This window comes from Streptomyces sp. NPDC008317, from assembly GCF_042955955.1.
In the GTDB taxonomy this organism is placed as follows: Bacteria; Actinomycetota; Actinomycetes; order Streptomycetales; family Streptomycetaceae; genus Actinacidiphila.
Window position 1 is genome coordinate 397,265 of the sequence record NZ_JBIBFQ010000002.1, and the last position, 56,802, is coordinate 454,066.

50 protein-coding genes, 1 pseudogene and 1 CRISPR repeat array (2 of these 52 only partly in view) are annotated in these 56,802 nt (G+C 67.8%); of the genes and pseudogenes, 17 read left to right on the top strand and 34 right to left on the bottom strand.

Annotated elements, in window-relative coordinates; genetic code table 11:
* From cas7e to mobF, 6 genes are all read right to left on the bottom strand, one after another.
* Positions 1 to 173, bottom strand: partial view of a type I-E CRISPR-associated protein Cas7/Cse4/CasC gene (gene cas7e / locus ACFY9V_RS06830; protein WP_391159858.1) — the start only. It extends 955 nt beyond the left edge of the window; 173 of the gene's 1,128 nt are visible here — the first part of the coding sequence; its start codon is at positions 171 to 173; the stop codon falls past the left edge of the window.
* Entirely contained in the window at positions 173 to 826 is a 654-nt protein-coding gene (gene casB, locus ACFY9V_RS06835) for a type I-E CRISPR-associated protein Cse2/CasB (protein ID WP_391159861.1), read from the bottom strand. The genes cas7e and casB overlap by 1 nt, the downstream gene beginning before the upstream one ends.
* Before the next feature lie 10 nt (positions 827 to 836).
* Positions 837 to 2,432: a type I-E CRISPR-associated protein Cse1/CasA gene (gene casA / locus ACFY9V_RS06840; protein WP_391159864.1), complete on the bottom strand. Its 1,596-nt coding sequence runs from the start codon at positions 2,430 to 2,432 to the stop codon at positions 837 to 839.
* 247 nt (positions 2,433 to 2,679) lie between these two features.
* Positions 2,680 to 5,526, bottom strand: a complete 2,847-nt coding sequence (cas3, locus tag ACFY9V_RS06845; RefSeq protein WP_391159866.1) for a CRISPR-associated helicase Cas3' — start codon at positions 5,524 to 5,526, stop codon at positions 2,680 to 2,682.
* A 184-nt stretch (positions 5,527 to 5,710) separates the two neighbouring features.
* A CRISPR array of direct repeats spans positions 5,711 to 7,081; the repeat unit is 28 nt; unit sequence GTCCGTCCCGCCAGCGCGGGGGTGTTCC.
* Between the two features lie 167 nt (positions 7,082 to 7,248).
* Positions 7,249 to 7,863 (bottom strand): hypothetical protein, encoded by a 615-nt coding sequence (locus tag ACFY9V_RS06850; protein ID WP_391159867.1) that lies wholly within the window; start codon positions 7,861 to 7,863, stop codon positions 7,249 to 7,251.
* A gap of 92 nt (positions 7,864 to 7,955) precedes the next feature.
* Positions 7,956 to 13,016, bottom strand: coding sequence for a MobF family relaxase (mobF, locus tag ACFY9V_RS06855; protein ID WP_391159869.1), 5,061 nt, complete (start codon positions 13,014 to 13,016; stop codon positions 7,956 to 7,958).
* Positions 13,017 to 13,295: 279 nt separating this feature from the next.
* Between mobF and ACFY9V_RS06860 the strand changes: the two genes are divergently transcribed.
* Entirely contained in the window at positions 13,296 to 13,670 is a 375-nt protein-coding gene (locus ACFY9V_RS06860) for a hypothetical protein (protein WP_391159871.1), read from the top strand.
* Positions 13,671 to 13,813: 143 nt separating this feature from the next.
* On the opposite strand, the gene ACFY9V_RS06865 is transcribed toward ACFY9V_RS06860, so the two are convergent.
* From ACFY9V_RS06865 to ACFY9V_RS06875, 3 genes are all read right to left on the bottom strand, one after another.
* Entirely contained in the window at positions 13,814 to 14,521 is a 708-nt protein-coding gene (locus tag ACFY9V_RS06865) for a hypothetical protein (protein ID WP_391159873.1), read from the bottom strand.
* A 349-nt stretch (positions 14,522 to 14,870) separates the two neighbouring features.
* Positions 14,871 to 15,269 (bottom strand): DUF6181 family protein, encoded by a 399-nt coding sequence (locus tag ACFY9V_RS06870; RefSeq protein ID WP_391159875.1) that lies wholly within the window; start codon positions 15,267 to 15,269, stop codon positions 14,871 to 14,873.
* 36 nt (positions 15,270 to 15,305) lie between these two features.
* On the bottom strand, positions 15,306 to 15,728 hold the full coding sequence (locus tag ACFY9V_RS06875; protein WP_391159877.1) for a DUF6197 family protein: 423 nt from the start codon (positions 15,726 to 15,728) through the stop codon (positions 15,306 to 15,308).
* A 148-nt stretch (positions 15,729 to 15,876) separates the two neighbouring features.
* Between ACFY9V_RS06875 and ACFY9V_RS06880 the strand changes: the two genes are divergently transcribed.
* The gene (locus tag ACFY9V_RS06880) at positions 15,877 to 16,191 is read left to right on the top strand and encodes a hypothetical protein (protein ID WP_391160584.1); all 315 of its coding nucleotides are present in this window, start codon (positions 15,877 to 15,879) and stop codon (positions 16,189 to 16,191) included.
* Positions 16,192 to 16,450: 259 nt separating this feature from the next.
* Here the strand turns inward: ACFY9V_RS06880 and ACFY9V_RS06885 are convergent, their stop codons facing one another.
* From ACFY9V_RS06885 to ACFY9V_RS06935, 11 genes are all read right to left on the bottom strand, one after another.
* Complete coding sequence (locus ACFY9V_RS06885; protein ID WP_391159879.1) at positions 16,451 to 16,804, bottom strand: DUF6409 family protein; 354 nt, start codon at positions 16,802 to 16,804, stop codon at positions 16,451 to 16,453.
* 116 nt (positions 16,805 to 16,920) lie between these two features.
* On the bottom strand, positions 16,921 to 17,787 hold the full coding sequence (locus ACFY9V_RS06890; protein WP_391159881.1) for a hypothetical protein: 867 nt from the start codon (positions 17,785 to 17,787) through the stop codon (positions 16,921 to 16,923).
* A 125-nt stretch (positions 17,788 to 17,912) separates the two neighbouring features.
* On the bottom strand, positions 17,913 to 18,272 hold the full coding sequence (locus ACFY9V_RS06895; RefSeq protein ID WP_391159883.1) for a hypothetical protein: 360 nt from the start codon (positions 18,270 to 18,272) through the stop codon (positions 17,913 to 17,915).
* A 63-nt stretch (positions 18,273 to 18,335) separates the two neighbouring features.
* Positions 18,336 to 18,974: a hypothetical protein gene (locus tag ACFY9V_RS06900; RefSeq protein ID WP_391159885.1), complete on the bottom strand. Its 639-nt coding sequence runs from the start codon at positions 18,972 to 18,974 to the stop codon at positions 18,336 to 18,338.
* A gap of 813 nt (positions 18,975 to 19,787) precedes the next feature.
* Entirely contained in the window at positions 19,788 to 21,005 is a 1,218-nt protein-coding gene (locus tag ACFY9V_RS06905; RefSeq protein ID WP_391159888.1) for a hypothetical protein, read from the bottom strand.
* Positions 21,006 to 21,222: 217 nt separating this feature from the next.
* Positions 21,223 to 22,977, bottom strand: coding sequence for a ParB N-terminal domain-containing protein (locus tag ACFY9V_RS06910; RefSeq protein WP_391159889.1), 1,755 nt, complete (start codon positions 22,975 to 22,977; stop codon positions 21,223 to 21,225).
* 100 nt (positions 22,978 to 23,077) lie between these two features.
* Positions 23,078 to 23,542: a DUF6197 family protein gene (locus ACFY9V_RS06915; protein ID WP_391159891.1), complete on the bottom strand. Its 465-nt coding sequence runs from the start codon at positions 23,540 to 23,542 to the stop codon at positions 23,078 to 23,080.
* A 71-nt stretch (positions 23,543 to 23,613) separates the two neighbouring features.
* Positions 23,614 to 24,351, bottom strand: coding sequence for a DUF2786 domain-containing protein (locus ACFY9V_RS06920; protein ID WP_391159893.1), 738 nt, complete (start codon positions 24,349 to 24,351; stop codon positions 23,614 to 23,616).
* Between the two features lie 616 nt (positions 24,352 to 24,967).
* Complete coding sequence (locus tag ACFY9V_RS06925) at positions 24,968 to 25,459, bottom strand: TrmO family methyltransferase (RefSeq protein WP_391159894.1); 492 nt, start codon at positions 25,457 to 25,459, stop codon at positions 24,968 to 24,970.
* Between the two features lie 26 nt (positions 25,460 to 25,485).
* Positions 25,486 to 26,412: an ATP-binding protein gene (locus ACFY9V_RS06930; protein ID WP_391159896.1), complete on the bottom strand. Its 927-nt coding sequence runs from the start codon at positions 26,410 to 26,412 to the stop codon at positions 25,486 to 25,488.
* 122 nt (positions 26,413 to 26,534) lie between these two features.
* Positions 26,535 to 27,242 carry a haloacid dehalogenase-like hydrolase gene (locus tag ACFY9V_RS06935; RefSeq protein WP_391160585.1) on the bottom strand — a complete coding sequence of 236 codons (708 nt, stop codon included), beginning with the start codon at positions 27,240 to 27,242 and terminating at the stop codon, positions 26,535 to 26,537.
* 121 nt (positions 27,243 to 27,363) lie between these two features.
* Between ACFY9V_RS06935 and ACFY9V_RS06940 the strand changes: the two genes are divergently transcribed.
* From ACFY9V_RS06940 to ACFY9V_RS06970, 7 genes are all read left to right on the top strand, one after another.
* Positions 27,364 to 28,560, top strand: a complete 1,197-nt coding sequence (locus ACFY9V_RS06940; protein WP_391159900.1) for a helix-turn-helix domain-containing protein — start codon at positions 27,364 to 27,366, stop codon at positions 28,558 to 28,560.
* 387 nt (positions 28,561 to 28,947) lie between these two features.
* Positions 28,948 to 29,436 (top strand): DUF6907 domain-containing protein, encoded by a 489-nt coding sequence (locus ACFY9V_RS06945; RefSeq protein ID WP_391159901.1) that lies wholly within the window; start codon positions 28,948 to 28,950, stop codon positions 29,434 to 29,436.
* 44 nt (positions 29,437 to 29,480) lie between these two features.
* Positions 29,481 to 30,728 (top strand): methyltransferase, FxLD system, encoded by a 1,248-nt coding sequence (fxlM, locus tag ACFY9V_RS06950; protein WP_391159904.1) that lies wholly within the window; start codon positions 29,481 to 29,483, stop codon positions 30,726 to 30,728.
* A 55-nt stretch (positions 30,729 to 30,783) separates the two neighbouring features.
* A complete protein-coding gene (locus ACFY9V_RS06955; protein ID WP_391159905.1) occupies positions 30,784 to 30,984 on the top strand; it encodes an FxLD family lanthipeptide in 201 nt (66 codons plus the stop codon).
* 107 nt (positions 30,985 to 31,091) lie between these two features.
* Positions 31,092 to 34,094 (top strand): thiopeptide-type bacteriocin biosynthesis protein, encoded by a 3,003-nt coding sequence (locus ACFY9V_RS06960; protein ID WP_391159907.1) that lies wholly within the window; start codon positions 31,092 to 31,094, stop codon positions 34,092 to 34,094.
* Complete coding sequence (locus tag ACFY9V_RS06965) at positions 34,091 to 35,239, top strand: lanthionine synthetase LanC family protein (protein ID WP_391159910.1); 1,149 nt, start codon at positions 34,091 to 34,093, stop codon at positions 35,237 to 35,239. Before ACFY9V_RS06960 ends, ACFY9V_RS06965 begins: the two co-directional genes overlap by 4 nt.
* A gap of 11 nt (positions 35,240 to 35,250) precedes the next feature.
* Positions 35,251 to 36,243 carry a thiopeptide-type bacteriocin biosynthesis protein gene (locus ACFY9V_RS06970; RefSeq protein WP_391159912.1) on the top strand — a complete coding sequence of 331 codons (993 nt, stop codon included), beginning with the start codon at positions 35,251 to 35,253 and terminating at the stop codon, positions 36,241 to 36,243.
* Between the two features lie 65 nt (positions 36,244 to 36,308).
* Here the strand turns inward: ACFY9V_RS06970 and ACFY9V_RS06975 are convergent, their stop codons facing one another.
* On the bottom strand, positions 36,309 to 37,076 hold the full coding sequence (locus tag ACFY9V_RS06975; protein ID WP_391159913.1) for a transposase: 768 nt from the start codon (positions 37,074 to 37,076) through the stop codon (positions 36,309 to 36,311).
* Between the two features lie 59 nt (positions 37,077 to 37,135).
* Between ACFY9V_RS06975 and ACFY9V_RS06980 the strand changes: the two genes are divergently transcribed.
* Positions 37,136 to 37,558 (top strand): hypothetical protein, encoded by a 423-nt coding sequence (locus tag ACFY9V_RS06980; protein ID WP_391159915.1) that lies wholly within the window; start codon positions 37,136 to 37,138, stop codon positions 37,556 to 37,558.
* A 118-nt stretch (positions 37,559 to 37,676) separates the two neighbouring features.
* Complete coding sequence (locus tag ACFY9V_RS06985) at positions 37,677 to 40,073, top strand: hypothetical protein (protein WP_391159917.1); 2,397 nt, start codon at positions 37,677 to 37,679, stop codon at positions 40,071 to 40,073.
* Here ACFY9V_RS06985 and ACFY9V_RS06990 read toward each other — a convergent pair.
* From ACFY9V_RS06990 to ACFY9V_RS07030, 9 genes are all read right to left on the bottom strand, one after another.
* The gene (locus ACFY9V_RS06990; RefSeq protein WP_391159919.1) at positions 40,070 to 40,402 is read right to left on the bottom strand and encodes a hypothetical protein; all 333 of its coding nucleotides are present in this window, start codon (positions 40,400 to 40,402) and stop codon (positions 40,070 to 40,072) included. The genes ACFY9V_RS06985 and ACFY9V_RS06990 overlap by 4 nt on opposite strands.
* Before the next feature lie 13 nt (positions 40,403 to 40,415).
* Entirely contained in the window at positions 40,416 to 41,408 is a 993-nt protein-coding gene (locus ACFY9V_RS06995; protein WP_391159921.1) for a DnaB-like helicase N-terminal domain-containing protein, read from the bottom strand.
* Positions 41,405 to 42,148, bottom strand: a complete 744-nt coding sequence (locus tag ACFY9V_RS07000; protein ID WP_391159923.1) for a hypothetical protein — start codon at positions 42,146 to 42,148, stop codon at positions 41,405 to 41,407. Before ACFY9V_RS07000 ends, ACFY9V_RS06995 begins: the two co-directional genes overlap by 4 nt.
* 113 nt (positions 42,149 to 42,261) lie before the next feature.
* Entirely contained in the window at positions 42,262 to 44,055 is a 1,794-nt protein-coding gene (locus ACFY9V_RS07005; protein WP_391159925.1) for a TraM recognition domain-containing protein, read from the bottom strand.
* Positions 44,056 to 45,300, bottom strand: a complete 1,245-nt coding sequence (locus ACFY9V_RS07010; RefSeq protein WP_391159927.1) for a helicase HerA domain-containing protein — start codon at positions 45,298 to 45,300, stop codon at positions 44,056 to 44,058.
* Between the two features lie 261 nt (positions 45,301 to 45,561).
* Positions 45,562 to 47,109 carry an SCO6880 family protein gene (locus tag ACFY9V_RS07015; RefSeq protein ID WP_391159929.1) on the bottom strand — a complete coding sequence of 516 codons (1,548 nt, stop codon included), beginning with the start codon at positions 47,107 to 47,109 and terminating at the stop codon, positions 45,562 to 45,564.
* A complete protein-coding gene (locus ACFY9V_RS07020; protein WP_391159931.1) occupies positions 47,106 to 48,590 on the bottom strand; it encodes a hypothetical protein in 1,485 nt (494 codons plus the stop codon). The genes ACFY9V_RS07015 and ACFY9V_RS07020 overlap by 4 nt, the downstream gene beginning before the upstream one ends.
* Before the next feature lie 21 nt (positions 48,591 to 48,611).
* Positions 48,612 to 49,367 (bottom strand): hypothetical protein, encoded by a 756-nt coding sequence (locus ACFY9V_RS07025; RefSeq protein ID WP_391159933.1) that lies wholly within the window; start codon positions 49,365 to 49,367, stop codon positions 48,612 to 48,614.
* Positions 49,368 to 49,385: 18 nt separating this feature from the next.
* Positions 49,386 to 49,697 (bottom strand): hypothetical protein, encoded by a 312-nt coding sequence (locus ACFY9V_RS07030; protein ID WP_391159935.1) that lies wholly within the window; start codon positions 49,695 to 49,697, stop codon positions 49,386 to 49,388.
* A 596-nt stretch (positions 49,698 to 50,293) separates the two neighbouring features.
* On the opposite strand from ACFY9V_RS07030, the gene ACFY9V_RS07035 reads away from it, so the two are divergent.
* Positions 50,294 to 51,313, top strand: coding sequence for an NlpC/P60 family protein (locus ACFY9V_RS07035; protein WP_391159937.1), 1,020 nt, complete (start codon positions 50,294 to 50,296; stop codon positions 51,311 to 51,313).
* Positions 51,285 to 51,707 (top strand): annotated as a pseudogene (locus ACFY9V_RS07040) (transposase). The gene ACFY9V_RS07035 and the pseudogene ACFY9V_RS07040 overlap by 29 nt, the downstream one beginning before the upstream one ends.
* Before the next feature lie 133 nt (positions 51,708 to 51,840).
* Here the strand turns inward: ACFY9V_RS07040 and ACFY9V_RS07045 are convergent.
* Both ACFY9V_RS07045 and ACFY9V_RS07050 read right to left on the bottom strand, forming a co-directional pair.
* The gene (locus tag ACFY9V_RS07045) at positions 51,841 to 52,308 is read right to left on the bottom strand and encodes an RICIN domain-containing protein (RefSeq protein WP_391159939.1); all 468 of its coding nucleotides are present in this window, start codon (positions 52,306 to 52,308) and stop codon (positions 51,841 to 51,843) included.
* Between the two features lie 208 nt (positions 52,309 to 52,516).
* On the bottom strand, positions 52,517 to 52,825 hold the full coding sequence (locus ACFY9V_RS07050) for a hypothetical protein (protein ID WP_391159941.1): 309 nt from the start codon (positions 52,823 to 52,825) through the stop codon (positions 52,517 to 52,519).
* A 35-nt stretch (positions 52,826 to 52,860) separates the two neighbouring features.
* Here ACFY9V_RS07050 and ACFY9V_RS07055 point away from each other — a divergent pair, with 35 nt between their 5' ends.
* The gene (locus ACFY9V_RS07055; protein ID WP_391160622.1) at positions 52,861 to 53,604 is read left to right on the top strand and encodes a hypothetical protein; all 744 of its coding nucleotides are present in this window, start codon (positions 52,861 to 52,863) and stop codon (positions 53,602 to 53,604) included.
* Here ACFY9V_RS07055 and ACFY9V_RS07060 read toward each other — a convergent pair.
* Positions 53,487 to 53,852 (bottom strand): helix-turn-helix transcriptional regulator, encoded by a 366-nt coding sequence (locus ACFY9V_RS07060; RefSeq protein ID WP_391159943.1) that lies wholly within the window; start codon positions 53,850 to 53,852, stop codon positions 53,487 to 53,489. The genes ACFY9V_RS07055 and ACFY9V_RS07060 overlap by 118 nt on opposite strands.
* Positions 53,853 to 54,080: 228 nt before the next feature.
* On the opposite strand from ACFY9V_RS07060, the gene ACFY9V_RS07065 reads away from it, so the two are divergent.
* The gene (locus ACFY9V_RS07065; protein ID WP_391159945.1) at positions 54,081 to 54,233 is read left to right on the top strand and encodes a hypothetical protein; all 153 of its coding nucleotides are present in this window, start codon (positions 54,081 to 54,083) and stop codon (positions 54,231 to 54,233) included.
* Between the two features lie 918 nt (positions 54,234 to 55,151).
* Here ACFY9V_RS07065 and ACFY9V_RS07070 read toward each other — a convergent pair.
* The gene (locus ACFY9V_RS07070; RefSeq protein ID WP_391159947.1) at positions 55,152 to 55,349 is read right to left on the bottom strand and encodes a helix-turn-helix domain-containing protein; all 198 of its coding nucleotides are present in this window, start codon (positions 55,347 to 55,349) and stop codon (positions 55,152 to 55,154) included.
* Between the two features lie 315 nt (positions 55,350 to 55,664).
* On the opposite strand from ACFY9V_RS07070, the gene ACFY9V_RS07075 reads away from it, so the two are divergent.
* On the top strand, positions 55,665 to 56,315 hold the full coding sequence (locus ACFY9V_RS07075; protein WP_391159948.1) for a helix-turn-helix domain-containing protein: 651 nt from the start codon (positions 55,665 to 55,667) through the stop codon (positions 56,313 to 56,315).
* Positions 56,316 to 56,562: 247 nt separating this feature from the next.
* Positions 56,563 to 56,802 carry the beginning of a tyrosine-type recombinase/integrase gene (locus tag ACFY9V_RS07080; RefSeq protein WP_391159949.1) on the top strand. Its footprint extends 936 nt past the window's final position, so 240 of the gene's 1,176 nt are visible here — the first part of the coding sequence; it begins with the start codon at positions 56,563 to 56,565; its stop codon lies beyond the right edge, outside the window.

A 56,802-nucleotide genomic window follows, 5' to 3' on the forward strand; every position in this document is an offset into this window, starting at 1 on the left:
TCGCCGAGGTCCTCCTCGACTCCGTGACGGATCACGCGCTTCCAGGACTGGCTCGACACCCGGATACGGGAGGCATTGCCGTACTTCACCGTCTTCGGCGAACCAAGATCATCTCGATTGAGGTTGGCCGCCGGGACGGACTGCAGGGCGCTCAGGTCGAGGAACAGGGACATCAGCCGTTCTCCTTCGAGGATTCTTCTTCGCGGTCTTCGAGCGTGCGCACCCGGAAGTAGCTCTCCACCCAGCGGGTCGCGGTCCGGTCCCGGTCGCGGTTCCACCGGCTCAGGTCGTCCAGCAGGACGGCCCAGTCGACGCTGACGCCGCCGTTGAGCAGGCGAGTCGTCAGCGACGGCAGCCTGATCTGGATGGCCTCGCTGCTCTGGCGGGCCATCAGGTGCAGGTCGTCCTCGGCGGTACCGGGCTTGAGGAGTTTCTTGTTGACCGCTTCGGCCATGGACGCGCCGAGGTTGGGCCGCGTCCACCAGTCCGCCGGCGCGGCGGCCGGGCCCGGACTTGCTGAAGCTGACGCGGCCGCATCGGCGTCGCGGGCCCGACGAGGCCTGGCCGCGACGAGGGCGGCCACCGCGTACTGGGCGCGGCGGGTGTCGGAGTACCACTGGTCGGGGTGGTCCTGCCTGGGCAGGCGCGGTACGAGGTAGCGGTGCATACGGGTGCAGCTCTCCACCGGACGCCCGAGCCCGCTGCGCAGATCGGCCTGCGCCTCCTTGCTCTTGGCACACCAGTTGAGGATGTAGGCGATGAACTCGTCGTGCTGGTCCAGGCGCAGTTGTTTCGCGCTCGCGGCGGGCGCGGGGGCAGCGGTCATAGCGGGATCCCTAACGCGAAGGAGATACGGAGGGCGGCTGGGGGACGAGGCTGCGGATCGTCGCCCTGGCCCGGCTGCGCGCACGGGCGCCGGGGACATCGGCGCGCGCCGATCCCATCGCGGCGTCGAGCGCCGTCAGCGCGGCATCCACGAACGGCGGATACGGCGGGCTGTCCAGCCGTTGCGGGGTCGCCAGGTCCCAGAAGGCGCGCTCGGCGACCGGCCAGAAGTGGACCAACGCCTGTCGGGCCCACGGGCCGGGCCGCTTGGAGTCCAGTTTCACCTTCGCCGTCGGATCCTCGCCCGGGTCGGTGGTCAGCTTCCAGGCCAGCCGGGCCGCGTACTCCAAACGGCTGCCGACGTCCTCGGCCGCCCGGTGACAGCGCGCCACATGCAGGGCCATCGCCCCGTCGACATCCTGCTGCCAGCGCAGTACCGGCGGTGTGGTCGCCTCGAACCAGCCGCGGTCCCGCTGCTGCCCGTCCTGGTCGAACCCGTAGGCCCGTACCCGCAAATCCTTCAGCAGCCGGTGCGGCAGATCCTCGAACGCCAACGGCCTGCGCGACTGGGGGTCGTCCTTGAGCAGCAGCGCGTCCACGTCCCGCCATACGGCGCGCCTGCCGTCCGCGGGACGCGCGAACGGCGGCCCGCCGCCGTTCTTCGGCATGTCCAGCACCACATACGGATCGGGCGCAGCATGCGCGGGCTGATGCGTGGACCACGTCACGTACGCGTCCACGACCGACCTGCGGTCCGCGGAAGGCACCAGCAGAACGGCGTGCCGGGCGCGCCCCGTCAGCAGTCGCCCCGGCGAGGAAAGCGGCGGCAACGGGCCCAGCGGTTTGGGGAGTTCGTCGTCCTCCCACGGGCAGCGGTCTTCGACATCGGAATCCGCCGAGTCCCCGGGGACTGGCACCCCCAGCACCAGGCTGGTGTACAAGTCCGGTGCCCACACATGGAACGACACCGTCTTACGCAGCGGACCCGCGTCCCCGCTCCCCGTCCGCACCGACGTGATACGCCGTGGCGTGCACTGGCCGGACGGCCCGTAGTAGACCTGTGCGATCAGATGCCAGGCCGCCTCGGCAGCGCGGACCGGCACAGGAGCGCCATCGGTGAAGTGCCCAAACAACACAGCCCCATTGACCCCGGTCGGCCGCCCGAGCACCAGCTTGTTCACACCCGACGGGTTGGGCTCGCCCGCAGCGTCCCGGCACTCGGTCACAAGCCGCGGATCCTGAAGAAATGGCCGCAGCGGGTCGAAAAGGTCGAAGTGCCCGGCAGGCACCTCGTTGTCGAAGTACGCGTCGACCGCGGCAGGATCGAACCGCGACTGCGTCAGAATGCGATCCCGGACAGCGAACCACTCGTCGATGTCCTCGGCGAGACCTGCGTTGTCCAGCCGCTTGCCGCCGACGCGGGCGATCCGCGCGGCCATCGCCGCCAGGATTCGCAGCAGCCCGGACGCCGCCGGTGGCACCGGCACCTCCACGTCCTCGATCTCGTGGGCCCGGTGGAACAACTCACGCAGCCCCACCGCCCGCGGAACACCGCCGATCCGCACCGGAATCCACGACTCACTCCTCAGATCGAACCCTCCGGCCATCCCTCCCCCTCATCCCTTCAACCAGCCCCGTGTCCAATACCTTTGTGGAGCCCGGCCGCAGCACCGAGCCGTCGCGGTCAGTGAAACAGCCACCACTGACAACTCCCGCCCACATAGAGGCACTTGACTGTGGCAGTTTCAGTCGCGCACCAGAATCGGAAGACAGAACCTGGGCGCAATGGGCGACAGTTGACACTTGTTGACCGCATTCGGTCGCCAGCGGGACCCCGCACCGGCGACCGCCGTCTCAGCGGTAGACGAGTCCGAGGTCCGGGTCGAGCCACATACGCCGTTTACCGACGGCCACTTCTTGTGCCACGCCGTGGTGTACGGGTTGTTCGAGGACGATCAGGTCGCCGAGCATCGGATGGTCCATCCATGCGGGGGGCGGCTGGTGAGCTGACCAATCGTCCCGGAACAGATCGGCGCGGACCGGGATCGTCTTGCCCATCACGGTGCGCACATCAGGGATCGCGATCCGACCGTCCTCGCCGGCCTTTGGCAAGGACAGCTCGCCGTCAACGTCGAGCGTGAGGGTGCCGTCCGGCTGTGCGTAGAGGCACAGCAGCCGTACCGAGTCCGCTCCCAGCCGGGTGGCGGCCTCCCATTCGTCCTCGGTGCCCTGCAGGTGATGCAGGCCGCGCAGTTCGCGCGTTGTGCCTGCTCTGGGGATGACCAGTACATCGCCCACCGCGCGTTGGGCGAGGATCTCACCGGTGTACGCCGACCATGCCGCGGACTTCTCCGGGTTCGTCCAATCGAAACGGTCCGCACGGTTGCCGTGCACGGCTTCGACCAGGTCCTGGACCTCGTCGGGGATCGCGACGATCGGCGAGAGGCGTTCTGACAACGTTCCCGAAGTCTCCATCAGGAGGAATTCCGGATACACCGTCCCCCACTGCCGGGGCACCGCTCCGCCGTTCAGCAGCGGATCGAGCACCACCAGCCGGGCCCCTGTGTCCTGCGCCCACGCGGGCCGCTCACGGCCACCGGGCCGTCCGTGCTTGGCCCACCACGTCTCGTGGCGCCAGCACCGGCCGGCCCGCTGCAACAGGAGAGCCAGCGGCGCCAAGTCGCTGATCACCAGGTCGGCGTCGAGGTCGAGTGACTGCTCGACGACCTGAGTCGCCACGATGATCCGCCGCTCCGGCCGCGGACCAGCGCGCCCCATACCCGCCGTCACCTCCCCCGTTCTCTTCTCCCGCACGTCTCCTGGAAACCGCGCGTGCAGAAGCTGAAGGTCTTCCCCACCATTGCTCTGAAGGCGCTGCCGCAACCAGGTGTACGTGTCCTGGGCGTCGCCCACGGTGTTGCACACCACCAGCACACAGCCCTCGTCAGCGACGACCGGCTCCAAGAGCCGCTCGATGACCGCGAGCCGGTTCCGCCGACCGCCGGAGGTGCCGTGAACGACAGGTTCCACGTCCACCCGCAGGTCCATACGCCGCACAGCCGCCTGCTCATCCCGCTGCGGCTCGGAGATCTCCGTCGGCTTACCGCTCCGGCCGTCCACGAACAGCCATCCCGGATACGGGACGCGGAAGGGCTTCTCCCTGGCCTCCGTCGGGCATCCCGCACCTCGCAGGTACTCCTTGATCAGCCGGTCGCTGACCGACGCGGGCAACGTCGCGGACAACAAGATCACCAGGACGCCGTACGCGCCGAGCCAGTTCAGCAGCCGCCCCAGGAGCACCTGCATGTACGGGTCGTACGCGTGTGCCTCGTCCACGATGAACGTCTTCCCCGACAGCGCCAGCATCCGCAGCGCGTTGTGCCGTACCGGAAGAACCGCCATCAGCGCCTGATCGATCGTGCCCACGGCGAACTGGGCGAGCAACGGGCGCTTCGCACCCCGCAGCCACTGCCTCGGCCGCATCTGCGCCTGATGGCTCTCGGCGCCCTTTCTCGCTTCCTCGCCCTCGCACACCAGCACCCTCGGCCCGTCGGCCAGATCGTCGTCGGCGTACGCGCTACTCAGCCAGGCCATGCTGTGAGTCAGCGTCAGCCCGGCGCCCACCCCGCCCTGCCGGGCCAGAACTGCCGCGACCCTGCTGTGCATCTGATCGCTGGTGGCCATCGTCGGCAGCAGGAAGGCGAAGCCTCGCGTGCCGAAGACCGGGGACATCACCCGCTCGGCTTCCAGCGCCGTCTCGCTCTTACCGTCGCCCGGCGCCGCCGTGACCACCAGGATCCCGGCCCCGTTGGCTCCGTCGGTGCCTGCGGGGAGGGCCGCCGGAAGCTCTTCGGCGATGGAACGCTGCAACGGATTCGGCTCGCCCTTGATGTCGTATGCCTCGCCGAAGCCCTTCCTCTCCAACTCCACCTGCAGCAGGCCCGCTTCCCGCGCCAGTGCCTCGGCATCCGTGCACGACACGGCGAAATGGCGCTCCAGAGAAGCCTCCAACCGGCGCTGCCTGCGCAGGAGGTAGTTCTCCTGGCTGACCAGCCAGTCCGCCAGGATTACCAGACCCGTGACCAGGACCGCCGCAGGCGCCTTGAACTTCTCCGGCGGCCGAGGGGCACCGACAAGCCCGAAAACCGCCGCCGCGTGCGCCAGCCGCTCGCGACCCCATGCCGGGCCGCCCAGCAGATCCTGGTAAGCCGCGTTCTGTACCCGCATCGGGTCCAGCCGGTAGAACCGGCCGTGATGCCCACCGATGGTCTCCGCGATCCGGGCCACAGCCCCGCCCACGGACAGATCGTCGCCGAACCCCAGCGCGGCCAGCACCGCCGCAGCCGCCTCCATCCCCGCCACCTCGTGCGGCAGCACCTCAACGCCGATCTTCCCCTGGTCCCGCAGCAGTTCCCCGCTCAGCCGCTCCCGGCCCCGCGCATCACACAACTGGAACCCCGAGATCTTGCCGATGTCGTGCAGTCCCGCGCATAACCCCACCAGCGCCCGCGCCTCCCCCAGGCCGTCCCCCACCCCGAGCCCCGCCGCGATGCTCCGACGCTGGTTCTCCGACAGGTAGCGATCCCACAGGTACATCGCCATCGCCGCCGCATCCAGCAAATGCCGCACCAACGGATACGGCGGCAACGACGGATCAAGCCCCCGCGACTTCCCCCACAACGACCCGTCCGGCTCCCACACCGACCCTCGCACCATCCCGCCATCCCCTCGCAGGCCCACACCCCAACTCCCCCCGACTGAACCAGACACCACTGACAACGCCCGCCGACCACCGGCGGTACGGTGGCCCCATGACTCCCCGAGCGACCGTCAACCACAAAGCAAAGGGACTGCAAACCCGCTCCTAAGCCGCAGGTCGCGAAGTGTCCGTCCCGCCAGCGCGGGGGTGTTCCGGTGTTGTCCTCCTGCCGCCGCCACGCACGCTGGTCCGTCCCGCCAGCGCGGGGGTGTTCCGTCAGGCATGTAGGTGTTGACCAGGGCCTGCCCGTCCGTCCCGCCAGCGCGGGGGTGTTCCGCCTCGAAGCAACCGGGAGATCGACATGAACGTGTCCGTCCCGCCAGCGCGGGGGTGTTCCGTGACCGCCACCCTCGACGCGCCCGAGGCCGCGGTCCGTCCCGCCAGCGCGGGGGTGTTCCGTCGTAGCCGGAGGGGTTTCCGTCGAAGAGGTCGTCCGTCCCGCCAGCGCGGGGGTGTTCCGTGGACGCCCAGCGCTAGGGCGCATTCAGTGTTGTCCGTCCCGCCAGCGCGGGGGTGTTCCGGCACACGCCGCAGGAGAGCCCATCAGCCTCGCGTCCGTCCCGCCAGCGCGGGGGTGTTCCGACGGCGCGCAGTCCACGTCGCTGGCCTCGGCGGTCCGTCCCGCCAGCGCGGGGGTGTTCCGTCCTACAGGTTCTGGGGAGAGGTCTCCGCGTGGTCCGTCCCGCCAGCGCGGGGGTGTTCCGATGGAATCTGCCGCTTCCGTCGCATGGTGCTAGTCCGTCCCGCCAGCGCGGGGGTGTTCCGGCCACCTCCAGCGTGCGGGACTGGCACTCGATGTCCGTCCCGCCAGCGCGGGGGTGTTCCTCCACCGGGCGCACGACCCGTGCGCGGGGGAAGGTCCGTCCCGCCAGCGCGGGGGTGTTCCGGCCTCCTTCAGGCGGCGCATCGCGGCCACCTCGTCCGTCCCGCCAGCGCGGGGGTGTTCCGTAGCGACGCCCCGTCGGCGACCGGCCGACGGGGTCCGTCCCGCCAGCGCGGGGGTATTCCGCTGGACAAGAGCTTTTCCAGCGGCGGGCTGGAGTCCGTCCCGCCAGCGCGGGGGTGTTCCTCGGGGCAGCAGGCCGCGGGGTTGGGCGTGAGCGTCCGTCCCGCCAGCGCGGGGGTGTTCCGAGCGACCAGGACGCCAAGGGCGCCGACACCGAGTCCGTCCCGCCAGCGCGGGGGTGTTCCGAATGCCTGGACTTCGGGGCGTTCGAGGAGTCCGTCGGTCCCGCCAGCGCGGGGGTGTTCCGCTGTGATGACCCGCATCGAGATCAACCCGAACGTCCGTCCCGCCAGCGCGGGGGTGTTCCGTCGTCCGCCGCCTGACCTGCCCCCCGTGTGGCGTCCGTCCCGCCAGCGCGGGGGTGTTCCGTCGCGGCAACAGGCCAGCTTCGGAGCAATCCTGTCCGTCCCGCCAGCGCGGGGGTGTTCCGACGGGCACCATGCCGGTTCCCTCGCGCTGGCCGTCCGTCCCCCCAGCGTGGAAATGTTCCGGCGCTGAACGTTTCGGCATATTTACTGGCTTCGCCTTTTTCGACCGCCCAATTGGAACTGATACAGACAGTCCGTAAGCCGTCAGGCGCTGGAACGCGCATCGTGCAGTCCGGGGCTCCGGTCTACCAGCGTCTGATCAAACCAGCGCCCGCATCTTCGGCGGCGAACTACAGCCTGGCCGACTCGTCGTCCGTCGGCGAAGGGCGTGACCGGTGGATCTGGCCGCCGAGACGCAACTGGTGTGTGGCAAAGTTCGAGTAGCGCTTGAGCTGACGCGATGCCGTCTCTCTGCTGAAGGGACTGCCGGTCGAGTTGCGGAGCAGGGGGCCTGCCGTTTCGTCGGCGATCGCTTCACGTAGCACTGCCGCCGCACGCTCGCTGAAGGAGGCCGGGCCAGGGCCGCCCTTGGCCGGGAATTCCAAGTCCAGTGTCCGTGTGCTCAGGTCGACGTCGCGTACGTCGGCCGAGAGCAAGTCTGTGAAGCGCGCGGTCTCTTCCCAGAGAAGCAGCGCCATGGCCCGGATCGCCGGGGGAACTGTTCGATCGGCTTGGAGTCGGTCCAAGTCCTCAATGGTCGGCACCGAGCCTCTCGCGGCCAGGTCGCTTCGGTGGCCGCGGCCGGGCAGGGAGGCGCGGGCCCCGTCGGCGGCCTGCTGGTCATAGAGAAGCGCGCCGTCGGCGATGTTCCGGCCGACGGGTGCGACGCCCGCCAGTACGCGCCGGGCGTAGGAATCGCTCAGGCCCCAGGAGTTGGCGCACTGGCGAGCCGTGACGTGGGACATGGGCTCCTCCTTCGGAAGCGACCCTGTCCGACTTACGCACACCCAGTGCGTAAGTCCACTCTCTTCTGTAGCACCAAGCGGCGAGCGCGACGTCACCCGCGGATTTGCTGACCCGGCTCTTCCAGGCGCGGGTACTGCGCTGGTGGGGCGAGCCCCGGTTGGACGGGCTGCGGCGGTACGGGGTTCACCGACGGACGCTGGTTCGGAGTGGCCGTGGTCGCCTTCCGGGCGGAGCGTGGGAATTCGGTCGGGCCGTTGGGGGCTCCGTGCCGTTGGAGGAGCCTCTCGCGGTGGGCTTGGCGCTCGGCTTCGCGGCCGGCGCGACGGCGCTCGACCAACGTCGGAGTCCGTGTCATGGCCTCCGACGAGGCTGGCGGCTGGGCTTGTTCAGGTTGCGGACCGTCGGTGTCCGGGCGCAGGTGACCGCGCTCGGTGAGTGCTTCGGCGAGGTGGTCGCCGATGAGCGGGGCTCGCAAAGACGCGTCGTCCAGTTGGGCCGGGGCGGTGATCCACCCGGCACCCGTGCGGCGGGCGAGATCATCCACGACGCGTGCTTGCTCGGCGTCAGGAAGGGTCCGGAAGACGTCCGCCGCCAGCAGTCGGCGAGCCGTCTGGTCGGGACTCGTGGGGAAGGCATCACGCTGTTCGGGGTCGGCGGCGATCTGCTGGGCGGCTATGGCCGCCGCGTTGGCGTGCCAGTAGGCGGTGTGTCCCGCGCGTCCGGACTCGATGTAAGGCCCAACGGGCTGGTGGGAGTTGTCATCGGTGACTTGGTAGTGGTCCCGGTATGCCGCGACGGTGGCCAGGTGTCGCTGCCACAAGGCGTGGGCGGTCGGGTCTTGCGGAGCGGGACCAAGGTTTTCGGACCACCGTGGCCGGTTGGCGGCGGCGCGTTCGCCGAGTTCGCCGACGCGGTTGGCGATGAGTTGTGCGCTGTCGTCGAGGTAGGTGCGGTGGAGCGGCGGCATCCCGATTACGCCGGGCGCGGCGGTCCAAGGGGGCAGGCCGGCTCGGACCGTGGAGTCCGCTTCGTGACCGCCAAGCCGTGCTCGCCGCCGTACCGTCGTGAGCACGGTGGTGAGATCTGGGCCCGGCACATCCAGGAGTGTTTCCGCGGTGGTGCCGGAGGCTTCAGCGGCTTTGAGGGTCCATGCGAGCGTTCGCCAGGTCTCGGCTTCGCGTCCCGCCGCCGGGGCGGTGACGGCGGGCTCGGGGTTCCGGGCGAGGTGGCGGTTCAGGCGCCAGGCGAGGGTCAGGCTGATGTTGTCCGCGTCTGTGAGGGAGCGGCTGTCGGCGAGGTCGCGGAGCAGGTCGGCGGGTTCGTATCCGTGCTGTTCGGCTCGGCGGAGGGCGGCTGTCAGCGCGGGCCACTGTTGCTCGGCGCGGGCGCGGTGTGCGAGGTCGTCGCCGAGCGCACGATGGGCGGCGACCCGGTGGCGAAGGACGGCAGGTACGGGTTGCCGGTCGTCCGGCACCCCGTCCTCAACGAGTCGCGCGCGGGCGCTCACGGCCAGATCGGCGATCGGATCGCCGGTACCGGGCGGGGTCCGGCGTACGACGGCGTCGACGTCATGTCCGGCGTGCAGGGCGGCGGTCAAGGTTCCGGCCAAGTCCGGCCACGAAGGATGCGCTATGACCGTGTCGGCGGTCAAGCCCAGCTGCTCGGCCACCCGTTGCGCATAACGGTGGAGAACCTCATCAGCTACGTACGGATGCCCGCCGACGGTGGCACCTCCGGATGTCGTACGCAGCAAGTCCGGGATCTGCACAGCCGTCTCGGCAGTAAAACGCTCGGCGGAGATGCCGAGCAGGGCGGCGTACCGCTCGGCGTCCTGCTCGCTGGGCGGAGCCAGATGCGCGGTGGGTGCACGGTCGTCGGAGTGGTTGTTGACACGCCAGGCCAGGAGCTGAGCCGGGGAATCGGCTTGGGCAAGGTCGCCCTGGCGGGCTGCGGCGGCCAGGAGTTGCGCCTCCTGCCAGCCGCGCGTTCGCGCGGTGCGCAAGGCGCGCGTGACCGCGTTGAAAGCCGGGTCAGCGATCACCTGCTCGGCGAGTTCGGCGCCCAGGGAGTCGCGCACCAGCCGGGCGTAGTGGTCGCGGGTAAGGGTGTCGGCGGCGTGTTCGAACCGCGGTACGAGAGTCGCGAGGGAAGAGGCTTCTTCCTGGAGGGTGCGGATGGTTGCGGTGGCGGAGAGCTGTGCTCCTTCGCGGTGCAGGACGCGTTCCAGGACCTCGCGGGCGGCGAAGGTGTCCGGGTCGTGCCGGGTGGCGTCGAGTTGCTCGTCGGTGTCGAAGGGCAACAGGTCGTGCGTGACGGTGTAGAGGGTGGTGCGTTCCCTGGCGCGGGACAGGGAGACGTAGAGGTTCTCCCGGCTCATCTCCTCGGTGACCAAAGGGTGGGCGGTGTCCACGGTGGAGCCTTGGGAGCGCATGACGGTGGAGGCGTACAGGAGCTGTACGTGCTGTGCGACGTAGGCCGCGGGCAGGACGATACGACCGCCGTGGTCGAGGTGGCGCACCTTCAGCGATCCGTCGGCGCGGCGGGCCACGACCTGCCAGGCGTCGCCGTTCTTCACGAAGTCCCGGCCGCGGGCGGTGCCAAGCCTGCGGTCGTTCTCACGCGTGACGATCCAGTCCCCCGCCCCGGCGCGATTGCCCTCACGCAGCAGCGCACCGTCCGGTTCGACCTGGCCGGCCTCGACGCGGTCGGCACGGGCGCGTGCCGACATGGCGGTCACGTCGGTGCCGACGGCAGCGCTGATCAGGGTGGTCTTCCCCGCGAGCATGTCCGCCTTCCAGCCCTCGTACGCGGCCTCGACCATCGCCGTACGCGAGCCCCCGACCACCCTCTCCTCGCCGAGGTAGAAGTCCAGTCCGGCGTTGTCCCCGACGCGGATCCGGAGCGTGGCGTCGGCCTCGGCGGGATCGTTGAAACGGTGCAGGCTGGTGAGCTCAACCGCCCCGACGGCAGCAGCGATCTCGCGCAACGCTCCCCCGGACTCGACGGACGCGAGCTGCCGGAAATCACCCACCAGGCGTACGACCGCGCCCCTCTCGGCGGCGATGGCCATCAGGCGGTCAAGGTTGAAGGTGCCCGCCATCCCCGCCTCGTCCACCAGCACGACATCGCCCGGCCGCAGGACGAACGGCGCGCGGCTGCGGGGCACGGGCAGGCCGCGCCTGAGCCGGTTCGCGGCGGGCCCTTCGGTGTACTCCCACAGGAACTTGTGCAGGTTCTCCGCCTGCATGCCGAGGTCCTTGCCGAGGACGGCGGCAGAAGCGGCCGATGTCGCCAGCGGTACGACTCGCTGGCCTGCCTGGGCGGCGACGTGGACGTACGCCTGCATCGCGGTGGTCTTGCCCGAACCAGCGGGACCAAGGCCCACGACCACCATGCGGCGGTCGGTGGCGAACGCGGTCACCAGCGCCCGCTGACCGTCGTCCAGTACGCGGTGGCGGCCCTCGTAGCCGTCCAGCGCCGCCTTCGTGAACGGACCCGACAAACCCACCGCGGTTCCCGTCGTGGCCGCGGCCACCAGCCGGGCCTCGGCGGCCAGGACGGCTCGGCTGGTGTAGCGGATGCTGGCGTGTTGCTCGAAGACCGAGGTGCCGTCGGAGCGTCGCAGTTCTTCGGGCTCGACCAGCAGTGCGGGCGCGGAAACAGCCACGCTGTGGGCGGGCGATACCGCTGCGGCGAGGATCTGCTCGACAAGCCGACGGTGCTGTTCGGGGTCGCTGGTGGGGTGCTCGGAGCGGGCCAGTCGCTCGACCTGGGCGCGGACGTTCCATACGGTCCACGTCGCCCGCTCCTCGGCGACGGCAGCGATGACGCGCGCGGCAAGGGCCTCGGTATCTGTCTCCGGGGTCTCCCTTTCCGCGGCTCCGGCCACCGAATGGGGGGACGTAGGAACGGCAGCCATCAGTCGTTGAACAGCCTCGGCGCCGAAGGCGTCGGTAGCTGATTGGCGCCAGGCCGTACGCATCTCGGCGAGCGACCGGGCGGCCTTCTTGCCCTCGCGGGTGTCCAGATTGGCCTGCCGTGCCAGCTGATGCGCGACGCCTTTGGACGGATCACGGCCGTGCTCGGCGCGGTAGGTGTGCAGCAGTTGCTCGTAGCGCGCTTCGATCTCGGTACGCCGGGAGGAGAAGTGCGTAATGAATTCGCCGGGGACTCCGGTGATCTCCCGTACCGGTTCGCGCCCCGACGTGCTGGGCCGGTCGGTGAAGGTGACGCCGAGGCGAGCAGACAGCTCGACTTCGAACCGCGAATTGTAGAACTCGCTCGCCGCCACTGTCATCGCGTACAGCGCGCGGGCGTCCAGCGAGCGCCACTTCCCGTCGATGCCCTGGACCTTGCTGGAGACGGCGACGTGGGTGTGGAGGTTCGGGTCGCCGGCCCTGGAGTCGTAGTGATCGAAGGCCGCCGCGATCAGGCCCTTGGTCTCGATCTGGGCCTGGCCCGTACTGCCGGTCCGGGTGAACGCGGCATGCTCTTCCAGCAGCTCGAACGCCGCTTCACGAGCAGCTTCATGGGCCTGGCGCACGGCGGCCCGTACGCTCTCGCGCTCGTCCAGGGCCCACAGCACAGCCGCTGACTTGACCGGTGCGAAGACAATGTCGAAGCCAGCAACGGCGGCGCGCTGTCGGCCCGACTCCTCCTTCTGGATCTTCTTGACCTCAGCCTGTGTCGGCTCGCGCCGTACCTCCTTCGCGAGGTTCTCCAGACGCTGGTCGACACGTTGCTCGAACGGGGCCAGTGCCTCGTACTGAGGAAACGCGCGCCCCAGCTTCGCGGCGCCGATGGCGGTGGTCCGCACCGCTTCGAGCTGCTGATCACTCATGTCCGCGCGAACGTTGGCTGCCAGGTATGCCTCGATGATCCGGTCCGCCTCCGGGTGCTGGCCCAGGCCGAACAGGTGACGCATCTGGCTCTCGGTGACGGTCTGTTCGTGCAGGTCCAGCAGCGGGGCACCCCGGCCGATCCACTGTCCCGGAGGGTTCCCCTGGGCCGTGTAATAGTCGGCCGCCGACTGCCCCGCCTGACGCGGTACGTCGCCGCCCGCGACCTGCCGCGTCAGGTAGGTGTATCCCGTCCCGGACGTGAGCTTGTGGATGGTCATCATCGCGACGAACCCCCGCTCAGTGAATTCCATCCGGGTCGGCGAAGTGGCACTATTCGCGCTCCGTCGACTCGCTCCTCCCTGATCACGAGAGCACCTTAGCTCCGCGCAGCGGGCCATGCTCAGAATATCTGCAAGAGGTGTCTGGTTCTCTTCTCTCGGGCTGATCAGCACAGGTCAGATACTCTGGAGTCGATCATTGTCGAGTTTCTCCACTGCTTCATTTCTCAGCGCTTCTCACTGTTTCTTATATTCTCTCTACAGTCACCAGGAGGGGTTTATCACCTGGGATTCCTCCGTTATGGTGCAGCCATGAGTGGACGAATTTCCGCCACCCGCGCCACGGCGCTTCGGGCGGCACAACAGGCGAAAGCACGCCGAGACGCGGAGCGTCTGCGGCGTGAGGCGCAAGTGGAGTCGGTGCTCACCGACTTCTACGAGGAGACAGCCCGAGCGGAGCACATCCGAGCCACCGCCCGTCTCCGGGCGGAGAAACTGCTGGCCGACGCGGAGGTGGCCGCGACGGCGCCCGAAGAACAAGCACGCGCGGCCGTCGTCACCCTCCGCGACCTGGGCGAGACCCAACACCAGATCTCCGAACTAACCGGCCTGCCCCTGCCTGAAGTCCGCGCGCTGCTCCCCCGCCAGTCGGCTACTTCAGAATCGACAACGGCCTCCGCGCCGTAGCTGTGACCCAAAGCGTGACGGCTACCGCGGCGGGAAGCTCGACAGTCCCGTGGACCTAATCTCGACGTCGCGTCCGGTGGTGAGACGGGACCATGCTGGCCGGCTGCCGAGTGGACCGCCGCAGCGTGGGCAACGGAAGTCGGTCACGGCTGGTCCTCGGGGTGTTCGCGGGCGGATTTGAGGATGAGGTTCCAGACCGTGCGGGAGTACACCTTCTCCGTCTGATCCTGGAGCCCCGCGATCAGGACGGCGTTTTTGGCTCCTGGGTTCGCGGCGAGAGCGTTTCGGGCGAGCGTGAGCCGTTCGTCTCCCTGGTAGGGGTAGGCCAGTCCGCGGCGACCCTTGGGCCGTCCTCCGGCGTGGCCGCGGCCTTTGCGCTCGGCGACGTACTTCCACAATCGCCAGCGTTTCCACCTCGGGCGCCGGCGGGTGGGAAGTTCGTCCCAGCCGTCGGGTTCTGGCCAGCCTTCTGGTGGGTCATTGAGGTAGTGCGAGATGGCGGTGGAGTCGGCGAATCCGCAGACGCGCGCGGCTTCGGCTGGTCCGACTTCTTCGTCGGGGTCGCCGTCGAGCTTCGGCGGGTTCGTGGTGTTCGCGGCGGCGCGCTGGCGCTGGAGTTCGTGGTGCCACTTCGCCCACGCGTCGGCTTCCCAGTGCATGACGCCGTCGATGATCGCGGCGACGGGCGGGTGGCCGTTGTTCTCGCGGTCGCTCCATAGGTTCTGGAGCGTGGGCATGCTGATCGCGTGGACCTTGCGCAGGTCGGCCCGTGAGTAGAGCGTACGGCCGGGGTTGCTGGGCAGGGTCGTCTCCTGTTCCTGATCAGGCTCGTGATCGTCCGGTGGCGTCATCCCGTTTCCTCCGGTTCCCCCGCGCGGTGGTCGCCGTTCGAGCCGGGTAAGGACGAGCGTCCGTCGCGTAGCATGGTCTGGTCTTTCTGGTGAGAGACACCGACGGCCAGCGCCTTGTTGCCCATGTGCGCTGGCCGTCACTTCTTTGTCCGGGTGTCCCGGCTTTCGGGGTACGTCGAGTGTTCTGTTGGCGGCCGAGCCTGCTGGTTGCGCGCCACCAATGAATTAAACCACTTTTCTTCCGCTGGTGTTCTGAAGCCTGCGGATGTCTAGGCCGTGCTCGGATGACGTCGGGAGGACGTCGCAGTCGTGGTGCCCATTGCAACTCGCTGGCTCGTCGCGTCTGCGGTTACGGTTCATCGCCCTTGGGGCCGAGGACTCTCCACAGGGGATCGGCGAGGACGGTCTGTTCATCGGGGGCCTCAGAGAACCGGTGTCCGTAGGCGCGACGTATTGCGTGGCGGGCGTCTTGGTGGTGGTCGAGACACGGGTCGTAGGTCGATCGGGCGAGCACCTCGTAACCGTACTGAGTGAGCGTGTTGGCGATGAGCGTGCGGATTTTGACGCCGCTGAGGGTGTTGAGGGCGCCTGCCTCGGGGGTGGCGAGCAGCACGCGGATCAGTTCGGTCGCGCTGAGGCGTGGTTGAAGGTGGATGCTGATGCGGGCGACGCCGTCTTTGCTGGGCGTGGCGGCACCACGTCGACCCGGCGAGGTGCTTGGGTTCCGAGGCTTCTTCGTCTCGTACATGACGCACTGGGCTTTCCGTATTCGGTGTCGGTGTGGTCAGAGCGGGAGTTCGTCAGCACGGGCGGCGGCGCGAAATGCTCGCGCGGCCTCCTCGGCGGTGCGGCCGGGTTGAGCACTCCAGCGGTCGATCACGTCGCGATGTAGTTGTTTGGCGGCGGGGTTGTCGGCTTGGACGGGGTGACCTGCGAGATGTTCGGCCAGAGCGTGAAGGGCCTTGTCGCGGGCGAGCCGGATGCGCTCCCAGTCGTAGGTGCGCTGGCTGGTTCCTCGCCCGTTTCCCGCGGCGACTTCAATGGCCCCTCGTGGCCAACAGGCCAAGCTGGCGGTGCGACCGGGACCGGCGAAGAGGTGGCCGCCTTGGTGGATGCCGACGTGTTCGATGTGGCAGGCGGCCCATTCGAGGATCGCGGCCGGGGTGTCGGGGATGACGACGCTTTCGGGGCTGTAGCGGATTTTCATGGTGTCGTCCGGTTCGGGAAAGGGCGGCCCTCTCGGCGGCGCCGTTGATCTGCGGGTGACTGCGGGTTCCTGGTGCCTCCTTCATCCTTGTCGGACCCGGATGGGAGGCTTCGTCGCGTCCCAGGTCTACGGAGAGGCGGCGGCTGTCATGTGGAGTGGGAAGGATGTTTGGCAGCTTCGCCGGGCGGAAGAGGTCGTCGGCGAGATTGTCATCGAGGAGAGCGACTTTCCCTGGCTGTCCGGGCGCTTCGTCGCGGCGGAGGGCTTCGTCGAGGTGAAGTCGCTGTTCGACCGTGAGTTGGTGCTGCTCGAAGCGGAGGATCTGGAGGAGTGGGATGCGGTGGTCGGCGAGATCTGCGAGAGGCTTCAGTTGGTTGGCCCCGCTGGCCCGGTCGCGGAGTTCTTGCTGCACATCGACGGTGAGCGGGCCTGGTTCCGGTGGAGCGACGAGCCGTTCGAGTGACCACTGGCCTGCCGCTGCCGGTAAAACGAGTACCCCTCTGGTGAGGGTCTTTCGCTGTTCACGAAGGCCGGGGACCGCGGTGGACTCGGCCTGCACCACCGGGCGCGGGTCGTGAGGGACGATCGGCCCGCAGGCCGTCGCGCCCTGCGCGACGGCAGGGGCTGCCGCGCCCCCGCGGGGCGCGTCCTTTGGGCCGCCGAGTGGCCTGCCGGTCCGGAGGTGTTGCCCTCCCCCGGACCGGGGTTCAACCACGGGTCGATCAGGTCCGGGACTGCCCGGATCCCCGTTCCTGGGCGGCCCGGATGATCTCCGCTCGCAGGGCATTACCGTCCGCCCCGATCAGGGACCAGCCCTCGGGGAATCCGCGCTGGATCTCGGCGAACGCGTCGGCGTGCATGGTGGTCAAGGTGTCGTCCTGCGGCGTCAGTTCGTGGGGGAACATCGCCTGCACAGTGCGGCCTGCGGCCGGAACTCCGAGCGTCCAGAACCATACGAGCAGGTTGTGGCCCCACGGGCCGACGACGACACCGGGGCGGCTTGAGAGTTGTCGGGCCTCGCGCCAGGGGCGCGCGGTGACGAGTGATCCGGCCTGGTGGTCGGCGACGGTGGTCATGTCGATCCTTCGTGGTGAGAGGTCCGCCGGGGCCGGTCGGCCCCGACGGGAGTGCCGTTCGGGGTGTTGCCCTCCCCTCACGGAATAGTTAATTACGCCATGTTCTACTGGTTACTTCAACCAGTCGTGGCGACTTCGCGGCGGGACTCGGCGAACCTGGCGACGGCGTAGGCGATGGCGCGGCCGGTTTCGATGGCCCGGACGGCGGACCCGTGCACGGGCGGCTTCTTGTCCTCGGTGAGGATGCCCGCGAGCGGGGGCATCACGGCCGGTCCGGGGGTGATTCCGAGGATGAGGGCGGCGACGTGGGCGGCGGACGCGACTTCGGCCGCACGCTGGCCTGGCATCGGGGCGTCCTCCTCGGCGACGCGCCGCCATGCGTGGCCGTACAGCAGGATGCGTACGGCGTTGTCCGGGGCCTCGCGGCTGAAGTCGAATCCGCCGGACTGCTCGGGGTCCTCGCGGTAGGCGTCCCGATACTGGGTGGCCAGAACATCCCGGATGACCTCTGCGGCGAGCGGGGCGGCGGCGGGCGGCTGGTAGTCGTCGCCGTCCGTCTGGCTGATGTCGAACACGGGACCGGCCTTGAAGCCGGAGACCTTCCGGCCTTCCTCGGTGCCGGTTCCGCCCGGCACCACCGACTCACCATCGGCAGTCGTGGCGCCCTGTCCGTCTTCGGACCGCCGCTTGATCGGCGTCCAGATGCGGAGAGAGGTGGATCCCTTGGCGGGGTAGCGTCCGACCTTCCGCCAGTCTCCCGAGCTGAGTACGCGGGTGGCGTTCGGGCACTGGGCGGCTATGGCGATGGAGTTGACGGGGCTCCGGTCGGTCAGGGTCGCGGCCATGCGCATGACCATTGCCCAGAATTCCTCGCTGACGACCATCGTGTCGTACGCGCGGTCCATGACCGCTTCGAGGTCGCCGCGCATCTTCGCGCTGTAGGCGCGGCGCTCTTCGTCGGTCATCTTCGATTGGCGGGGCATATTGCAGTCCTCCGGGTGAGAGATCGAATTCCGGGGCCTTCCGACTTCCGGAGTGTCGTTCGGGGTGTTGCCCTCCCCTCCGACATGCATAATTAAATCATGTTCTATGGTGTTCGACAACCCTTTTAGGTCCAGGGCGTTCCCTCCCCGCGACGTGCCGCCCAGTACGCGGACATGACGTGGTCTTCAATCTCGGTCCAGCGTTCAAGGACGTCCGGGGCGGCGTTCTGGTCGCGGGCCGCGCGTTTGGCCCTGCGCCACTCGATGGCGATGGTGAGCGTGTGGAGTTGAGATCTGGTCAGCAACCATCGACCGGTATCGGGAAGTTCGCCATTGCAGACCATCACTACGGCGTTATTGACGTGCTCGGTGCTCGACCAGATGTTTTCGGTCGCCTGAAGCGCAAGCGCTCGCCTGAGCGTGCAGCGCAGGTGCGCGGCTTGAATCTTGGACTCGGGCGTGATGGGGAATATGTCAGCGCTCATCGGCTGGTCTCTCGTCGCTCTGGATTCGGTGGCGCACTGCGCGCAGTGCGCCACCGAATTAGGTCAGGATGAGGAGACGTGCTCCTCTTCGGGCTGGCCGCGCTCATCTGCGGGCGTCTGAAGGTCGGGCAGGAACCGACTCACGGCGAGCAGAACCGTATCGACAACGACCCTGGGCGCGTCATAGACCGAGATGTCGATCACGTGTCCGTCAATTCTGACCTGCACCTCCCCCGGCTCCAGGTTCATGGAGATCTGGGCTTTGGTTCCCTCTATCCTCGTTCGGGATCCGGGAAGCCATTCGGTGATGTCGCGGGCCGCTTCTTTGACGTCTCGGCGCGTCTTGGTTCCGCTTCGGTTGTGCCGCTTGACGCGTTCGTGAACTCCTCGATGCCGGGGAATCAGTTCGTCCGAGATCAACGCCGCGATGGCCGCAGGGTCCTGGTCCATGGCGACACGAACGCTGTCACGCTCACCCTTGCGGAACGGGTAATCCGTGGCGGGGAATGCACCCCTGACGTGCATGTGTCCGGGGTCGTCCCAGCTCTCGGAGAGGTGCAACTGTCGGCCGTCGACGTGAGTGAGGGTGGCGACGTGGCGCAGTTCCGTGACGCCGACATAGCCCGACTGCGGTAGCCAGACCCCTCCAAGCGCAAGAGCGATCGGATACACGAGGTCCGCGACGGTGGGTCGCTGTTCCATTTCCATCTCCTGGTGAGAGGTTCCTCCGGGCCCGTTCGCCCCGAGGTTCGTCGGTTGGGGTTGCCCTCCCCTTCCGACGTAAGTAATTAAATCATGTTCTAGAGTGCTGATCAACCCTGGAAGCTCCCCTGACCTGCGCTTTCCCTGTCGACTACACCCGCACCATTCGGCCCGGTCCGACCGCAACGGGCCTGTGCGGGGTTCCCTCCTCGGTCGGACAGCTCTGCCGGACCGGAGTTCCGGGCGCGGTGTCCGGGCTCGTGAGGAACGAACGACCGCGCAGCGGCCCGGCCTGGATACCGTGTGCGGGTTTCTGGTACGCCCTACGGGTGTCCGACCGAGGACGGAACCCCGCCCCACCACCCCAACCACACCCAACCCGCACCCGAACGACCTCCCCATCCCCCTCCGAGAAAGGACCCGCCGGAGGCACGAATGCTCTAGGGCTCGGGGCCAAACGAGAAGCGCCCGCGCACGGTTCGGATGGGTACGTGCGGCATGCGGTGTATCGCGCGGAGCGCGACGGACGGTGCCGCCGTGCTCGCAGAGCACGTCCTTCGGCCCGGCGGCCGGACGGAGCGGGAGGGCCGCCCGCGGGCCGGACGGTTCGGCCGGTGCGAGCCGGGCCAGGTTGAGCCGTCCCGGAGGGACGTCCTTTGCGCTGACGGCCGGCATTCGAGCGGGCCGCCGACGGGCGGGAAGTACCACGGCGGTGGGCGGAACGTGGCAAGGGCGGCTCGATGCCGTCCGCACCACGGCCCGGCGCTGAGGGTCCGGCCGGACGGAGATCTGCGTCCCCGCCCGGCCGGTTTCTCAGGCTGCTAGCGGCTGGTGCTCGGTGACGCGGCATCGGGCCAGTACGGTCTGTGCGGTCTCGCCGTAGATGCTGTGGTCCTTGACCGTGCCGGTCACCTCGACTTCGTCGCCCGTGTCGGGGACGGTCGCGGCGCTGCTGAACCACAAGTAGACGTTGCCCGTCTCGTCCTGGAATTTCACCAGTCGGCGCCGTTGCGGCTGGGTGCCGTAGGTGCGGCTTTCGAGTTCGATCACGCTGGTGACGGTGGCGGTCGTGCTGATGCGCTCGCCCACCGTGCCCTGGGGCTTGGAGTGTTGGGCGGCCCGTTCGCTGGCGTCCTTTTCCTGGTCGCGGTGCCATCCCGCGATGGCGGAGACCAACGTCGGGAGGTGGCGGGGGTCGACGGTCTCGCCCTTGGCCAACTGGCCCACCTTGTGGCGGTAGTCGGAGAGGCTGCCGTGTCCCCGGACCGCCCATTCCCGTACGGCGACAGCGGTGCTCGGTGCGTCGGGCTCGGCGTCGACGGCAGCCCGCCACTCCACGGGGGCCTTGCGGTCGAAGAAGTACGCCTCGACCAGATCGGCGGTCGGCATGATGGTGTGCCACTGCTCGGACCGACTATAGAAGCGACCCTCCTGCGTGACGATCGCGGCGGTCACCCGCAACACCTCGGCGACCGGCACCCTGAGATCGGCCGGGATACCGCCTTCTTCACCGTCCCAGTCGGAGTCCTTCAGCGTGCCGAAACGCCACAGCGCCTCAAGGCCCTTGACCGGAAGACCGGTGTACGGCTCCACGCACGTCGAGCCCAACTGCCGGAACTCACCGTTCTCGTGGCGGGCGAGGTAGGTGGCGGTGCGGTGCCGGGCGATCTTGCAGCCGTGGCAGACGTTCTCGACCGCGCGGTAGCCGCGTACGGCTTCGGCGTCCTTTTCGGGCAGTCCGGGGAAGAGGCTGAGCAGTGTCTCCCCCTCCTGGTCGTGGTCCAGTCGGGCCACGACGGTCCAGCCCCGGTGGCGGGGGATGTCTCCGGAGATCGTGACGGTGACGGTCGGGCGCTGGCCGATCAGGCGGCCGTCCGCGTCGTGGTAGTCGGCCAGGAACGGCGCGGATATGTCGAGCGAGTACGAGTTGAGGCGGTGGACGGCGGCGCGGGCGTTGGTGGCCCCGACAAGCTGACGGACGCGGGATGCGGCCGTGGCGGGGACGGAAAAGCGCATGGCTGCGCTGGTCATCGTGCGTGCTCCTGCTGGTGAGAGAGGAATCGGACGCCCGGCTGGGCGGGTTGCCCTCCGCGTACGGCCGGGGGTGGGGGCGCGGGCGGCCCCGGTGTCGGAGGGATGTTGCCCTGCCCCTCCGTGATGCTCAATTACGCCATGTTGTGTGCTGTGGGTGGGCACCCCGGTCGGGGGCGGGCGGTCCCCCGCCCCCGACGCGGGTCAGCCGTACCCGTCAGGCGGCGGATTCGAGGCCGCTCGTCGGATCGTCGTCCTCGGACTCCGGCCCGTCCGTGTCTTCGTCGGACCCCGGCTCCAAGTCGGCCTCCGGCTCGCCCCCATTGGTGATCGCGGCGGGCTTCTTCTTTGCCGGGTCGTACGGTTCGTCGTCCATAACGGACTGCTCAATAGGCGTGAGCGGGTATCCGAGCGATTCGAGGATCTTGAACCACTGACCGGTGGGCTTCCGGGTCCACGGGGCATGCTGGCTGTCGGTCCGCCACGCCGCCCGCGTGGCGGACCTCTCGCGGACGGCGGCGATGGCGGCGAACTGGAGTTGCGGGGCGCGGCGGGGGTCCTTGGCGATGTGTCCGGCGAACCTGCTCCGGTCCTTGGCCTGTTCGGCGTTCAACCCGAGGAATGCCGCCAGGATTTCGGTGGTGGGTTGCTTGTTCAGGTCGTCGGAGACCCCCCATGTGCCGCTGACAAGCGCCTCGTTGACGTGGCCGATCAGGGCGTTGGTGATGTTCTTCGTGAGGGTGCGGCGCTTGACCAGGTCCGTGATCCACTTCCGGCGCAGCGACTCGGCTGCGTCCCAGTCGAGGTTGCCCTTCTTCACGGCGGCACGGGCGGCCCGCTCGGCGTCCTGCTCGGCGGTGGACTTCGTACCGGCGCTGCCGGTCCTGGCCCCCTCGGGCACCGTGTGCCCGTACAGTCCTGGGGCAGTGCAGTAGGGGGTGTACCGGTCGCCTCGCTGCTCGTCGAACACCCATACCTGGCCCTGGCAGTCGGCGTGTTCCTCGGCCCTTACGTCGCGCAGTCGCCAGACGGGTATCGCGCGCTCGGACAGTTCCTCGGCGCTTCTGATCGGCCGCCCGGCCGCCTCCAGCTCGGCGCGGTGCTCCTCGGCCTTGACCCGCTTGTCGCGCTTGGTCCGCTCGACAGCAACGGCCCAGTCGACGTCCCTGGTGTCGGCGTCGTCCTCTGCGGCGGCCTCGGTGATCGCGGCCAGCGCTTCGGGGTCATCGGCGAACTCCGTGAGCGCGGCCAGGTGTTCGAACGTCCACTCGTAGTCGCCCGCCTCCGTGACGGCGGCGCTCAGCGCCTCGTCGGAGCGGACCTTGACCAGGGTCTTCACGTCCTTCTGGCGGACGCCCGCCGCCTTGGCGATGCGGCTCACCTGCGCGCCGACCTCGGCCGCGCTGAACATCGCGGCGTTCATCTCCGACGGGCTCAAGCCCTTCCGGTGGTGGGCGGTCGTGATCATGTCGAGGAACTGTCCGGCCTCGTCGCGGTCGTCGTCCTCCCACTCGTACGGCAGATGGGTCAGTCCCGCGTCCGTCGCCCCGAAGTAGCGGCGGTTGCCGTCGTTGACCTGGACGACTCCCCCGTCAATCCGCTGGATCTTGACCGGGATGCGGCACCCCTCTTCCCGGAGTGATTCCACGAACGGCGCGTTGATGTCGAGGTCTTCGCGGGCGTTCTTCGGGTGCGGGGTCAGCGCGTCGATCCGGATCACCGGACGGGGGGTGACCGGTACGGTCTCCAGCCCTGCGGCGACGGCGGCGGCCAGCCGCTGGAACCCGTCGATGATCTGCGGCACGTCGCCGTGGGTGCGCACGACGTACAGCGGCTCCCGTATGCCGTTCTCCTTCACGTCCGCCAGCACGTCGGCCGGAACGTCAACGTCGCGAATGTTGCCGGGGTGCGCGGTGAGTTCGGCGACGGCGAGGGTCGGCCACTGGACAGGAGGAGCCTGGGTGATGGTCATCGTTCGTCTTCTTCCTGGTGAGAGAGATGCCGCCGGGGCCGGTCGACCCCGGCGGCGGCGTCGGTCAGGGGTGTTGCCCTCCCATTCCCGGCACGTTTAATTAAATCATGTTTTTGCTGATGGGACAAGACCCATTGGCGTGACCCGCGCCCGCCGAACAGAGGGCTGCTGCCGCGCGTATCGTCGCGGCGGCCTCGCCGGTGGTCCGCTCGGGCGCGTCCCCCCAGCACCACAGCAGAGTGCGGCGGTAGGCATCTTCGGTGAGCCGGAGCTTCCGCCAGCGGACGGCGGGCACGGGGCGGCCGCTGACGTGGTCGCTGAGCACCACGAGGGAGTCGGCAAGGGCCCGGTGGAAGATGTCCCACGGTTCGCCGCGTACGGACCAGTGCGGCCGGGCGGCACGTACGCCTCGTTCCCATGCGTGCAGCACGGTGCACGGGGCGGTCTCCCCCGTCCGGCCGGGCTGCCAAAGGTGGTCGCCCCGATAAAGGCCGACGCGTTCGATGTGGTCTGCGGCAGCGGCGAGGATGCGGGCCGGAGTGGCGGGGGCTTTACGGCGGGGCATGATCGGACTCCTGTCGAAGTGGTCGAGGCGGAGCCGAGGCGGCGGGCAGCCGCCCCGAGCTGCTGGCGTGATTACGGCGCGATCGATCCGGCCGAGGTGGGACCGATCCGCTTCCCGCCGATGTCCGCGCGGCTCCCCGCGACCCAACCGGCTCCGTATCCCGTGCCGGTCATGGTCGTCCTGCCACCCGTGCGGGCACGGGGATACGCCTGCCGGTAGTTCTGCTCCACGACGGACTTACGATCCGCGAGGACTAGCGCGGCGCTTCGGCCGGTGGCGGTGGTCTCACCGCCGGCCTGCTCGCGTGCGCCGCGTTCGGCCTCCTCGATCCGGTTGCCGACACGGTTGATGAAGCCGAGCAGCCACGACCGACGCCATGCGCGCGCACCGTCGCCCATCGGCACCGTCTGAGCGGCGAGACCACCGTTCATCTGGAGCAGAAGGGAGGTGTAGAGCAGTTCCGCGCGCTGGAGATCGCTGGCATATCCGAAGACGTGGACACGGCGGGAAGGACCGTTGCCGTCGCGGCCCAGGTGGATGAGCTGGCAACCGAGCGCGAGCGCGATGCGGTTGATCAGCCGCACACGCTCCATGGCCCACGGGTTGTCCAGGACGATCATCCGGTCGGCAGGGGCGTCGCTGGCCGGATCGGCGTCATTCAGCATCGCCTGTTCGACGCCGTACTTCGCCATCATCTCGAAGGCCCGTTTCCGGGCCAGCTCGGCTTCCGCCTCGGGCGTACGGGGATCCTCCGCCTTGGCGAGCAGAGCCCGGATGGTTTCGAGCTTCAAGGGCTTCGTGGTGCTCACGTTCATTCTCCTGGCGAGAGAGATTCACGGCGGCCGGTCGGCCTACCGGTGCCGGTCGGGGGTTGCCCTCCCCTTCCGATATCGCTAATTAAATCATGTTCTGAAGTACGATTCAAGCCCTGGCCTGCGACTTCCTTCCCCAGTCCACCAGGCGCGGCTCGGCCGGGTCCTGGCCGCAACGGGCCTGGGCGGGGTTCCCTCCTCGGTCGGACAGCTCCGCCGGACCGGGGTTCCGGGCGTGGTGTCCGGGCTCGTGAGGAACGAACGACCGCGAAGCGGCCCGGCCTGGATACCGTGTCCGGGTTCCTGGTACGCCCCACGGGTGACCGACCGAGGAAGGAACCCCGCCCCACAACCTTCACCACGACGGTGCCGCACCCGAACGACGAGGCCCCACCCCTCCGAGAAAGGACCCGCCGGAGGCACAGAAAGCCCTGAGGTCAACCCGCGCCGCACACAACTGCTGGTGACGGCGGGTTGGGTCAAGCAAGCCCGACCAGCTCCTGGCCGGCGACGATGCGCCGTGCTCAGCGGCGGTGCCAGCGGCCATGTGCGCCCGGTCGGCTACTCGCCAGTGACGCCGTCGGTGGCCTCGCGGATCCATGCCGTCGCAGCGCTAGTGCCCCAACTGGGTATCGTCCGCCCAATACTCGACCAGCATGTCTGTGGGCCAACTCGGCGCACCCACCGGTCCACGGGGGCCCATCTCGGCGAAGTACGGAGCGAGGTCGAAGACGGGGCTGCCGTCGATGGCGTCAAGGTCGGCCACGTGCAGGTCCAATCCGTCGACCTTGAGCAGCCGCGGGAACGACTGGGCGAGTTGGTTGGGGCGCCGGTGGTTTCGGTGGACGAAGGTACCGCTGGGCGGCCACTCCGGGTTGTTCCGGGGACTGCGCGCGTGGAGTGCGACGTCGTCAGGAGAGGCTCGGTGAAAGTGCCAGACGACCAGGAGGTGGGAGAACTGCTCGATGCCCTGGAGCACTTCTGCGGGGAGGTCGGGGTTGAGCCGGATGATGGCCGTGCCGGCCCAATGGTCGTCCGTCAACTCGATGCGCCCGCCGATCACGGTGCCGATCGACGTGATCTCCAACGAAAACGGCTGGGTCATACGGCCTCGTCCCGCTCGGTGCAGCGTCAAGTCCGTGTGCTCGTCGCCGTGGAGCGGAGGATCTGCGACACGGCACTCGATCGTATTCCACGGACGTGGAGGGGCCAGGCGGTAGGTGCGTCGGATGCGAGAGCGTTTTCATCTCTGACATGTAGATCGATAGCGACCTCGAACCAGACGATCTTGCCGGAGGGACACGGTGTGACGTCCCAGTCCGCGGCCAGAGCCTCCACTAGTTGCAGCCCTCGCCCGGACTCGTCCTCCGTTCCGGCCTGCCGACGCTGCGGCAGATCGTCCGCGCAGTCGGTTACTTCGACCCGTACGCGGTTCCGTGTCCACCGGACGCATACCGCACACGGTGCGCGGGAGTACGTGACGGCGTTGGCGATAACCTCGTCGGCGAGCAGCGCCAGGTCGGCCAAGACGCTCTCAGTGACCGAGACGCTCGAACGACGCACCACATCCACTACCTGTCGACGAGCCTCTACGACACCTTGGGCCGTGGGCAACACCCTGAAGTCGCAAGGTTCAGGATCGCCCTTGAAATTGGGCATGTGAGTCTCACTCCGCTTCCTGTCCCCGCCCCTTTCGGCGGGCCTCCATAGCTTGTGGCCCGGACCGGGCTCTGCATCCGCCAGCGCTGCCGCTATCGCCGCGAACAACTCATCGGCGAAGACAAAGGCTTGGCCCGAAGCAGGCGTGGTGAGCCAGTAGGGGCCTGGCGGCGCAGAGCGATCCGCAGGCGGGAGAGGAAGACTTTCCGCCGGACTGTGTACACAGATGCCGGGAATATTCCGGCCAGTTACAGATCCGGTTGGCACAAAAAAGTACAGCGCCTTTTCAGCGGGGCTCACCAGCACCGGGCCCGGTCTGCGCAGCCTCCTGAGCACAGCGAGACCGATAAACCTGGCAACACGTATAGCGTCTCGGGCTTTCGTGGTGCGCCGGGGCATCGTCGCCTCTCCCGCACGTCGTGGCGACGTGCACTTCAAGGTTGGGGGAGGCGGTGACGCATCGCCCGGACTCTCAGTCCGGTTGGACCTTCAGTCCGGGTCGGAGAACGTCTACAGGCCTGTCAGGCCCTGGGAGCCGAAGTGATCCATTCGACTGTCTTCTCGGTGTCGGTGAGATCGGGCAGGACTCGCGGAGCGCCGGCGTTGCGCAGGTCCTGCTCCGTGCTTCGGCCGGTGGCAACGGCGATGACCGGCACGTTGACGGCCAGGGCCGCTTGGACATCGGCTGGAGTGTCGCCCAGCAGGACGATGTCGGCGGGCGAGACGGTACGGCCGAAGTGCTCGGTGGCGCGTCGCATGGCGATACGTACGAGGTCAGGACGCTCGTCCGCGTCCTCTCCGTAGGCGCCGATCTCCCAGACGATGTGCTGGTCGAGGCCGAAGGTGACCAGTTTGACCTCCGACACAGGCCGGATGTTTCCGCTCACCACCGTCTGGACGACACCGGGTACGTCCGCGAGGCGGTCGAGAAGAGTGGCGGCTCCAGCGAGCGCGTGCCCCCGCGCGCGCAGCTCTGCCGCGTGCGCGATGTGCGCGTCCGCCAGCGCCTCGGCGAAGCGTTCGAAATCGCTCCTGTCCGTGACCAGGCCGTGCAGTTTCGCGGTTTCCCGGAAGATGACGGGCTCGGTAATGCCGTCGATCTTCGCCTGCTCGCGCATCTCCAGTCCGGTCGCACGCCGGAAAGCCTGGGCGGACAGCTCACGTCCCACTCCCCGGGTGTCCATGAGCGTGTGATCGATGTCCCACAGCACGATCCGCTCAAAAAGCATCTGCACAAACCTCCTTGAGGCCCCGCCTCCGTTGGTCACGCGATCGTGGCGAGCCGCGTACGCCCAGACCTTACGGGTCTACCCTCGGTACACCGCACCACGGAGCGAAGGAGCGGCCACCGTGGAACCAGATCGACTCATCGGGCAGCGCATCCGCGAGCACCGCGACAGACAGGGCCGGAATCAGAGTGTCGTGGCCGGCCTGTGCGGAATCAGCGAGGACTATCTGTCCCGAATCGAGCGGGGCAGGAAGACGCCCACCCTGCCGGTCCTGATGGCCATCGCCCGTGAGTTGCGTGTTCCCGTAGCCGTTCTCCTTGGTGATACTTCGGGTCCTGAGACGACCTCACACGAGTCGTTCATCGAGCAGGACGTCGCTCACGCTCTGCTGGGGTATGCCGACGGCCACAACCGACCGTTGCTGTCGCCCAGCGCGTTACGCGAGGCGGTAGAGGGCGTCTGGCGCACCTGGCAGACGAGCAAGACGCGGTTCACCGACGCCTCTGCCGTACTGCCCAGTCTGATCACCGACGTGGAGAACGCGGTTCGCTTTCACCGGACGGGCACGGATATTGAAGCAAAGCGCGAAGTTTTGCGGTGCGCCGCGGATCTCTACTTCCTCCTTCGGTCCTACTGCCGCCGTACTGGTCGCGGTGACCTCTCGTTGATGGTTGCCGATCGCGGCATGCGGGCCGCGGAAGACGCCGATGATCCCCTACGAATCGCCGCCGCCCAATGGAACCTGGGCCACATATTGCTGGGCACCGATGAGCCGGAAGCCGCTGCCGAGGTGGCAGCGCGCGGCATCGAGCGGCTCGTCAGGACCCCACAAGCGGATACTGCCGCGATGGTCGGCGCTCTTCACCTCGTGGCCGTTGTCGCGGACTGCCGACGCAAGAACTTCTGGGCCGCTCGGGACAGGCTTCGCGAGCAGGCGGCACCGCAGGGTGAGCGCGTAGGCGATGGCAACGTCCTCCACACCGTTTTCGGCCCGACGAATGTGGCGCTGCACGCGGTCTCCCTCGACATGGAGGCCGGTGAATCAAGCGCCGCCCTAAATCTGGCCGACAGCATCGACACCAACGGCCTCCCCCTGGAACGCCAGTTCACCTTCCAGCTTGAGGTCGCCCGTTGTTGGGACCTCCGCAAGGAAGACGCCGCCGTGCTGGTGCACCTGCTGGACCTCGAAGAGTTGGCGCCGGAGGATCTCGCGCGAAGCCCGCTGGCCAGGCAGATGATCACCGATCTACGCAAGCGCGTCCGGGCGACCTACCGGAAGCAGGTTGTCGGACTCGCCGACCGGGTCGGGGTTCACTGACTCCGGACTGCTAGTCCACCCGGACCAGCAGTCCGGGTAGAGCCTCTGACCCGGCCCTAGCATCCATGGCACGTCGTTGTGGACGCGGTGGGAGGGGCGACAACCATGCGCAGGAGTAACTCGATCGCACGAGAATCTTCGTACGTCACTGCCCTACCCGCCGGAGAGATCACACAAGAGCGTCGGCATGTCCGCGCCTAGGAGAAATCCAGGCAGCCGGGTTCGCTGAGCAACTCGAATTCGCGACCGGCACTCTCTTTCGAGTGGATTTCCATCCAACGCGGCGTTTCCTGCGCATGGCACCCACGAAACCAGGTGCCCCGAACACGAAGTGCCCTGCTCGTACTAACGGAGAAAACCATCAACCAGGTTCCCAACTCTACGGTCATGACCGCCGCCGACAATGGTCGTCGGCAACCCGCGCCCTGGAGTACGCCGGGGATATGGACGATCGCCACGGTCAACGGCTTTGCGGCATCGGGCTATCTGCCTGAGTGGGCTGAGGACGATCCCAGTGAGGTCGACGTTCCCATGGACGCGCTCCCGATGCGGCTCACGGAGATCGGCCACCGCGTCCTGTACGACGGCCAGATGGTGGACATCGCGACCGTGCCGTCCGTACAAGAGGTTGAGGAGGAAGCCGTCTTCGAAGCCGCCATCGACTGCAACCCATATAGTCCGGACCCCGTCCAGCGCGAACCGGTCGTCAACATCCACATCGTTCCCGGACGGTGGATTCCCGGCCTCGATCCCGCGGGCGTTGCTGCTGTAGCTGCGAAGCTCCACGCTCAAGCCGACCTCCTCACTGCCGTGGTGCGCCCCGCACTCATCGCCGCCCGTGAGGACTGGTCCGCCCACCATCCCGGCAGGAGCTGAGCACCTTGCCGAAACCCACGGTTACACCGAGAGGAAATCCCCGTATGGACGGCGTTCCCGACATGACGCCCAAGATCGACCATGCCCCCGAGGCGGAGCAGCGATTGCGCGAGGCGTTGGTGCAGCAGCTCGTCGAGCTCGGTGCGGCGCGCAGCCCGAGGGTGATGGATGCCTTCCGCACCGTCCGTCGGCACTTGGCCACCCCGGATGCGGACATGGCCAGGACTTACCAGGCTGAAGTCGCGACGGTGACCAAGACGGACGAGTACGGAGTGGACGTCAGCTCGGTGTCCGCTCCGCGCGTCCAGGCCATGCAGATCGAGCAGGCCGATATCGAACCGGGCATGACCGTGCTGGAGATCGGCTCCAGCGGTCCGAACGCGGCCTATCTCGCGGAGATGGTCGGTGAGAGCGGCCGGGTCGTCACCATGGACATCGATCCGGAGGTGACGGACCGTGCCACGGCGTTCCTGAAGGCCACCGGCTACCGGAACGTCACAGTCGTCACTGCGGATGCGGAGCACGGAGCGCCGGACCACGCGCCGTTCGACCGGATCGTCGTCACCGTCCAGGCCGCGGACGTCCCGCCGGCCTGGATCGAGCAGCTCCGCGAAGGCGGACGTCTCGTCGTGCCGCTGCGGATGCGCGGCATGACGCGCACCGTCCCCTTCGTACGCGACGGCGACCACCTCGTCAGCGATGGCTTCGAGTTGTGCGGATTCGTACCCATGCAGGGCGTCGGAGAGAACCGGGTCCGCCTGGCGGTTCTTCATGACGAGCACGGCGAAGAGGTCGGTCTGCGGCTGGACGGGCATCCCGAACCGGACACCGCCGCTCTCGCCAAAGCCCTGGCGACGCCCCGGACCACCGATTGGTCGGGGGTGACCCTGGCGGGTGACGAGTCCAACGAGCACCTGGATCTTTGGCTGACGACCGCACTCGACAACCTCCCGCTGCTGGCCGCGAAGCCTGAGGCGCGTGCGCGCGGCCTCGTTGCCTCGGCCTCGCCTCTCGGCATTCCCACGCTCGTCGACGGTGGAAGTTTCGCCTATCGAACGGTGCGCGCCACGGACGTCGAGGACCGCTACGAGCTGGGCGCGGTCGGGCACGGGCCGCAGGGCCGGCAGCTCGCCGAGCGGCTGGTCGAGGAGATCCGCGCCTGGGATCGGGACCACCGCGGCGACCGGGCGCACATTGAGGTCTACCCGGCGGGTACGCCGGACGACCGGCTTCCCGCCGGCGGTCGCCGCGTCGAGCGGCGGCACTCGCGGGTCACGATCACCTGGCCGTAGCCCGTAGAGCAACGGCCAGGCAGCACATCCCTACAACCTCAATGAGGAGAGCGAGATGGCACCGCAGATCACTCACGCGTCCGGCACCGTCCTCAAGGCGGCGACCGATTTCCGCGCCGACGGCGGGGACTTCGACTTGAACATCGAGACGATCGACTCGGCCCCGGTCCTCGGCTCGTTGCTGAACGACACCAGCGACAACTGCACGTCCACGTGCAACTCCGCCTGCTCGAACAGCACCTGCATCGGCGGCTGATCCGGCCGAAGGCCAACCCCGCGGTTGACAAAGCATCGGGGCGAGCGAGCCCGAGATCGGCTCGCTCGCCCCCGGACCCCCGGAGCCCGCGATCGGAAGGAGCACGGATGTATCAACAGATTGACGCGGCCATGATCAGAATGTCGGTCTTTCCGCTTACCTCGACGACGCCTTCCTGGCCCGGCGAGAGCGCCACCCTCGAACAGATTCGTACGTGGCTGGAGGAAGTATGGGCGGACCTCCCTCGCGCGGAGGCGATCGGCCACGCGGCGCCGCTCCTCACGAACGCGGTTCGCACGGCGATCGACGGCACGGCACGCCCTGCGCGCGTGCGGCGGACCGGGCGGGCTGTGGCCCGCTATCTGGTGAGAATGCGGTACCGAGCCACCCCTTTCGGCCTCTTCGCCGGCTCGACCACCGTGCGTTTCGGCCAGGAGGCACATGTTCACCGGGGCAGTCGTCACCGCGCCTACGCCTGCGCCGACTCCACCTGGCTGCACGAGATCACCGCTGCCCTGGTGCACGACCCGGCCGTGCTACCGCATCTCACGGTCGTGACCGACCCGACCTGCACCGTGCGCGGGGCCCGGATCGTCGTCGCGAATCAACCCGGTACGGACGGGCCGACCGACACCAGCCTGCGGCGGACTCGCGCTGCCGAGACGGCGCTCGGGATCGCCCGCTCCCCCGTCCAGGTCCGCGACCTGGTCGACAAGCTCCACGCGGGCTACCCCGATACGCCGAAACCGGTCGTCCAGGAAATGGTGCGCGACCTCGTCTCGCACCGGGTGCTGCTGACCGGTCTCCAACCGCCGATGACGTGTACGGACACGCTGGGCCACCTGATCGCGCGTCTCGACGAAGCCGGTGCTACGACGAGGACTGCTCAACTCCGCCCGATCCACCGGCTTCTGCACCAGCACGACCACGCGCCCGCCGAGGACCAGCCGCGCCTGCGGGCGAAGGCGGCCGAAGCGATGACCGCGATCACTCGCGTCACCGCGAGCCCGCTCATGATCAATGTCCGCCCGGACTGCGACGTCGTCCTGACGTACGAGGTCGCCCGCGAGGCAGAACGCGCCTTGGCGGTGATGGCCCGCATCACGCCGTATCCACAAGGCTCTCCCGCGTGGAGCGACTATCGGGCGCGGTTCCTGGAGCGCTACAGCATGGGCAGCGTCGTTCCCGTACGTGAACTGACCGACCCCGACACCGGGTTAGGCTTCCCCGTCGGCTTCCGAGGCACCGTGCTTCCCCGCCCCGTACTCGCGACGACATCCCGCGACGAACACCTCCTCGCCCTCGCCCAGGACGCCGCGCTCACCGACAAGCGCGAGATCGTCCTCACCGACGCGGACATAGAAGCCCTGTCCCTCGGCGAACCCGCCCAAGTCCCCGCTCACGTCGAGCTGTGCTTCACCGTGCTCGCACCGTCCGCCCGCGCGTTGACCGAAGGCCGCTTCAACCTCTCCACCGTCGGCCTGTCGCTGGTCGCCGGCACCCTAACCGGCCGCTTCCTGCCCATGCTGGAACCCGCCGAACTCGCCCAGGTGGCGGCCGGTTACACCGCGCTGCCGACGCTGACCGACGGCGCGGTGCGAGCACAAATCTCCGCGCCACCGCTCAAGCGTCAGACGCACAACGTCGGCCGAGCACCTCTACTCGCCGCAGAAGCAGTGGCCATCGGCGAGCACAACACGGTCGCCGCTCTCGGCCTCGACGACCTGGGGGTCACCGCCGATTCCTCACGCCTCTACCTCGTCTCCCTCTCTTCCGGGCGGATCATCGAGCCGTCTGTGATGAACGCCGTCGAGCTGAGCACAGCGACCCATCCCCTGGTGCGCTTCCTCTCCGAGCTGCACCGTTCCCACGCCGCGATCCTCATCCCCTTCGCCTGGGGCGCTGCGGCCCGACTCCCGTTCCTACCCGAAGTCCGCTACGGCCGCACCATCCTGTCCGGCGCCTGCTGGCGGCTGCGCGCCCGCGACGTGGCCGAGCCACGGGAATGGACGAAGCACTTCACCAACTGGCGTATTCGATACGGCGTCCCACGCACTGTGACCGTCGGTTCCGACGACAAGCAGCTCCGCCTCGACCTCGATCTGGCCGCCGATCGTGACCTCCTGCGCGCCGAGGTCGACCGTCATGGCACCGTCGTTCTCCACGAAGCGCCGGAGGAAAGCGCCTTCGCTTGGATCGGTCACGCACACGAAGTGACCGTTCCGTTCGCCGCCAACCAGCGACCCGTGCCACCCCCGACCCGCGGTGCCGCGTATGTACGCGAGGCCGCGCGGATACCCGGCTCCACTGACTGGGCCTACCTGAAGGTCTACGGCAGCGAGGCGCGCGTCCCTGACGTGCTGACCGCCCATCTGCCCCGGTTGCTGGCCGAGTTGGAGGACGCCTCGGAGTCGTGGTTCATCCGCTACGCCGACCCCGACGCGCACCTACGCGTACGGCTTCGACTGCCCGACACCGACGCGTTCGGCCGGGTTGCACGAGAGGTGGCCGCGTGGGCGGCTGAACTGCGCGAAGAGGGCCTGATCCACCGTGTCCAATGGGACACCGACCAACCCGAGACCGGCCGCTACGGCACCGCCGCCGCGCTCGCCGCCGCCGAGACGTACTTCGCCGCCGACTCGACCGCCGCCCTGGCCCAGATGCGGCTCGCCGTACAGGCCGACCTGCGTCCCGGCGCCACTGCGGCGTCGTTCGTGGACATCGCCAGCGGCCTTCTCGGCTCGCGATCGGCCGGGCGTGACTGGCTGATACGGCACCTGCCACGCAGCGACGGCACGGCAGCACCTCGCTCCGCGCAGGCTCTCGCTCTGCGACTGACCGATGACGACGGCCCGAGAGCGGCCCTGGATGATCTCGCCGGAGGCGGTGCCGTAGGGAGTACCTGGACGGAGCGGCGCGAGGCCCTCGTCCGCTATCGCCAGGCACTCGACGCTCAGGGAATCACCCCCTCCACCGTCCTGCCGTCCCTGCTCCACATGCACCACAACCGCGTCGCGGGCATCGACCTCGACGCCGAAGCCACCTGCCGCCGTACGGCCCGCGCCGCGGCTCTGTCCTGGACCATTCGTTCCCAAGGAGCACCTCGGTGACCATCGCCCCGTCCGCCGACGCCTCGCTGTCTGCTCGGCAGTCCCTCGCACACGGTCCCCTCGGTACCGCTCTGCTGGCCGTCGAGCGGGCACGCCGCGGCACCGGCGACTGGCACGACGTGCACCGCGCACTTGCCAACATCGGCCCCCTGATAGGCAGCCCCGACACCAGCCTCTTCCTCGGCCCCCCTGCGATGGCCTTCGTCCTGCACCTCGCGGCCGACGGCACGAACCGATACGGCGGCGCACTGCGCACCCTCGACGGCATCGTGACCACCCACACGCATCAGAGCCTGGCCGCGGCACATGCCCGTATCGACGCCGGACGGTGCCCGTCGTTCGCGGAGTACGACCTGTTCCGCGGGCTGACCGGCATCGGCGCCTTGCTCTTGCTCCGGTCGCCCAACAGCCCCGAACTCAAGGGCGTCCTGGAGTACCTCGTACGCCTCACCGAGCCCGTCGTCCACCCCGCCAGCGGCGAGTCCCGGCCCGGCTGGTGGGTCGCACACGCCCCGGCCAGCGACCCGACGGCCACCCCCGGCGGACACGCGAACGTGGGCATGGCGCACGGCATCACCGGCCCCCTTGCTCTCCTCGCCCTGGCCAAACGCGCTGGCGTCACCGTGGCCGGGCACGACGGCGCCATGGTCCGGATCTGCCGGTGGCTCGACCAGATTCGCCAGAGCGACCACGGTGGTCCTCGCTGGCCGCGATGGATCAGTGCCCGTGGGCCCGCTCCAGCGCTCCCCTGTACGCCGTCGTGGTGCTACGGAACTCCAGGGCTCGTTCGTGCACAGCAACTCGCTGCCATCGCTCTTGGCGACAGTGATCGCAAACGGATGGCTGAACGGGCGCTGCTGCGCTGTCTGACCAATCCATCCGAACTCTCCAGGGTCGCCGACCGCGGTCTGTGTCACGGCGTCGGCGGCGTCCTCCGGACCGTCCAGCGTGTCGCAGAGGACGCCGACGACCCGACTGCTTTCGCCCGCCACCTCGGCCCCCTCGCCATCCGGTTCCTGATGGCCGAGACTCCGCAGGAAGGCGGATTCCTGGTCGGAAGAGCCGGTGCCGCCCTCGGCTTCCAGGACGCCGAATCCGGCGCCGCGCCCCAGGGCCGGTGGGACGCCTGTCTCCTCCTGACCTGAGAAGGAGCAGTGTGCCCCAGGACACGAACCGCACGGAGGACGCCGTCCTGGCCGTCCTCGGCGGGATCCCCGTAGCCGAAGCCGCCCGGGCAGCTCACACCACGCCCGGCCGCCTCTCCGAAGCGATCAAGCACTACCGCGCCGCAGGCCGAGCCTCCCTCGACGCCCAGCCCTCCGATTGGCACCAGGTCAACATCCGCTTCGCCGACTACCCCACGGCCGAAAGCGCCTTCCACGCCTACCTCCTGCCCGCCCTGCGGTCCGGGCCCGTGGGCGCCTGGTGGTTCGTACGCAAGCACCCCCACTGGCGGCTGCGCTACCACCCCGGACTTGACGCCACCACCGAAGACGCCACCAATCACATCAGCGCCGCGCTCGACAGCTCCGCCTCCTGGGGCGTCACCACGAACTGGCACCCCGCCCCGTACGAACCAGAAACCACCGCCTTCGGCGGCCCGACCGGCATGAAGCTCGCCCACGAGCTGTTTCACGCCGACAGCCTCGGCGTCCTCGACTACCTACACGCCGCGTCCGACAGCAGCGAGAGACTCCCGGACGCCAAGCTGGCTTCCCTTCTCGCCATGACACTGATGATGCGTGCCGCTCACCTGGAATACGGCGAGCAGGGAGACGTATGGGCGCGCGTGGAAGAACGCCGCCCACTCCCCCAAGACGTCACCCCGGACCAAATCAGCACCATGGTTGCCCCCGTGCGCCGCCTACTCCTGACCGACGCCCGCCCGCTTCTCGGTTCGGGCGCCCTCGCCCCCGTGAGCCCCTGGATCGCGGGCCTCGAACGCAGCGGACGGAACCTGGCAGACGCCGCCGAGAACGGGCAACTCAGCCTCGGCGTCCGCGGCATCCTCGCGCGCCACATCATCTTTCACTGGAACCGAATGGGCTTTACCGGCCGACAGCAAGCCGTCTGGTCCCGCAGCGCCCGAGAAACCATTCTCGGCAGCTTAGGTGAAGGTAAGATACGCGCCCAGAACACCCTTCTCTAAGGGCTGTCCCGTAAATGATCTCTTAGGGCCTTGGACTTGGTGGGCTGCTGTGCGGCCGGGGTGGTTTATCCGGCGAGGGCGAGGTTGTGCATCTGAGCGATGCCGAGCATGGCGTGGTGGACGCCGTCGCCTTTGAGGCGGCAGTCGCGGAGGATCTTCCAGGTCTTCATGCGGGCGAAGACGTGCTCGACGCGGGCGCGAACCTGTTTGTGGGACTTGTTGTGGGCCTGCTTCCAGCCGGGCAACTCTTCTCCCTTGCGGCGGCGGTGGGGCATCACGAGTCCGGTGCCCGGATAGCCTCCGTCCGCGATGGTCACCGTCGTGCCGACGGCAGCCTTCGCGCCGGATTCCTCCCATGCCTTGCAGTCGTTGCGGTTGCCGGGCAGCGGCCGGCCGACGACCACGACGAGCCGGGTGTCGGCATCGATGACAACCTGGTGGTTCGTGGAGTAGCGGTAGTTCTTCGACTGCTCGGCCACCGAGTGGTCGCGGGTGGGCACCAGGGTGCCGTCCACAATCAGGACGGTGTCCTTCGCGAAGCGCTGCCTCGGCTGGACTGCGAGTTTTGGCCCGAGATGGTCGATGATTCGGTCGGCGGCAGACTTCGAAACGCCGAACAACAGGGCGAGTTGGCGCAGCGTCAAGTTGGTGCGCCAATACGCCGCGACCAGCAGTGCCCGGTCCTCCAATGGCAGGCTCCACGGCCTCCCTCGCCGCGGCTCGTCCGAGACCTCACGCCGCACCACGGTCATCAGCTCGCCGAAGCAGCGCGGGCTCAGCCCGGTGAACGGGGCTATCCAGGACGGCTCCGACGCCGTGATCACACCAGCCACACCAAGATCATCTCATCGTATCCAACGTGACCGCCTTTACATCGAGCCAGACTTGGTGGATGGAGACGAACGCCCCGTGGTCGCTGGCAGATGCCTGGGACTGGGTGGAGGAATGCGCGCGGTCCGCCGACACCGCGGCGCAAGGAACCGACTCGTGGGTTCCTCCTGTCGCAGAGGAGTTGGTGCTGGCCGCCAGGGCGAGCGCGTTGGACCAGTGGTATCCGTTCACCAGCCACAACTTTCTTCGGTTCGTGGACGGCCCAACGTTCTGGATGCGTGGCGCACACAACGTGAACGAGCTGGCGGGGTCCATCTCTTTCGACACCGGCGAGCCGGAGGGCCGTCCCACTTTCCGAGTCTGGAGCGGCCTCCTCCTTCGGAAGCCCGACCCCGTACTCGTACTCGCCACGCCGAACGCTGGCGAGGCCGTAGACGCACTGGTAGGGCTGTCACCGGCTCACGCCGTGGAGAGCCGCCCGTAACGGCGTCTTCTCGCGCGGCATTTTCGGGACAGCCCTTAGTACAGACTGAGCTGATGGCTTAGGCAGGCACGGTACAGATGACGAACGCTCTGGATGCAGCGTAGGCAAGGAGTACTCGGTGGAAGATATTCTCGGTCGTTACCCAAAGTCGGGGACGGTACTTGCTCACCGAAACCTACGGCCATTCCGTAACGCTCGGCTGGTCTGGGAGGACGACTATCCTGCAGCGCAGCTCCTCATTGAGCGAATGTGCCAGGTGTGGGGCGGCGTCGGCGATCTATTGGTCCCTATTTCCCGCGAGGGCATCGTGGATGAGTCGTACCTACACCTTCTAAAGCACAGCGAACTTGATACGTTGAGCTCACGCGCGCTGGGCACGACAGAAGACGATATTCGGCACCAATGCGAGCAGTTGGCCGAGCGGGTCCGTTTGCCTCTACACCGACGCTTGCAGGAAGTCCCCGTCCTGCTGGTCGTTGCTACCCGGGAGCGGGACAAACTGCGGCCCGTCTCGGTGACCCATGTGCCGGACGATGATCGTTGGGAACTGGCGTACACCACGATGTTGGGCCGGCTGCCTGAGGAGCCGACTCCAGATCTGCTGAAGTTCTCCCGGGCCCGCGACGATTTGAGTTTCGAGGAAGTACTCGACGTACAACGGCAGACCGCGGACACACCGGGCCCGGAGGACTTGGCGGTACGGTGTCGGCAGGTAAATCCGGTGGGGCTGAGCCGCACTGGATTGTCGCCAAAGCGCTCTCCTTGGACATCCAACGCCGTGGACGGGTGGCTCACAGACTCTCAGCAGGCGGCGCGAGACCTGGGCCCTGGTTTGTGCGTGCTGTACGAGCCAGGGAATCTCGCCGATGCATGCTTGTTGTGGAATCTGCGCGCCGCCCACGGTTGGCGACCCATGCTGCCCATTGCCGTGCCTGTGCTGCGCCGCGACGGGGCAGTGGACGTCGATGAAATGCACACGCTGATCCAAGCCATGATCGAGCAACCTCTGGTGGGCGAGTCCCGCTGGCTCCCGGGAATGGCCCTGACCTCAGCAAGTCTGGCGGAGGAGGAACTAGCCGCCGTCGCGGCGAAGTTCCTGCCCCATCGCATGTACACCCTGACGCCGGGCGAGGCACTGGCGCCAGGGCCAGCGCCGCTCAGCCGCTCCTCGACCACCACTCTGACATTTAGTAGTGGCCGGGCGTTGGTGACGACGTTGACCAGCGAAGACCGAGAAGTGTTGGCATTGCTGGATTGCGATGCCTCCGTACGGCTGAATGTTAGCGTCGATCGGAATCCCATCCCGCCCATGGTGCCGCTACGCAAAGGACGCTGGTACGCGGGCTACGGCGGTGGCGGCGCAGTCATCAAGGCCGCCGAGACTGGTGTGGGCGAGGTGCTGTGGCCACAATCTTGGACATTGCTGGAGGCTGCCGCACTTGAACACGGCCTGACCGTGCGCGAGTCAGTATCCGGTCGGCATGCCCTGGCCCTGACGGAGTTGGCAGGCGGCCCGTCTGGCGTACGGTGGCTGGCTCACCGCCGTCTGCTGGAGTTGCTGCATGAGACCGCAGCCAGCACCTCGATGAGCTGGTTCAAGAAGCGGGCGAATTCGTTGGCGCAACAAGTCGCACAGGCACAGGAAGATCCCGAGGCGGCCATGGCGCAGTTCACCAGGCTGCTTCAGGACGTCAATATCAGCCATGATGCCGAGACGTCCGGGGTATTCGATCTAAGTGCCCTGAGTAGGACACTCAACAGCAAGAGATCCGCCGAAGCATGGCTGCGATGGGCGCTCCAGCAGCATCTCGTGGAACGTGTCGTCAACTTGCGCTGCCCGCAATGCGGTTGTAAAGTTCTGCGTCCGGTGGAAGAAATCAGCTCGGTCCGATGCCCTCGTTGCGGCCGGATGATGGACGATCCGTTCGATCTTACTTCGCTGACCTTCCGCTATCGATTGGCTGAATCACTTCGCCGATCACTCGATGATGATTCCGTATACCACGCGCTGATCATGCGCTGGCTGATTTCCGCCCTGGCAACACGGCCGGGCTATCTGGTGGGCGCGCATCCGGGAGTCGAGTTCTACCAGGACGGAAAGCAGATCGGCGAGGCTGACATCGTTCTACTGAGGGCTGATGGCAGCGTTATCCCTGCGGAAGTCAAACGCCACGGACGGCAACTCACCGATGAAGAGGTAAACAAACTACGCCGAATCGCCGAGCGACTAGAGTCTCCTGCCATCATCCTCGGTGCCGGTGACAGCAGTACAGACTGCCCCGACGCCCTAGGCTTCGATGACGATGAAGACGGCTCCAGCCGAGTGGTCACAAGTGACTTCTGGCTTGCCCCATACGCTCGCCCCACCATCGACGGCGGCGGGCTCCCTCGCTGGTCCAGGGCCGAGCAAAAAATTCCCAAGGCTGCCGACCACGAGAAGAACTTCTGTGAGCAGATCATTCACGCCAGCGATCGTGGCTTCGGCGCCGAAGACCCCGTACGAGATCTCTTCTAGCCGTCCCGCGCCAATCCGGCTTCCTGGGGGAATGCTCGCACGGGCACCGTCAGAGGTCGATCCGCTTCGGCCATGCGACTCGCCGCAGTCGCGAGGGCGGCCAGGACCGCTTCGTCTGTGATCTTGAACCAGCCGTCGCGGTCGCTCATCCACCACGTGGACTGGTAGACGGCGAACTGCTTGATCGTTTCGCTGAGGTATCGGGCGTCGCCTGCGGTCACGGCGGTGGTCATCTCGTCGTGGGTGATCTGCGCGGTGCTGCCCGGCGGGATACGGCCCGCTCGTGCGCGGAGGTACTCGGGGCGTTCCTCGGAGGTGGAGTTGGTCATGTCTGCTCCCCTCCTACGGCCGGATGTCGGGCTTGGGGGCAGGGGCGGCTGGACGTGGTGGAGGCTGGGTTGGCGAAGGGGTGGGCTGATCGATCCGGTGGTTGGCCGGGGTCGGGGAAGGCCCGGTTATCCGTTGTTCGCTTCCGCCGTGGGTGAGGCTCGCCGCTTCTGCGGAGAGGGTCGTAATGAGTTCGTCGGCCAGGAGTTCGCTGCCGATCTCCACCGCGAGGCCGACGGCAACGGCAGTTTTCGCCAGCCGCGACAGGTAGTCGGCGTGCGAGGTGGCATAGGTGTCCTGCGCCGACAGGTCGGGGCGCTGTCGTTCTATCTCCCAGATGACCGTCAGTTCCTCGACGGGCTCGCCGCGTTCCGTCACCGCGATGATGGCGGCGTAGATCTCCCGGCGCGGGCTCGGCTCGAAGGCCTCGGTCGTGAGCCACTCGACTTGGGCGACTTGGCTCGGGTACGTCATGAGGCAAGCGAGGAGCAGTTCCTCCTGGTGGGCTCTGGTGCCCGGAGTCGACAGGGGAACATCGGCCGGGACGTACAACGCTGGTGCGGGCTCGGCGAGTTCGGCGACCGCCGCTGTACGGGTCTGCTGCCGTAGTGCCCGAGCGAGCCGGTCGAGCTGGTGATCTGGGCGGGCTGCGGCTTCGGCGGTGACGGCGTCGGCGTAGGCGGCGAGGTCCCGTCGGACCGCTGCTTCCTCGACGAGCCGGCCGTAGACGGTGATGCTCGCGACCCCACGGCTCGCTTCGGCGAGCGTGCCGAGGTAGTCGGACGTAACGCTCGGGAGATTGACCCGCTCGGCGACGGCGGTGAGTACGTTCGCCACCTCGGGACCGAGGCTGCTCTGCTCCAACAGGGCCGCGTAAATCGCGCGGTTGGTCGGATGCGCGAACGCCGACGGCTTCAGATAGGGGACGTCCAGGAGGCGGCCCCGGTCGACCAGCGCTGCACCGATCAGTGCCTGCTCCGCCCGGAGCACGAGAGAGGGGTCGTTCACGGTGTGTCCCTTGTGTCTTGCTCATCAGCGTGAGCGAGTTCTTGGTCGCTGGTGAGCCTCGCGCGGACCGTGGCGTCCTGGGCAGCGCCCAACCGGTCAGCGGCGAGGTCGAGTTGGGCGGCAAACGTCGGCGTGGTCACCATCGCCCAACCCCCGCTCCTCTCCGCCAGCCACCAGGCGCCCTCGTAGCGGACGTACTCGGAGATTGACGGGCTGAGCGGTCGTGCTTCGCCCACGCTGATCGCCCGTTCCATGGCGTCGGCGTCCAACTGGTCCACGGAGGAAGGCGCGCCAGCGCCAGCGACGAGGGTCGAGGGCGGGATTCGGGCCCAGGGGTCGGCCCTCGCCCATCTCGCCTGGAGCTCGGGGGACTGCGACGCGAGGTCACCGGGCGGGACATGCCCCGTACGGCAACTGGCCGCGTAGTGGGAGGCGGCGCTGGCGATGACCGTACGCAGCTCGGTGTGCCAATAGCGCGCGGCTTGGCCGGAAGGCTGCTCGGCGGAGTAGATCTCCTGCCGCCAGAGCATGAGCGCCCACAGTTCCTCGATCAGTCCGGGGTGCTCCGCCCAGCAGTCGGGAAGCCGGGACTCGACGGAGAGTTCGTACCGGTCGTAGAGCCAGGTGACCCAACCACGCAGCTCTGTCCACGCCGTGTCGCGCTCGGCCACCGACATGCTGTGCCATTCCACCAGCGACAAGGACGGCTGGCCGGAACGGCGCCCGACGGCAGTCCGCACCCCCGTCGCTCCGGGCCGCGGTCGGGGACGACGAACACGTGGTCGGCGCTTCAGACGGCCGATGACCGCGAAGGGAGCGGCTCCCGGCGACATACCGCTGGAATCGACGGCGCTCATACGGTCTTCCCCCGGCGGTAGTTGTCGGCCCAGGCGACCGACTCGGCGTACGCGTCCCGGTCCGGTCCTTCGTAGTGGCGCTCCATACGGACCTTGACCGCGGGCGTCGTGGCGTGGATGACGAGGGCTTCGCGGTCCAGTTCGTCGAGAACGCGGATCTCCTCCGGAGTCAGCGTCTTGCGATCCTGAAGCGTGGTCTGCACCGTCGTGCCGTGCGGTCCCGCCTGATAGGTCGTCAAGAACTCGCGGTAGGTGCCCGCCAGATCGCTGAAGGCGTCGAGTTCTTTCCCGGACAGGCCGCCGAGGGCCACCTTGATCGTTGCCGAGCCCCAGAGCATCTCCGCGCCATCGATGCCCCAGCACTTCCGCGCCTGCGCCTGGCTCTGGAGGATGGCCAGCACGAAGATGCCGGTGCCGCCCGCGAAGGAGATCAGCTCCGGAAGATGCGGCAGCGGGCTGACGTTGGCGACCTCGTCCAGGAGCAGGCCGAGGGGTGGGTCGAGCCGACCGCCCGGTGACTCGTTCGCGATCCGCGTCGCTGTCTCGATCACCTCGTCCACAAAAGCCGAGGTCAGTGGAGCGAGGGCCTTCGCTTGCTTGTCCTTGACCAGCAGGTAGATGGTTCCGCCCGCCCGCAGCCACTGCTCGATGTCGAGCCCGTCACCTTCGTCGGGGACGAAGGTGCGCTTGGCCGCGCTGGAGAACAGCGGCGTCAGCGCCGTCTGCACGGTGGTGAAGAGGTTAGAGCGCGTCTCGCTCGGGTTTCGATACAGAGAGTCGAGCATTTTGGCGATGCCCGGTTCAGCGCCCGGCGCCTTGGCCAGCAGCTTCACCGACTCGTCCAGCGAGGCGTTGAAGCCCCACTCCAGGACGTGAGCCATGGTTCGCCCGGTGAGCGCGGCGGTGTGCAGCCAAGCTGCCAGCAGGGAGGTCGCGGTCAGTCCGAAGTAGCCCGCGCCGCTGGAGTCGGTCGACGTCTCCGACTTGCCTACGGTGACCATGACGTCGGCCCGTTCCATGGCCTTCCCGAAGTCCTCGCACCCTGAGGTGGGCGACCACTGGACCTGGTCGGGCCAGTCGACCATGCCGGTCGGAGCCATGACGAGGACAGGACCTCGGGAGCGACGGAGAAGAACGGTGTTCGTCAGAACGTCCGGCCTGATGCTGGTCACCAAGGCGGGGCCGTTCCAGGACCGCAGCCAGGGGATGACCACTTGGGACGTCTTGCCCTGCCGCGGGGCGGCGAGCACGATCACGCTGCTCTCGACCACGGCCCAGAGCAGCGTTCCGCTCACGGCCCGTCCGAGGAGTACTGCGACGTCAGGTGGTCTGATTTTCGCGCCTCGTAGGGAGGGGCGAACCGTTGCGCCGCGCCGTACGACGGCCCTGGCGGACATCGCGCGGTCCAGCTGTGCCGTCGAGGCGAAGCCGCGCACCGATCGCCCGCGGTTCGCGAGCCGGAACACCGCGACGGCCAACGCCACGAGGCCGGAGAGCACCAGGGCGCCGGAGACGGCGAATCCCGCACGACCGGGTAGATCGGCCTGCGCCGTTCGTGGCCACGCCAGCTTCGGGTTGTCGAGGTGGTGCGGCAGCTCTCGCGCCACGGCGAAGGACCGGCCGAAGGCCACGGGTGGCCATCGGGCGTGCGTGAGGAGCCCGGCCAGTTGGCCCGTGGCCCATGTACCGATCGTGATGAGCGCGACGCCGAGTATCAGCAGGATGATCAGGTAGTCCGCTGGCTCCGCGAGGAGCGGTCTACGTGCGACGGTGGAGTTGCTGGCGACCATTCAGACCGCCATGCGCTCGTTGGTGTAGTAGAGCTGGCGCTCCAGCGGCGACAGGATCGCCTGGACGACATGAGAACTGGACCGGCCGATCTTCCAGATGGCCCGCCCGATCTGCTCCCCGCTCCACGACGCGATGTGCGCGCACTCGGTGTCGGTCAGGCCGATGACTTCGCGCGTCATCGCCAGGGGCTCGGTGTCCTGGCGCAGGCAGATCCGTACGTCGCACGACGCGATCAGATTGCGCGCGATGCTGACCTCTTCGCTGCCGGCCGCGCCGACCGCCTCGAAGTCGGCCAGCCTGTGCGTGCTCAGCACCTGGATGGTGCCCTGGGCACGGCTCAGCCGAAGGTCGGAGTCCAGCTTGCGGACCATCGCGGGTACGCGCATGGCGCGCCAGAGCTCGTCGCGTACGACCAGGCGAACGGGACCGCCGGGTTCGTCGATGGCTGCTTGTCCCCAACTGGACACACAAGCCAGGGTCATGGCCACGGTGTCGTCACCACGGCCGTCGATCCTGCTGAGGTCGACGGTCTGGATCGGGGCGTCGAAGTCCGGTCGTACGGTCGTCGATCCGTCGAAGAGTCCGCTGAGCGAGCCGCGCACCATGTTGCCGAGGGCGTCGGCGGCCGGGCGGATCATCTCGCGGAGTTCGGCGATGCTGCGGTCGCGGATCCGCAGTTCCTCGGCCATCTCGGGAAGGGGATCCCGCAGGAGAGACCACACCTGCGGGATGGTCGGGTCGACCAGGGTGGTGTTGGCGGTCGCCTGCCCTGAGGCGTGATCAATGGCGAGGGAGAGCGCAGCCTCCTCCGTCGGGGTGAGATCGCGCCCGCGGCGCATCACCAGGAGCGAGGAGAGGAGGGTGATGCGGCGGCGATGGATCTCGTCAAGGCGCTCGCGGAGTGCTTCTGGGTCCGCGGGGAGATTGTGGCCCAACGGCCCGGAGTCCAGAGGGTTGAGGCGGTTGCGCAAGCCGGGGCCGAGTTCGACGGGGTCGACGCCGAAGGCACGCGCGAGCGGCGCGTACTCGTTCTTGATGTCCCCGAGCACGAACGTACGGACGCCGTACGCGGCGAGTCGCGTCACCAATGACTTCACCGTGGCGGACTTCCCCGCGCCCGGCACGCCGGTGATCAGCATGTTGGGATTGGTGATCAGCCCACGGTGGAGCCATTCGATCGGGTGGCAGGAGAACGCTCCGCCGCTGAGGCAGTCGACGCCGACGTAGACGCCAACGGGCGGCATCGACGCGCCGTACAGCCATGGGTAGAGACCCTGCACTTGGCCGGTGCTGCCGCGGAAGACGGGGACGGGCGGCGTGATCGGCGCCCGGCCTGAGAAGGGCCGGGCCCACCCTCGTCGCGGCGGGATCGGTTCCTTGCGCGCCTTCGGCGGTTTGGGCGGACGTGTCCGCTGGGGCGCGACTGCGGGCGTGCCGAGCACCTGACCGAGATCGAACGCAGGTAGGTCCGCGGCCCTCTTACGAGCCAGATTGGGGCTCATCGTTCACCACCGCTTCTTCGGCAGACCCATGCCGACCGGCAGCGCGGAGACGGCGAAGCCCAAGTCCTGGGCCCAGTACATGCGGTGGACGTCGATGTACGCCCCGGAGGCGTCCGCCTCCAGTGCAGCGCAAGCGTCTTCGAGGTCGGACGGATCGGTGACGGTGACGGTGACGTAAGCCGTATAACGCACGAGGCCGTGCCCGGCGGCGCGCTCGGCGTCCTGGGCCTCGGCTCGTTGAAGCGCGGCCTTCTCGTGCTCGGGCACGATCTGGCCCGTCTTGTTACGCATGCTCACCGCGACATGGCGGGACGTGCGCTCACGCATCACGTCGCGCTCGGCGGCGCGAGGCGCGAGCGGCTGGATGTGCATGGAGAAGGCGCGACGATGCGCGCCCTCGGCCAGTAGTGGTGCGAGCGCCGTCGAAAAGACCTTGTTGCGTGGCCAGTCGGCGACCCAGTACGTCACCGACACCGCGCCGTCGTGGACGTAGCTCGTACGAGTCGCCTCGGCGGCGACCGGTCCGGCGTGAGCGGTGGACACGCCGGGGGCTCCCCCAGGCTCCAGCCCGCGGGTCGCCGCCGCGATCGCCGAGGCGCGGCGCTCCGCGAGCATCCGAGAGCTGTGAGGGTCGAACGCTGTCCGCAGGACTTCCGCGAGGTCGCGCGGCGCGAGCCACCCTTCGACCTGAAGGTCCGCGGAGGCAATGGACGATGTGAGCGCCCGGAGATGACGGACGAGTACGGTCGCCGCGCCCGCGGTTCCACCGCCCGCTCCCTTGATGGCGCCGGCGGCGCGCGAGGTGTCGAGCGTGACGGCGAGGTACGCCTCGCGTTGCGATGTGGCGAGGGTCGCCGTGGACAGCAGGCTTTCGGTGATCTCCACCGCGGCGCTCGGCGCGTCGTCGTTGAGGTGATCGGCATGCCACCGGTGGAGCGCGGCTCCTGACTCGGGCACCAGCCTCTGCATCGTTTGGATGCGGATGATGGGACTGCCCTCGGTGCACAAGCTGGACAGCAGACTCCCCCACCCACCGACCCGTTGATCACGTCGCGCGGAGTCGACAAGGCCCAGGCCGGGGAACTTGATACGAGCGACAGCCGTGACCGTGCGGTCGATGCGGTGGTGGACGACCGCCATCGTGCCACCGTTGTCGACGGCGGCCTCCAGGATGGTGAGAGGCGCGAGGACGCCGGGCAGATCCATAGACGGCGCCGCTCCAGCCTGTCCTGTCTTGGCCGTTGGGGCAAAAGGACCCGACAGGAATTTGTGCTGGCCGCGGGCGCGGATGATGGAGAAGGACACGAAGGCGACCGCCCATTCGTCAACGGTGCGTCCGGCGAGGCGGACGAAAGCCAAAATGATCAGCAGGATGGAGACGGGCCAGGTGACGACACCGGCCTGGAGCCGCGAAGACGCGAGCGGCCAGATGAGGCAGAGGATCCCCGCTCCGAGCATCGCGACCCGCTGCGTGCTCATGCCGAACATGAACGGCGTCTTTTCCTGCTGCCAGCCGTAGTAGGTACGCGAGGCGCTCTCGGTGACGCTCATGCGGTGGGACCTCCTTCCTTCGGTTCAGCGGGGTTGGGGGGCGGCGACTGCTGAGGGGCCGCAGGTGGGGAGGGGCTGAAGGGCTCGGCGTTCTGCGAGCCGTCGTCGGGCGGGGCGGACGTGACCGGCAAGCTCGGCGTTCCGTTCAGGAGGGCCTGCTCGGTGTCCTGCTCGGCATGAACGTTCGTGCCGCCACCCGCGGGGGCCGCCGCGTACGGACTGTCGGCCCAGCCTGAGGTCTTCTCGCTGTTCTGGCCGCTGCCCGAGGATGCGGGGCTCGCACCGCCACGCACACCGGGGCCCGCCGCTGTCCCGTACTGCTGGGGCCCCTGATAGCCAGCGTGACCAGCCATCTTGTCCATCCCTCCGGCTACGGTCGCAGAAGCTTTCTGGGCAAGCTGGAGTCCGGCCATCGCTATCGCTCCGATCGGTCCGCCCGCTGCGGCTCCGGCCGCTTGGCTCGCGCCGCCTGCTCCCGCTCCAGCTGCCGCTTGTCCCGCGCCGCCCTTGCTGGCGAAGCTGGCCATGGTCCGGTCCGCGGTCGCTCCACCGAACTCTTCGGGTGACATGCCCGCCGGTCCGCCACCGCCACCAGCGCTCATTCGGCCACCGGCGAAGCCGAGCACCGCGCCGAGGCCAGCGGCGCCGCCGGCCTGCACGCTGGCGAATGAGAAGAAGCGCGCCACGGTGGGCCAGGCGACAGCGGCGAGAAGCAGAACGAGCATGCCGGAGAGCGTCGTCTCCAGATCTTGTGAGTCTCCAGCCAGGCTGAAGCCGAGCGCGAAGACGAGAGCGATGACCGGCTTCAGGATGATCAGCTGGACGGTGGCGGTGACCAGCTTCGACCACCACTCCTTGGTGCCCTCGGAGACCATTCCGGCCGCGGAGATCGGCGACGTGGCGATGAGGACCGCGATGGCCGCGTTGCGCAGCAGCATCTCGAACCACAGCACGGCCGTGAGCAGGATCCCGAGGATGCCGAAGATGAGGAGGAGTGATCCGCTGGTGCTGGGATCCCAAGCGATGAGCTTGGCCAGATTGTCGGAGAACTCCTTGGTACCGCCGAACGTGTTGTCCACGATGAATCGGGTGATCTCGTCGCTCGCAAGCAGTGCCGTCGAGGCGACCGTCAAGGTGAGCATGAAGGCCAGCGCGGCCTTCCCGACGCCCACCAGGCCGGTCGCGAGCGCCGAGCCGTCGTGGGTGATGGCCGTCCTGATCACTTGGCCCAGGAGCAGGAGCACCGCGACGAGGCTCGCGAGCCCGAGGGAGATCGCGTAGACGTTCCGGAGACCGGATGACGCGAGGTCGACGTTCGGGATCGAGACGAACGCCTTGGCGAAGGACTGCAGAATGCTCGTCGCCGCGTCGGCGAACGACTTGCAGATCGAGTCCCATGCGGAATTGACGATCCCGGAGGTCGCCGGGCCGAGGATCGGTCCCGCGACGCAGGCGACGGGGTTCGTGATGCTGCACGCCATAGCGCACCCCCATCGTTTCGATTAGCGCTTCAGCTCCTGCCAGCCCTTGGCGGAAGCGGTCGGTGAATCGGGCTCGGCGGAGAGGCCGGAATAGTCCGTGGAGTCGGCCGGAGCGAGTACCTTCCAGTCGCCGGCCGACCAGTGAAGGTCGACCGGGTACACACCCATGCGGGTCTGGGTCCCCTGGCCGGGCGAAGTGGTGGTGTAGGTCGCCAGCAGCAGGACCTTCGCCGTGTCCGCCTCCGCCGTCGGTACCTGGTACTCGACCGGGGCGAGGACGACCGAGGCTCCCGTTGGGACCTGGCCGCTCGTCGAGATGCCCACGCTCTTACGGGTCCCGGTCGGCCCCTTCGCGAACTGCCGCGGGGCGTCGGGCCAGGACGGGTCGGCGACGAGCCGTCCGACGGCGGCGGCACGATCGGGCGACAGGGTCGATCCGATCTGCCGCATGTATTCGGCGGCGGCCGAAACCGCCCCGACCGTGGAGTGCGGGTATCCCAAGCTAACGCCGTTGACCAGGTGCCGGCCTTGCACGAGCTGAAGCGCTCCGGTGAGCGCGGCCTTCGAGGAGGTTGGCACTGCCTTCGGACTCGGAGAAGACGAGCTGACGCCCGGCGGGTACTTCGGCTTCGGCGGCGCGTACGTCTTCGGCCCGTGCGGGCCGAGCTGCGACACGACACCGACGCCCACGGCGACGAAGGCGAGCGCCCCGGCGACACAGAGGAGTACGAGCGGCAAGGCACGCCTGCGCCGGCGTTCGAGGAACGGATTGGACACGACGATTCGCTTCCCCTCTTACGCCGCGGCACCGAATACGGTGTTGACGACGGGGATGGCGCACGCCGTGACGATGACTCCGCCCATGCTCCAGACAAGCGACCTCTTACCTTTGTCCGCATTGTCGGGCCTGTTGCTCAGGTGTCCAACGCCCATCAGACCGCCGGAGACGACCGCAGCTATGGCGCAAGCGATCAGCGAGCCCCATTTCGCGTACGAGATGAGCAGATTCGCGCCCTTGCTGCCGTTAGTGGGGTCGGCCGGGGCGGGGTTGTTAACCCCGTCCGCCAGAAGGCGCGTCACGGCATGCGCGACGTGTAGGGAAATCATGGGGGCTCCAATTGCTGCGGAGCGACAGGACCGCGGATGCACGAGATCCGCTGATAACCAGCCGGTTCCGCGCCTATGAACAGTCATTGAGGAAAGCCCAGTTGCTGCGGAGTGTGAGACCCATGGTTTGGCTGTTCACTCTGGCTAACGAGCTGTGGCAGAAGAATAGGCAGATGTTGCCTGCACACGTCAACGAGTTCAGGCGTGACCGAGGTCACACAAGCCACATTAGCCTCACCAGTCACATCGTTCACTCTGGATGACTTCAGTCACTGTGTGCGGCGAGGGGCGGACAGCGACCGCAAAGTGGGGGCCGACAGGCGACCTGATCTTGAGCCGCCCAGGCCATGAGCACCAGTGAGGCCAGGCGTCCGCAGTTGGCTGCACCCGCAGGCGACCTCCGCCGACGCCCCAGACGCTGAAGCCACCGCCACTCATCGTGACGTGCGTCACGGACGACTTTCGTTGACTGCTTTCTTCGACCTCTGCCTATTGTGAGCGCCTCAGTAATTGACTCACGTTGACGACCGGCATGCATTGCGGGCCGCTCGCCGACTGCCGCGCCTAGCGAGAAGGCCGGGAAAAGACGGGGGCTCATGAACAAGATCATTGTCGGCGTCCCGGTCGGATTCGCCGCTCTGGTGCTCTCCGTCGCGCTGGCCGGAGGCGGCGCGAATGCGATCACCCCAGCTACCCAAAGCTCGGACGAGTGTGCACCTCACGTCGCCGCCGGATCACCCATGGCCGACGGGACCACACTGACTTCGGAGCAGATCAACAACGGCGCCATCATCTACCAGATTTCGGTCGACCTGAAGCTTCCTCAACAGGCCCCGGTGATCGCGATAGCCGTCGCCATGCAGGAATCCTCGCTCATCAACTTGCCGAACGGGGACCTTGATTCGATCGGGTTGTTCCAGCAACGCCCTTCGCAGGACTGGGGAAGCCCAAGCCAGTTGATGGATCCGGCGTATTCAGCGAAATCCTTCTACACACACCTTCTCCAGGTGCCCAACTGGCAGAGCCTGCCCGTAACTCAGGCCGCCCAGGCGGTTCAGCAGTCAGCGATACCCGACGCGTACACAAAGTGGGAACCGCTCGCCCACCAGCTCGTCGCCACCGTCGGCGGAGGCGCGACCAACTGCTCGGGAGGGTCGCAGGACGGCGCGGGCGAGACCATCACGGACCCCGTGCAACTCCCCGCCGGCTTCAGCCTTCCAGCAGGCACCCCGGTCCAGATCGTCACCGCGGTCTCGTACGGAATCCAGAAGCTCGGCATGCCCTACCAATGGGGCGGCACCGGCAACCCCAGCTACGACTGCTCAGGTCTGATGATGATGGCCTACGACGCGGCCGGAGTGACCATCTCGCGCACCACGTACACCCAAGTGCTCGACGGCACCCCCATCTACAACGCCTCCGACCTCAAGCCCGGCGACCTCATCTTCACCGCCGGCTCCGACGGAACGCCCACAAACCCCGGCCACGTCGGCATGTTCCTCGGAAGCAACCTCGTCCTGGACGCGCCGCGCACGAGTAAGGACATCCAGACCACCCGATTCGACGACGGATACTGGAACAAGGAATCTGTGGCATTCCGCCGCATCGTGCACTGAGTACCGGCCCCGCGCCGACACCCGCCCCGACGGCCGCAAACGCTTCGCCTGGACCGACTACCGCGACCTCCTCCAGGCCGCCCACCAGCAACTCGGCGGCCCGATCGTCCTTGTGTAGGACAACTTCAACACCCACCTCGCCGCCGGAATGCGCCGCTACATCGCCGACCGCGACTGGCTCACCGTCTACTAACTACCCTCCTACGCACCCGACCTCAACCCCGTCGAACGCATCTGGTCCGTACTGCGACGCACCACCACGGCCAACCGCGCCTTCACCGGCCCCGACGACCTGATCCCCGCCGTCCGGCGGGGCCTACGCCAACTCCAGTACCGCAGCGACGTACTCGACGGCTGCCTCGCCGGCACCGGACTCGTCTGCACCCCACCATGACGACACCACACGTTCACGGTCAGTAGCCGCCCTTCGGCGTGCCACTTTACCGAGGGAGAAACAGGTGGTCCCGGGAGCCGCGAGACCGCCCGGCAGGCGTTCCCGCGGCCCCCGGAACCGGCCCGCGCTCGACTCAGTACCAGACCTGGTACGGGCCGCTGTTGCACGGGTACGCCCGCACCCCGTCGACGTAGTTGTCGTCGAGGCAGTCGGTGAAGCCCCCGAACTGCGCCCGGAACACCAGCCCACCGCTGACGTGGTCCACTCGCCAGCTCTGCTCCGTCGAGGAGTCGCAGGTCTGGGCGCCGTACACGGAGTACGACATGTTGTCGCGGGCTAGGCACACCCCGGTGGCGACGTTCTGGAACCGCTTGGTTCCGTCGGCCCAGGCGTGTACCCGCCACTGCTGCCAGGCTCCGCCGTTGCACCCTTGCGAGTGGACGTTCTCCCGGGAGTTGTAGTCCAGGCACCACCCGGTCTGGTTGTTCCTGTATGTCTCCACCGGATCCGCCGACGGGGCCGCCGAGGCGACCCCCGTCGTCCCGGCCAGGGCGATCGCTGCGCCCGCCAGAGTCCCCGCCATGCCCCGCTTGCCGATCATGTGAACCTCTCCCCTCGGTCTGTGCCCGCCTGTGGCGGTCACGGTAGGAGAGCTGGCCGCCGGCCCGCTCCTGACAGATGGCAGGGTGCGCCGGGCGGTCAGGCGGGACGGCGCCCGCGGGCGGACACGCGAAACGGCCCATACCCGGGGTGGTGCTGTGGTGTTCCGGGTACGGGCCGATCCGAGCGGAGGTCGAACTGAGCCCGGGTCAGTGAGCTTCTTCGAGGTGGCTACCGATCGAGTGACGGTCGGCGGTCTGCGACTGGTCGGGCGAATTCGACAGGCTGTCGCTGGCTTCCCCGGACCATGACGGGAGCTGGGCGGACGGTGCGCGGTAGGCACGGATCAGTTCTGCCAGGCGTTGTGTACGGCTGGCGTCGGCCACCGTCCATACCAGCAGAGCGAGTACCGCCACGACGAGCACACCGAGCACCGCTGCCGCCAGAGGCAGGCCGCCGACCAAGACTCCGCCCGCTCCGGCCATCGCTCCCGCCCCTGCCATTACCTTCGCCTTCACCCCGCCCACCAGAGTCAACCCTTACCCGGACGACGGTGCTGGCTCTCACGTATGCCGCATCGCACGGGCCACGCCCGGACGACCAGTCGCATGGCGTGACGGGTCTGTCTGCGCCGTCGAGCCGGCCCCTCGGCGAGATCCCACAGCTCTCCGCGCCACTCTTCGCTGTACCGCATCCGTTCGGCCGCGGGCAGGATGCGCAACGCCACCCGGACCAACCATCCGGCACACGCGGCAGTCCGTACCTGTCCCGTCGCCAACACCCCGTCAAGCGCGGCAACGGTTCCGAGCTCGACCACGATCTTCCGCGCCTGGGCTCCCGCTCTTTCCAGCACTACGACGACACGGCGGGCGCTGTTGAGGTCGAGGTCGTAGTCGAGACTGCGGACCAAGTCGAGATCAAGGTCGAGACCACGGACCGGGCCGATCTCGCCGACGAAATCGCGGACGAGGTCGAGGTGGACGGCAAGGTCGCCGACGATTTCCCGGGCTCGATTGAGGCGGGCCTGATCGAGAGCACCCTCCAACTCATGGGCGCGATCTCGGGCGAATTCGAGCTCGCGGGCGATGGCGAGGGCAGAGTCCCGAGCGCGGGCAAGGACGGAATCGGGGGCGCGGTGGTGATGGGTTGTCGCGCGGACCTCGGAGGCACCGGCATTGCTCATGAAGTGGTGCCTCCAGCCAGACCCGGGCGCAGCGCGCGCAGGGCACTGCGTTTGGCAGATGCAACTGCCAGGGCCATCCGAGCCCTCTCAGCACCTTCTGGGTTGAGCCGGTAATACCGGCGGCGTGGCCGACCCGCCTGACTCGCGTCGACCTCCTCCCAACGGGAGTCCAGCCAACCGGCAGACTCCAGCCGGGCAAGGATCGGGTGGATCGTCCCCGAGGGGAGCTCCGCCACCGCACAGATCTGCAATCCGTACAGCTCTTCCGTCGGCTTCACGAGCAGGGCCCGCAGCACGGCCTGCGTCTGGAGCGTCATCCGCGGTCCCCCGGAGTCCGGCGGATGCCCACTTCGCTTCATCATGCTTGAACTCTACCAAGCCCTAGGTAGAGATAGGGCACGTATGCCGCCTGAGGCCATCTTCCGCTCGCGTACTAGAAAAAGATCAAGTGCTGACCGGGCGTGGCTACGGGTCACGCTTGACCACCGCGTAGCAGCGCGATCAGCCAACCCCGCATCAGGGGAGCCGCTCAGCCTGGGCCGACACGAAGAATTCGGCGTCGAATCGGCGTCACCGCCTACACCCTCGGCATGCGTCACGCCTTCGACGCCGACCAGCGCGAGCCCGAGTGCAGCGGCGGCAGCGATATGCAGGGAACGGGCGGGATGCCCAAGGAACGGCTCTTCGGACCGTCCGCGCCACCCTGCGCGGATCACGTCGAAGTGATCCGGCATGGTCTCTGACGATTGGTCTACGCAGTACCGAGGGGGTCTCCCGGCGTTCGAAAGCCCCCACCGCGTGAGTCCCGTCGTACGGGGTCACTTCCGCATGTGCAGTCCGGCGCTTAGTCCGCTGAGGGTGCGGCCGAGCAACCGGGAGACGCACGTTCGCGAGTACGGTTGCCGCTGACGGGCCCCGCGGGGCGCCCCCCATCAGCGGTCCACATCGAAAAGCTTCCGTCCTGTCATAGGCCGGGCGACTTCTTGAATCCTTGGCCCGACACCGCTGGAAGCGGCAGCCGGTGGCCGCCACATCCAGCGGGTGGTCGCTAGGCCGAGAGGTCGGTGGGAGCCCGCTCAGAGGCTCTGACCAGAGTGCCCCTGTCGCGAGTGACCCATTCGTCGGCCCACTCCCGACGCCCGAGCCAGCGGACTTTGACGCGGCCAGGCGCAACGTCGAGGATCTGGCCCCACAAGTAGTGGCCGTTGGCGTCGCGGCAGGTCGAGATCCAGAGGCGTCCGACCCACTCGTGCGCCGGCTCCTGGGAGTAGCGGTCAATCGGTTGTGTGTTCATCGCCTTCTCCAGGTGGTTGCTAGGTGGCGGTCGGCACGACCGCTGTGACTGCGCTCGCCCATCCCCGTCGGGTCCGGCACGGATGGGCGGGGAATCTCCGCGTGGACCTGCGGGCCGAGTTGCGAGCGTCAGTCCGCACCGCGACGGCGATGATCTCCCGCAGCGGTCCTTGCGCCGGTGGAGCGCCAGGCTCGGACATCGACGCGGCGGTAGCGGCGCCCGCTGGCTTCTCGTACATAGCGAGGGCCGCGGCCGTCCGACCCCAATGTCAAAAGCCCTTGGACGGAGATGCCGAGGAAGTCGGCGGTTTCCGCTGCCGTCCACCATCGACGGCGATCGGGCAACGGCCGACGGACGTTCGACTTGCTCAACGGCCACGCTCCGGCTCCGAGGCGCGCTCGGAAAGCCAGGCCCGAACGGCGGCCGGCTCGTACCGACGGTGGCGTCCGACCTTGTACGAGCGGGGACCGGTCCCCTTCCAGTTCATCTGGTACAGCGTGTTTTGCGGGATTCCCAGAAACTCAGCGGTCTCCTTGAGGGTCCACAAGCGATCTTGTGTGTTCATGGGCACTCATCTCTAGCTCTCTGTCGATTCGACATCATTCTCTGTCGGATCGGCGACTGAGTTGAGCTTCCCCAGGCACTCCCCTCGCTGTCAATAAGACAGAATAAGTTGTCGAAACGACAGCAATGAGGGGTTCCGCCTTGAGTCGATGCCGCCGCTAGATGCCTTTGAGCTGGAAAGATGGTGCATCCGGCGCCGTACGATGGGATCTGTCGGCAGACCAAGAGCACCTAGACGGACACGACCCGGCACTGTCGATTGCACATCCAACCGTCTCTAGGTACAGTCGCCGATACGACAAGGCGAGGAGCCTGGATGACCAACCCCTCTGCCCAACAGCCCCCAGGGCTGTCGGTCAGCGACGTCGTCGTGCTTCGACTCAAGGAAGCCCGACTGCGGCGAGGCTGGTCAGCACAACAACTCGCCGAGGAGTGCGCGAAGCACGGGGCTTCAAAGTTCACAAAGTCAGTGATCAGCAACATCGAGAGCGGACGGCCGGGCCCTGATGGCCGCCGTCGGCGCGAGTTGACGGTCGATGAAGTCATGACGCTGGCGTACGTCCTGGACGTCGCGCCGATGCATCTGCTCGGACTGCCCGAAGGCGACAACGCCGCTCTCGGCGTACAGATCACCCCTGACTGCCTTGTTACGGACAGAGAGGCGCTGCTGCTGTGGATCCGCGGAGACAGAGCCTTGCCGGGAAGCGATACGCGTCACTTTTACGCCGCGTCGCTCCAAGATCTACCTTCGTCTGACCCGAACAAGCAGACGGCCGATTATGCCCGCTCAATTCTTCAGGACCGCGCGCGAGAGTTGTTGGACTCGTTCAACACCCAGACAGCCGCATTGGCCGCGGATGCCGCGACCCGGATGCAGTCGTTGCTGTCCGAGGTCGAGTCCGCCCTCGCGGCAGGCGCTGACACAGACGAGATTTTGACTCTTCTGCAGCGTGCAAAGAAGGACTAGCAGCGCGACACGGCCACGCCACTGGTGTGCCAATTCATGAGGCCGGAATCTCCGGCTCGCGACTCGCCAACAGAAAGCACTGACAAGGCGTTCGCCACTCCACTCTTTGGCATGCCCTCGTCAATATATAAGGGCACAAAACGGCATGTCCGAACCGTACGACAGATGGCACAAGACCCACCCACGGGCCGATGAGGCACAGTGTCGGGCGCATAAAAAAGTCCCTTCCGCACGCCACGGGCAAGGGATGCGATGGCTGGCCCGCTGGCGAGATTCCGATGGCAACCAAGTAACCGAAGCCTTCGAGAAATTCGACGATGCTCGCAAGCGGCTTTCCAAGGTCACCGTCGAAGTAGACGAAGGCACCTACATCGCCAAGGAGAAGGGCGACACTCTCCTCAGGTCCATCGCTGAGCAATGGCTCGATGACCAGAGCTTCCCCAACCCTCGGACCAAACCTCAGTACGAGTCACGGGTTCGACTCCAC

What these genes read in the sequence shown, in the direction of transcription:
- casB (WP_391159861.1), bottom strand. Translation starts at nt 826, where the DNA reads ATGACCGCTGCCCCCGCGCCCGCCGCGAGCGCGAAACAACTGCGCCTG.
- casA (WP_391159864.1), bottom strand. Translation starts at nt 2,432, where the DNA reads ATGGCCGGAGGGTTCGATCTGAGGAGTGAGTCGTGGATTCCGGTGCGG.
- ACFY9V_RS06850 (WP_391159867.1), bottom strand. Translation starts at nt 7,863, where the DNA reads ATGTCCCACGTCACGGCTCGCCAGTGCGCCAACTCCTGGGGCCTGAGC.
- mobF (WP_391159869.1), bottom strand. Translation starts at nt 13,016, where the DNA reads ATGGAATTCACTGAGCGGGGGTTCGTCGCGATGATGACCATCCACAAG.
- ACFY9V_RS06860 (WP_391159871.1), top strand. Translation starts at nt 13,296, where the DNA reads ATGAGTGGACGAATTTCCGCCACCCGCGCCACGGCGCTTCGGGCGGCA.
- ACFY9V_RS06865 (WP_391159873.1), bottom strand. Translation starts at nt 14,521, where the DNA reads ATGACGCCACCGGACGATCACGAGCCTGATCAGGAACAGGAGACGACC.
- ACFY9V_RS06870 (WP_391159875.1), bottom strand. Translation starts at nt 15,269, where the DNA reads ATGTACGAGACGAAGAAGCCTCGGAACCCAAGCACCTCGCCGGGTCGA.
- ACFY9V_RS06875 (WP_391159877.1), bottom strand. Translation starts at nt 15,728, where the DNA reads ATGAAAATCCGCTACAGCCCCGAAAGCGTCGTCATCCCCGACACCCCG.
- ACFY9V_RS06880 (WP_391160584.1), top strand. Translation starts at nt 15,877, where the DNA reads ATGTGGAGTGGGAAGGATGTTTGGCAGCTTCGCCGGGCGGAAGAGGTC.
- ACFY9V_RS06885 (WP_391159879.1), bottom strand. Translation starts at nt 16,804, where the DNA reads ATGACCACCGTCGCCGACCACCAGGCCGGATCACTCGTCACCGCGCGC.
- ACFY9V_RS06890 (WP_391159881.1), bottom strand. Translation starts at nt 17,787, where the DNA reads ATGCCCCGCCAATCGAAGATGACCGACGAAGAGCGCCGCGCCTACAGC.
- ACFY9V_RS06895 (WP_391159883.1), bottom strand. Translation starts at nt 18,272, where the DNA reads ATGAGCGCTGACATATTCCCCATCACGCCCGAGTCCAAGATTCAAGCC.
- ACFY9V_RS06900 (WP_391159885.1), bottom strand. Translation starts at nt 18,974, where the DNA reads ATGGAACAGCGACCCACCGTCGCGGACCTCGTGTATCCGATCGCTCTT.
- ACFY9V_RS06905 (WP_391159888.1), bottom strand. Translation starts at nt 21,005, where the DNA reads ATGACCAGCGCAGCCATGCGCTTTTCCGTCCCCGCCACGGCCGCATCC.
- ACFY9V_RS06910 (WP_391159889.1), bottom strand. Translation starts at nt 22,977, where the DNA reads ATGACCATCACCCAGGCTCCTCCTGTCCAGTGGCCGACCCTCGCCGTC.
- ACFY9V_RS06915 (WP_391159891.1), bottom strand. Translation starts at nt 23,542, where the DNA reads ATGCCCCGCCGTAAAGCCCCCGCCACTCCGGCCCGCATCCTCGCCGCT.
- ACFY9V_RS06925 (WP_391159894.1), bottom strand. Translation starts at nt 25,459, where the DNA reads ATGACCCAGCCGTTTTCGTTGGAGATCACGTCGATCGGCACCGTGATC.
- ACFY9V_RS06930 (WP_391159896.1), bottom strand. Translation starts at nt 26,412, where the DNA reads ATGCCCCGGCGCACCACGAAAGCCCGAGACGCTATACGTGTTGCCAGG.
- ACFY9V_RS06935 (WP_391160585.1), bottom strand. Translation starts at nt 27,242, where the DNA reads ATGCTTTTTGAGCGGATCGTGCTGTGGGACATCGATCACACGCTCATG.
- ACFY9V_RS06945 (WP_391159901.1), top strand. Translation starts at nt 28,948, where the DNA reads ATGACCGCCGCCGACAATGGTCGTCGGCAACCCGCGCCCTGGAGTACG.
- fxlM (WP_391159904.1), top strand. Translation starts at nt 29,481, where the DNA reads ATGGACGGCGTTCCCGACATGACGCCCAAGATCGACCATGCCCCCGAG.
- ACFY9V_RS06955 (WP_391159905.1), top strand. Translation starts at nt 30,784, where the DNA reads ATGGCACCGCAGATCACTCACGCGTCCGGCACCGTCCTCAAGGCGGCG.
- ACFY9V_RS06960 (WP_391159907.1), top strand. Translation starts at nt 31,092, where the DNA reads ATGTATCAACAGATTGACGCGGCCATGATCAGAATGTCGGTCTTTCCG.
- ACFY9V_RS06980 (WP_391159915.1), top strand. Translation starts at nt 37,136, where the DNA reads ATGGAGACGAACGCCCCGTGGTCGCTGGCAGATGCCTGGGACTGGGTG.
- ACFY9V_RS06990 (WP_391159919.1), bottom strand. Translation starts at nt 40,402, where the DNA reads ATGACCAACTCCACCTCCGAGGAACGCCCCGAGTACCTCCGCGCACGA.
- ACFY9V_RS07005 (WP_391159925.1), bottom strand. Translation starts at nt 44,055, where the DNA reads ATGGTCGCCAGCAACTCCACCGTCGCACGTAGACCGCTCCTCGCGGAG.
- ACFY9V_RS07010 (WP_391159927.1), bottom strand. Translation starts at nt 45,300, where the DNA reads ATGCCGCCCGTTGGCGTCTACGTCGGCGTCGACTGCCTCAGCGGCGGA.
- ACFY9V_RS07015 (WP_391159929.1), bottom strand. Translation starts at nt 47,109, where the DNA reads ATGAGCGTCACCGAGAGCGCCTCGCGTACCTACTACGGCTGGCAGCAG.
- ACFY9V_RS07020 (WP_391159931.1), bottom strand. Translation starts at nt 48,590, where the DNA reads ATGGCGTGCAGCATCACGAACCCCGTCGCCTGCGTCGCGGGACCGATC.
- ACFY9V_RS07030 (WP_391159935.1), bottom strand. Translation starts at nt 49,697, where the DNA reads ATGATTTCCCTACACGTCGCGCATGCCGTGACGCGCCTTCTGGCGGAC.
- ACFY9V_RS07035 (WP_391159937.1), top strand. Translation starts at nt 50,294, where the DNA reads ATGAACAAGATCATTGTCGGCGTCCCGGTCGGATTCGCCGCTCTGGTG.
- ACFY9V_RS07045 (WP_391159939.1), bottom strand. Translation starts at nt 52,308, where the DNA reads ATGATCGGCAAGCGGGGCATGGCGGGGACTCTGGCGGGCGCAGCGATC.
- ACFY9V_RS07060 (WP_391159943.1), bottom strand. Translation starts at nt 53,852, where the DNA reads ATGATGAAGCGAAGTGGGCATCCGCCGGACTCCGGGGGACCGCGGATG.
- ACFY9V_RS07065 (WP_391159945.1), top strand. Translation starts at nt 54,081, where the DNA reads ATGCGTCACGCCTTCGACGCCGACCAGCGCGAGCCCGAGTGCAGCGGC.
- ACFY9V_RS07070 (WP_391159947.1), bottom strand. Translation starts at nt 55,349, where the DNA reads ATGAACACACAAGATCGCTTGTGGACCCTCAAGGAGACCGCTGAGTTT.
- ACFY9V_RS07075 (WP_391159948.1), top strand. Translation starts at nt 55,665, where the DNA reads ATGACCAACCCCTCTGCCCAACAGCCCCCAGGGCTGTCGGTCAGCGAC.